Annotated in this window: 59 protein-coding genes and 3 pseudogenes (1 of these 62 only partly in view); 26 read left to right on the top strand and 36 right to left on the bottom strand. The window is 56.7% G+C overall.

Features of this window, described 5'->3' with window-relative positions:
• The 7 genes in view from T3A99_RS12570 to T3A99_RS12540 are tightly spaced (at most 43 nt apart) and all read left to right on the top strand, a layout consistent with a single transcriptional unit that may run on beyond the window.
• Positions 1–2,090: the 3' portion of a phage tail protein gene (locus T3A99_RS12570; protein WP_322834371.1), read on the top strand. The gene continues 1,477 nt to the left of window position 1, outside the view; the window shows 2,090 of its 3,567 coding nt (coding positions 1,478–3,567); the start codon falls outside the window, past its left edge; its stop codon occupies positions 2,088–2,090.
• Between the two features lie 8 nt (positions 2,091–2,098).
• Positions 2,099–2,410 (top strand): hypothetical protein, encoded by a 312-nt coding sequence (locus tag T3A99_RS12565; RefSeq protein ID WP_322834440.1) that lies wholly within the window; start codon positions 2,099–2,101, stop codon positions 2,408–2,410.
• Positions 2,410–3,090 carry a hypothetical protein gene (locus T3A99_RS12560; RefSeq protein WP_322834370.1) on the top strand — a complete coding sequence of 227 codons (681 nt, stop codon included), beginning with the start codon at positions 2,410–2,412 and terminating at the stop codon, positions 3,088–3,090. The genes T3A99_RS12565 and T3A99_RS12560 overlap by 1 nt, the downstream gene beginning before the upstream one ends.
• 20 nt (positions 3,091–3,110) lie before the next feature.
• Complete coding sequence (locus T3A99_RS12555) at positions 3,111–4,379, top strand: hypothetical protein (RefSeq protein WP_322834369.1); 1,269 nt, start codon at positions 3,111–3,113, stop codon at positions 4,377–4,379.
• Positions 4,379–4,717, top strand: coding sequence for a tail fiber assembly protein (locus T3A99_RS12550; RefSeq protein ID WP_322834368.1), 339 nt, complete (start codon positions 4,379–4,381; stop codon positions 4,715–4,717). Before T3A99_RS12555 ends, T3A99_RS12550 begins: the two co-directional genes overlap by 1 nt.
• Before the next feature lie 43 nt (positions 4,718–4,760).
• Positions 4,761–5,186 carry a cell wall hydrolase gene (locus tag T3A99_RS12545; RefSeq protein WP_322834367.1) on the top strand — a complete coding sequence of 142 codons (426 nt, stop codon included), beginning with the start codon at positions 4,761–4,763 and terminating at the stop codon, positions 5,184–5,186.
• Positions 5,183–5,698 (top strand): lysis system i-spanin subunit Rz, encoded by a 516-nt coding sequence (locus tag T3A99_RS12540; protein ID WP_322834366.1) that lies wholly within the window; start codon positions 5,183–5,185, stop codon positions 5,696–5,698. Before T3A99_RS12545 ends, T3A99_RS12540 begins: the two co-directional genes overlap by 4 nt.
• On the opposite strand, the gene T3A99_RS12535 is transcribed toward T3A99_RS12540, so the two are convergent.
• The 3 genes from T3A99_RS12535 to T3A99_RS12525 all read right to left on the bottom strand — a co-directional run bounded on the left by T3A99_RS12535 (position 5,676) and on the right by T3A99_RS12525 (position 7,049).
• Entirely contained in the window at positions 5,676–6,368 is a 693-nt protein-coding gene (locus tag T3A99_RS12535; RefSeq protein ID WP_322834365.1) for an SOS response-associated peptidase family protein, read from the bottom strand. The two genes, T3A99_RS12540 and T3A99_RS12535, sit on opposite strands and share 23 nt — an antisense overlap.
• A gap of 9 nt (positions 6,369–6,377) precedes the next feature.
• A complete protein-coding gene (locus tag T3A99_RS12530) occupies positions 6,378–6,752 on the bottom strand; it encodes a hypothetical protein (protein WP_322834364.1) in 375 nt (124 codons plus the stop codon).
• Positions 6,753–6,839: 87 nt separating this feature from the next.
• Entirely contained in the window at positions 6,840–7,049 is a 210-nt protein-coding gene (locus T3A99_RS12525; RefSeq protein ID WP_322834363.1) for a hypothetical protein, read from the bottom strand.
• A 115-nt stretch (positions 7,050–7,164) separates the two neighbouring features.
• On the opposite strand from T3A99_RS12525, the gene T3A99_RS12520 reads away from it, so the two are divergent.
• Entirely contained in the window at positions 7,165–7,326 is a 162-nt protein-coding gene (locus T3A99_RS12520) for a hypothetical protein (RefSeq protein WP_322834362.1), read from the top strand.
• A 142-nt stretch (positions 7,327–7,468) separates the two neighbouring features.
• On the opposite strand, the gene T3A99_RS12515 is transcribed toward T3A99_RS12520, so the two are convergent.
• On the bottom strand, positions 7,469–7,831 hold the full coding sequence (locus tag T3A99_RS12515; RefSeq protein WP_047226597.1) for an NUDIX hydrolase: 363 nt from the start codon (positions 7,829–7,831) through the stop codon (positions 7,469–7,471).
• Positions 7,832–8,101: 270 nt separating this feature from the next.
• Here T3A99_RS12515 and T3A99_RS12510 point away from each other — a divergent pair, with 270 nt between their 5' ends.
• Both T3A99_RS12510 and T3A99_RS12505 read left to right on the top strand, forming a co-directional pair.
• Positions 8,102–8,287 carry a hypothetical protein gene (locus T3A99_RS12510; protein WP_047226596.1) on the top strand — a complete coding sequence of 62 codons (186 nt, stop codon included), beginning with the start codon at positions 8,102–8,104 and terminating at the stop codon, positions 8,285–8,287.
• Positions 8,288–8,379: 92 nt separating this feature from the next.
• Positions 8,380–8,607, top strand: coding sequence for a PLD nuclease N-terminal domain-containing protein (locus tag T3A99_RS12505; protein ID WP_047226595.1), 228 nt, complete (start codon positions 8,380–8,382; stop codon positions 8,605–8,607).
• 7 nt (positions 8,608–8,614) lie between these two features.
• Here the strand turns inward: T3A99_RS12505 and T3A99_RS12500 are convergent, their stop codons facing one another.
• The 3 genes from T3A99_RS12500 to T3A99_RS12490 form a co-directional block, all read right to left on the bottom strand.
• Complete coding sequence (locus T3A99_RS12500) at positions 8,615–9,040, bottom strand: hypothetical protein (protein ID WP_047226594.1); 426 nt, start codon at positions 9,038–9,040, stop codon at positions 8,615–8,617.
• 121 nt (positions 9,041–9,161) lie between these two features.
• Complete coding sequence (locus T3A99_RS12495; protein WP_047226593.1) at positions 9,162–9,392, bottom strand: hypothetical protein; 231 nt, start codon at positions 9,390–9,392, stop codon at positions 9,162–9,164.
• Positions 9,393–9,541: 149 nt separating this feature from the next.
• Positions 9,542–9,796, bottom strand: a complete 255-nt coding sequence (locus tag T3A99_RS12490) for a DUF6555 family protein (RefSeq protein WP_047226592.1) — start codon at positions 9,794–9,796, stop codon at positions 9,542–9,544.
• Positions 9,797–9,996: 200 nt separating this feature from the next.
• Between T3A99_RS12490 and T3A99_RS12485 the strand changes: the two genes are divergently transcribed.
• Positions 9,997–10,896, top strand: coding sequence for a polysaccharide deacetylase family protein (locus tag T3A99_RS12485; RefSeq protein ID WP_322834361.1), 900 nt, complete (start codon positions 9,997–9,999; stop codon positions 10,894–10,896).
• A gap of 389 nt (positions 10,897–11,285) precedes the next feature.
• Here the strand turns inward: T3A99_RS12485 and T3A99_RS12475 are convergent, their stop codons facing one another.
• The 5 genes from T3A99_RS12475 to T3A99_RS12455 form a co-directional block, all read right to left on the bottom strand.
• Entirely contained in the window at positions 11,286–13,082 is a 1,797-nt protein-coding gene (locus tag T3A99_RS12475) for a DAHL domain-containing protein (RefSeq protein WP_322834360.1), read from the bottom strand.
• A gap of 295 nt (positions 13,083–13,377) precedes the next feature.
• Positions 13,378–14,490: an alkene reductase gene (locus T3A99_RS12470; protein WP_322834359.1), complete on the bottom strand. Its 1,113-nt coding sequence runs from the start codon at positions 14,488–14,490 to the stop codon at positions 13,378–13,380.
• Between the two features lie 148 nt (positions 14,491–14,638).
• The gene (locus T3A99_RS12465) at positions 14,639–16,876 is read right to left on the bottom strand and encodes a xanthine dehydrogenase family protein molybdopterin-binding subunit (RefSeq protein ID WP_322834358.1); all 2,238 of its coding nucleotides are present in this window, start codon (positions 16,874–16,876) and stop codon (positions 14,639–14,641) included.
• Positions 16,873–17,346 carry a (2Fe-2S)-binding protein gene (locus tag T3A99_RS12460; protein ID WP_160892608.1) on the bottom strand — a complete coding sequence of 158 codons (474 nt, stop codon included), beginning with the start codon at positions 17,344–17,346 and terminating at the stop codon, positions 16,873–16,875. Before T3A99_RS12460 ends, T3A99_RS12465 begins: the two co-directional genes overlap by 4 nt.
• A complete protein-coding gene (locus tag T3A99_RS12455; protein ID WP_274090385.1) occupies positions 17,343–18,623 on the bottom strand; it encodes a c-type cytochrome in 1,281 nt (426 codons plus the stop codon). The genes T3A99_RS12460 and T3A99_RS12455 overlap by 4 nt, the downstream gene beginning before the upstream one ends.
• Before the next feature lie 298 nt (positions 18,624–18,921).
• Between T3A99_RS12455 and T3A99_RS12450 the strand changes: the two genes are divergently transcribed.
• The 4 genes and pseudogenes from T3A99_RS12450 to T3A99_RS12435 form a co-directional block, all read left to right on the top strand.
• Positions 18,922–20,121, top strand: coding sequence for an MFS transporter (locus T3A99_RS12450; RefSeq protein ID WP_281459273.1), 1,200 nt, complete (start codon positions 18,922–18,924; stop codon positions 20,119–20,121).
• A 100-nt stretch (positions 20,122–20,221) separates the two neighbouring features.
• Positions 20,222–21,139, top strand: a complete 918-nt coding sequence (locus T3A99_RS12445) for a LysR family transcriptional regulator (RefSeq protein WP_107322533.1) — start codon at positions 20,222–20,224, stop codon at positions 21,137–21,139.
• Positions 21,140–21,464: 325 nt separating this feature from the next.
• On the top strand, positions 21,465–22,721 hold the full coding sequence (locus T3A99_RS12440) for a tyrosine-type recombinase/integrase (RefSeq protein WP_322834357.1): 1,257 nt from the start codon (positions 21,465–21,467) through the stop codon (positions 22,719–22,721).
• Positions 22,722–22,740: 19 nt separating this feature from the next.
• Positions 22,741–23,394: pseudogene (locus T3A99_RS12435) on the top strand (DNA adenine methylase); the annotation flags it as partial.
• Positions 23,395–23,745: 351 nt separating this feature from the next.
• Here the strand turns inward: T3A99_RS12435 and T3A99_RS12430 are convergent.
• On the bottom strand, positions 23,746–25,692 hold the full coding sequence (locus tag T3A99_RS12430; protein ID WP_322834356.1) for an ATP-dependent nuclease: 1,947 nt from the start codon (positions 25,690–25,692) through the stop codon (positions 23,746–23,748).
• 272 nt (positions 25,693–25,964) lie between these two features.
• Here T3A99_RS12430 and T3A99_RS12425 point away from each other — a divergent pair, with 272 nt between their 5' ends.
• From T3A99_RS12425 to T3A99_RS12415, 3 genes are all read left to right on the top strand, one after another.
• Positions 25,965–26,453, top strand: coding sequence for a hypothetical protein (locus tag T3A99_RS12425; protein ID WP_322834355.1), 489 nt, complete (start codon positions 25,965–25,967; stop codon positions 26,451–26,453).
• A gap of 152 nt (positions 26,454–26,605) precedes the next feature.
• A complete protein-coding gene (locus T3A99_RS12420) occupies positions 26,606–26,881 on the top strand; it encodes a hypothetical protein (RefSeq protein WP_322834354.1) in 276 nt (91 codons plus the stop codon).
• Between the two features lie 159 nt (positions 26,882–27,040).
• On the top strand, positions 27,041–27,919 hold the full coding sequence (locus tag T3A99_RS12415) for a serine protease (RefSeq protein ID WP_322834353.1): 879 nt from the start codon (positions 27,041–27,043) through the stop codon (positions 27,917–27,919).
• Positions 27,920–28,161: 242 nt separating this feature from the next.
• On the opposite strand, the gene T3A99_RS12410 is transcribed toward T3A99_RS12415, so the two are convergent.
• The 4 genes from T3A99_RS12410 to mobH all read right to left on the bottom strand — a co-directional run bounded on the left by T3A99_RS12410 (position 28,162) and on the right by mobH (position 34,806).
• A complete protein-coding gene (locus T3A99_RS12410) occupies positions 28,162–29,070 on the bottom strand; it encodes a hypothetical protein (RefSeq protein ID WP_322834352.1) in 909 nt (302 codons plus the stop codon).
• A 223-nt stretch (positions 29,071–29,293) separates the two neighbouring features.
• Entirely contained in the window at positions 29,294–31,039 is a 1,746-nt protein-coding gene (locus tag T3A99_RS12405) for a hypothetical protein (protein ID WP_322834351.1), read from the bottom strand.
• Positions 31,036–32,739: a hypothetical protein gene (locus T3A99_RS12400; RefSeq protein WP_322834350.1), complete on the bottom strand. Its 1,704-nt coding sequence runs from the start codon at positions 32,737–32,739 to the stop codon at positions 31,036–31,038. Before T3A99_RS12400 ends, T3A99_RS12405 begins: the two co-directional genes overlap by 4 nt.
• A gap of 345 nt (positions 32,740–33,084) precedes the next feature.
• Entirely contained in the window at positions 33,085–34,806 is a 1,722-nt protein-coding gene (gene mobH, locus T3A99_RS12395) for a MobH family relaxase (RefSeq protein WP_322834349.1), read from the bottom strand.
• 225 nt (positions 34,807–35,031) lie between these two features.
• On the opposite strand from mobH, the gene T3A99_RS12390 reads away from it, so the two are divergent.
• Complete coding sequence (locus T3A99_RS12390; protein WP_007901093.1) at positions 35,032–35,229, top strand: hypothetical protein; 198 nt, start codon at positions 35,032–35,034, stop codon at positions 35,227–35,229.
• A gap of 130 nt (positions 35,230–35,359) precedes the next feature.
• Here the strand turns inward: T3A99_RS12390 and T3A99_RS12385 are convergent, their stop codons facing one another.
• Positions 35,360–36,322 carry an ArdC family protein gene (locus T3A99_RS12385; protein ID WP_322834348.1) on the bottom strand — a complete coding sequence of 321 codons (963 nt, stop codon included), beginning with the start codon at positions 36,320–36,322 and terminating at the stop codon, positions 35,360–35,362.
• A 126-nt stretch (positions 36,323–36,448) separates the two neighbouring features.
• Positions 36,449–36,787, bottom strand: a complete 339-nt coding sequence (locus T3A99_RS12380) for a hypothetical protein (protein ID WP_322834347.1) — start codon at positions 36,785–36,787, stop codon at positions 36,449–36,451.
• Positions 36,788–37,243: 456 nt separating this feature from the next.
• On the opposite strand from T3A99_RS12380, the gene T3A99_RS12375 reads away from it, so the two are divergent.
• Positions 37,244–37,627, top strand: a complete 384-nt coding sequence (locus T3A99_RS12375; protein ID WP_322834346.1) for a DUF3742 family protein — start codon at positions 37,244–37,246, stop codon at positions 37,625–37,627.
• Between the two features lie 9 nt (positions 37,628–37,636).
• Here T3A99_RS12375 and T3A99_RS12370 read toward each other — a convergent pair whose 3' ends face one another.
• From T3A99_RS12370 to T3A99_RS12355, 4 genes are read right to left on the bottom strand one after another with little or no spacing between them, the layout of a single operon-like run.
• A complete protein-coding gene (locus T3A99_RS12370) occupies positions 37,637–39,181 on the bottom strand; it encodes a conjugal transfer protein TraG N-terminal domain-containing protein (RefSeq protein ID WP_322834345.1) in 1,545 nt (514 codons plus the stop codon).
• Positions 39,182–39,191: 10 nt separating this feature from the next.
• Positions 39,192–39,500 (bottom strand): hypothetical protein, encoded by a 309-nt coding sequence (locus T3A99_RS12365; RefSeq protein ID WP_322834344.1) that lies wholly within the window; start codon positions 39,498–39,500, stop codon positions 39,192–39,194.
• 3 nt (positions 39,501–39,503) lie between these two features.
• Positions 39,504–40,886 (bottom strand): integrating conjugative element protein, encoded by a 1,383-nt coding sequence (locus tag T3A99_RS12360; RefSeq protein ID WP_322834343.1) that lies wholly within the window; start codon positions 40,884–40,886, stop codon positions 39,504–39,506.
• The gene (locus T3A99_RS12355; RefSeq protein WP_322834439.1) at positions 40,883–41,758 is read right to left on the bottom strand and encodes a TIGR03756 family integrating conjugative element protein; all 876 of its coding nucleotides are present in this window, start codon (positions 41,756–41,758) and stop codon (positions 40,883–40,885) included. Before T3A99_RS12355 ends, T3A99_RS12360 begins: the two co-directional genes overlap by 4 nt.
• Here T3A99_RS12355 and T3A99_RS12350 point away from each other — a divergent pair.
• Positions 41,685–41,861: a hypothetical protein gene (locus T3A99_RS12350; protein WP_322834444.1), complete on the top strand. Its 177-nt coding sequence runs from the start codon at positions 41,685–41,687 to the stop codon at positions 41,859–41,861. The genes T3A99_RS12355 and T3A99_RS12350 overlap by 74 nt on opposite strands.
• Before the next feature lie 94 nt (positions 41,862–41,955).
• On the opposite strand, the gene T3A99_RS12345 is transcribed toward T3A99_RS12350, so the two are convergent.
• A complete protein-coding gene (locus T3A99_RS12345) occupies positions 41,956–42,210 on the bottom strand; it encodes a helix-turn-helix domain-containing protein (protein ID WP_087092597.1) in 255 nt (84 codons plus the stop codon).
• Between the two features lie 169 nt (positions 42,211–42,379).
• Between T3A99_RS12345 and T3A99_RS12340 the strand changes: the two genes are divergently transcribed.
• The gene (locus T3A99_RS12340; protein WP_322834342.1) at positions 42,380–42,637 is read left to right on the top strand and encodes a LasR-specific antiactivator QslA; all 258 of its coding nucleotides are present in this window, start codon (positions 42,380–42,382) and stop codon (positions 42,635–42,637) included.
• On the opposite strand, the gene T3A99_RS12335 is transcribed toward T3A99_RS12340, so the two are convergent.
• From T3A99_RS12335 to T3A99_RS12285, 11 genes are all read right to left on the bottom strand, one after another.
• On the bottom strand, positions 42,629–45,430 hold the full coding sequence (locus tag T3A99_RS12335) for a conjugative transfer ATPase (protein ID WP_322834341.1): 2,802 nt from the start codon (positions 45,428–45,430) through the stop codon (positions 42,629–42,631). The two genes, T3A99_RS12340 and T3A99_RS12335, sit on opposite strands and share 9 nt — an antisense overlap.
• Positions 45,430–45,846: a TIGR03751 family conjugal transfer lipoprotein gene (locus T3A99_RS12330; protein ID WP_322834340.1), complete on the bottom strand. Its 417-nt coding sequence runs from the start codon at positions 45,844–45,846 to the stop codon at positions 45,430–45,432. Before T3A99_RS12330 ends, T3A99_RS12335 begins: the two co-directional genes overlap by 1 nt.
• The gene (locus T3A99_RS12325) at positions 45,809–47,326 is read right to left on the bottom strand and encodes a TIGR03752 family integrating conjugative element protein (protein ID WP_322834339.1); all 1,518 of its coding nucleotides are present in this window, start codon (positions 47,324–47,326) and stop codon (positions 45,809–45,811) included. The genes T3A99_RS12330 and T3A99_RS12325 overlap by 38 nt, the downstream gene beginning before the upstream one ends.
• Positions 47,316–48,128, bottom strand: a complete 813-nt coding sequence (locus tag T3A99_RS12320) for a TIGR03749 family integrating conjugative element protein (protein ID WP_322834338.1) — start codon at positions 48,126–48,128, stop codon at positions 47,316–47,318. Before T3A99_RS12320 ends, T3A99_RS12325 begins: the two co-directional genes overlap by 11 nt.
• Positions 48,125–48,766, bottom strand: coding sequence for a PFL_4703 family integrating conjugative element protein (locus T3A99_RS12315; protein WP_322834337.1), 642 nt, complete (start codon positions 48,764–48,766; stop codon positions 48,125–48,127). The genes T3A99_RS12320 and T3A99_RS12315 overlap by 4 nt, the downstream gene beginning before the upstream one ends.
• Entirely contained in the window at positions 48,763–49,176 is a 414-nt protein-coding gene (locus tag T3A99_RS12310) for a TIGR03750 family conjugal transfer protein (RefSeq protein ID WP_322834336.1), read from the bottom strand. Before T3A99_RS12310 ends, T3A99_RS12315 begins: the two co-directional genes overlap by 4 nt.
• Positions 49,177–49,183: 7 nt before the next feature.
• On the bottom strand, positions 49,184–49,555 hold the full coding sequence (locus T3A99_RS12305) for a TIGR03745 family integrating conjugative element membrane protein (RefSeq protein ID WP_322834335.1): 372 nt from the start codon (positions 49,553–49,555) through the stop codon (positions 49,184–49,186).
• A 17-nt stretch (positions 49,556–49,572) separates the two neighbouring features.
• A complete protein-coding gene (locus T3A99_RS12300; protein ID WP_322834334.1) occupies positions 49,573–49,812 on the bottom strand; it encodes a TIGR03758 family integrating conjugative element protein in 240 nt (79 codons plus the stop codon).
• Complete coding sequence (locus T3A99_RS12295) at positions 49,809–50,144, bottom strand: RAQPRD family integrative conjugative element protein (protein WP_322834438.1); 336 nt, start codon at positions 50,142–50,144, stop codon at positions 49,809–49,811. Before T3A99_RS12295 ends, T3A99_RS12300 begins: the two co-directional genes overlap by 4 nt.
• 185 nt (positions 50,145–50,329) lie before the next feature.
• On the bottom strand, positions 50,330–50,569 hold the full coding sequence (locus tag T3A99_RS12290) for a LysR family transcriptional regulator (RefSeq protein WP_322834333.1): 240 nt from the start codon (positions 50,567–50,569) through the stop codon (positions 50,330–50,332).
• Positions 50,570–50,891: 322 nt separating this feature from the next.
• Entirely contained in the window at positions 50,892–51,101 is a 210-nt protein-coding gene (locus tag T3A99_RS12285; RefSeq protein WP_322834443.1) for a hypothetical protein, read from the bottom strand.
• Here T3A99_RS12285 and T3A99_RS12280 point away from each other — a divergent pair.
• Positions 51,058–51,192 (top strand): annotated as a pseudogene (locus T3A99_RS12280) (D-amino-acid oxidase); the annotation flags it as partial. The gene T3A99_RS12285 and the pseudogene T3A99_RS12280 overlap by 44 nt on opposite strands.
• Before the next feature lie 61 nt (positions 51,193–51,253).
• Here the strand turns inward: T3A99_RS12280 and T3A99_RS12275 are convergent.
• On the bottom strand, positions 51,254–52,270 hold the full coding sequence (locus T3A99_RS12275) for an AraC family transcriptional regulator (protein ID WP_322834332.1): 1,017 nt from the start codon (positions 52,268–52,270) through the stop codon (positions 51,254–51,256).
• Between the two features lie 264 nt (positions 52,271–52,534).
• Here T3A99_RS12275 and T3A99_RS12270 point away from each other — a divergent pair, with 264 nt between their 5' ends.
• From T3A99_RS12270 to T3A99_RS12260, 3 genes and pseudogenes are all read left to right on the top strand, one after another.
• Positions 52,535–52,918 (top strand): c-type cytochrome, encoded by a 384-nt coding sequence (locus T3A99_RS12270; RefSeq protein WP_416221552.1) that lies wholly within the window; start codon positions 52,535–52,537, stop codon positions 52,916–52,918.
• A 19-nt stretch (positions 52,919–52,937) separates the two neighbouring features.
• Positions 52,938–54,335, top strand: a complete 1,398-nt coding sequence (locus T3A99_RS12265) for a D-arabinono-1,4-lactone oxidase (protein WP_322834331.1) — start codon at positions 52,938–52,940, stop codon at positions 54,333–54,335.
• A 65-nt stretch (positions 54,336–54,400) separates the two neighbouring features.
• Positions 54,401–54,789: pseudogene (locus T3A99_RS12260) on the top strand (DSD1 family PLP-dependent enzyme); the annotation flags it as partial.

Here is a 54,789-nt window from a genome sequence, read left to right as displayed (position 1 = left end):
TGCTGGCCGGTCGGGAGATTGGTGGGCGCATTTCGGCTGTGGCCGGTCGCGTTGTAACCTTGGACCGCGACACCCTAGCAAAGGCTGGCGACCGACTGATCATCAACCTGCCCGGCGGCCGCGCCGAAGGGCGCACCGTGGAAAGCGTTGCTGGCCGTACCGTGACCGTGACCGTCGCCTACAGCGAGGCGCCCCGGGCGCAGCTTCAGTGGGCTCTCGACGCTGACGACCTGGCGATCCCGCTGTACCGAGTGCTGCGGACCAAGCGCACCATCGAGGGCGACTTCGAAATCAGTGCGCTGCAGTACGAGCCGAGCAAGTTTGCTTTCATCGACACCGGTGCTCGCCTGGAAGACCGGCCGATCAGCGTTATTCCGATCACCGTCGTTCCGGCGCCCGCCAGCGTCACCCTGACGGCGAACTCTGTCGTTTCCCAGGGAATAGCTGTAGCCACGATGACCATCACCTGGCCCCCTGTTGAAGGGGCTGTGGCGTATGACGTCGAATGGCGCAAGGACAGCGGCAACTGGATCAAGGTCCAGCGCACCGGCTCGACCAACGTAGACGTGGTAGGCATCTACGCGGGAGCCTACGTGGCCCGCGTGCGCGCGGTGAGTGCGTTCGACATCTCGTCGATCTGGCGTAACTCCGTGCTGACGGATCTCAAGGGCAAGGAGGGCCTGCCGCCGGCGGTGTCGTTCTTGACGGCTACACCCTTGCTGTTCGGGATTTACTTGAAGTGGGGCTTTCCCGATGGATCGAGCGACACCCAGCGCACGGAGATTTGGTACGGCCCCACCACGGATCAGGAGGCATCGACCAAACTCACCGACCTGGCATATCCACAAAGTGACTTCTCCCTGCTCGGCCTGGCCGCTGGCGTGACCTTCTATTTCTGGGCGCGTCTTGTGGATCGGATCGGCAACATCGGGCCATGGTATCCGCTTGGGATTGGGGTTCAGGGGCAGTCGAGCTCGGAGGCGGGGCCGATCCTGGACATGATCGCCGGTCAAATCGGTGAAACAGAACTCGGCCAGGACATCCTGGATGAGATCAACAAGATTCCCGGTCTTCAGGACCAGATCGATGCGCTGGACGGTCTTTCCGCTTACAAGCCGGACGAGGTCTATCAGACAGGGGAAATGGTCGTAGGAGACGGCCGCATCTATCAGGCGACCGATGAGGTTCCGATCAACACGCCACCGCCAAACCCGGCCTACTGGCTGGATGTCGGTCAGGCGATCGAGACGGCCAATGGCCTGGCGCAGCAGGTTTCGACCAACACCGCTGACATCACCGAGATTGACGGGGTTGTCACGGCCCAGGCCACGGCCTTCCAAGCGTTGAGAGCCTCCTACCGTGACGACAACGGTGAGGGCGACCTTGCCGATGCTCTAAAGGGGTGGGGCAGCACTGCGGCAATCGCCAACGAGGAAAAGGTCAGGGCATCGGAAAACCTGGCAATTGCTCAGAAAACAGAGTCCCTGACTGCTGCCGTAGGCGAGAACGAGGCCAACGTCACCGATCTTCGGCAGGTGGTCGCCACGGACAAGGAGGCCACTGCGCAGGCGCTCACGCAAGTAAACGTCAAGGTCGGCGAGAACACCGCATCGATACAAGAAACAGCCACTGCTTACGCGGATACGAGCGGCAAACTATCGACCATGTGGTCTGTAAAGATGCAGCTCACCTCCGACGGCAAGTATGTGGCGGCCGGTATCGGGCTCGGCATTGAGAACACTGCGGCAGGCCTGCAAAGCCAGTTTCTGGTCAGCGCTGATCGGTTCGCGATCGTCAACACCATCGCCGGCGGGGCTATATCGGTTCCGTTTGCAGTGCAGGGCGGTCAGGTGTTCATGAACTCGGCGTTCATCCAGGACGGCAGCATCACCATGCTGAAGATTGGTCAGTTTCTGCAATCGGACAACTACATCGCTGGCGTTCAGGGTTGGCGGATCGATAAGGCTGGCAACTTTGAACTCAACAGCCCTCTGGGCGGCGGTGCCCGCCAAACCATCAACAACAACGGCGGCAAGGTGTTCGATGAAAACGGCGTGAAGCGCTATCAGTGGGGGAACTTGTCCGCATGAGCTTCGGAATGAGGATATGGGGCGCCGATGGGGCGCTCCAGCTGGATGAAAACTCTTTCACTATTCGCGTGGCGCTTTCAATCCTGGTGACATTCCCTGTTGGCGGCAGCAAATCAAATCAGGATTTTGCTGTTCCTGGGGTAGGGCCGGGTAACGGGACCGCCATTGTCATTCCTATCAGCGATTACTCAGACAGTCAGATGCAGTTTGAGACCGAAATGTTAGAGGGTGTGGCGAGAGTCTATAACCACACTCGCACATTCGCGGCGAGCACAATTTCCAGCGGGACCATGCGACTTATTGTAATGAGGTGGACTTGATGAGCTATGGCGTCCAGTTCATAAATAATAACAATGTAGTGACTCTCGATTCTGAATACGCTCGGTTAATGGTGATTTCATCCGGCCGATATTTGCCTAATCAGGACGGTGGTATGGGGTCGGTTACGACCTTTCCTGTTGCGGTAACGTCCCAAGAGCCTCCACTGGTGTTTGTTCGGCCGGATACGGTGAACGCAATTGCCGGCATGTGTCAGGTGCGTATTATCGGATCTGCTGGAAATTGGACTGGGTTTTACATGAGGGCCTACAACACCAGTATCTCAAACCTGAATGGTAGGTACTTCGTTGCGGCATTCGCCGCCCAAGCTATAGCTCAGTATGGCGTGCGGATGTGGGGTGCTTCGGGCCAACTTCTGTTCGACTCTGGAACGCCCAGCGCGAATTTTACCAGGGCATTCCAGAACTGGAGCTATGTTAAGAATGACCTCACGGACCAGGGCCTCACCCGAATTTACTACAGCGTGCCTTTTAATTTTCCACAGGATGAGTTCTTACTGCTCAACACGTTTGGCATGAACATGACTTCGGGCAGCGGAATACCTCGGAACCTGTATTGCTGGTGGGACTTTCCGAATAACGCGCTTTATGCAATCACTGTTGCTGCGACAAACCCAACAGCTTTTTTTCTGCCGGCTGTATTCGCAAAGATGACGGCATAATCTAAATTAAGGAATACGCCATGCCCTGGTACAAAACTGGGACGGTAAACGTCACCCTAAACTCCAGTGCGGTTATCGGCACTGGAACCGCTTTTATTGCCAATAGCCGGGTCGGCGATGCTTTCCGAGGGCCGGACGGCGGATGGTACGAGATCACCAACATTGCCAGCGATACCGCTTTGGCAATCGATCCTCCGTATCAAGGCGCTACCGATGCGGCAGGCGTTTATGCACTGGCTCCGATGCAGGGTTACGTCAAGGGTTCGGCAGACGCGTTGCGGGCGCTGGTCAACCAGTTCGGCGGCGTGCTGGCTGTTTTGGGTGAAGACCCAACCCAGGCCGGAGTGCGCGCAGCGTTAAATTTGACTAACGCGGATGGCGTGCCTCAAGGGGAAACGAATAAATACCTGACAAACTCGGGCGTTATCGGGTCTGTTCTTACCGGACTTGACCCGGGCGCAAGTGGCTCCGTGGTTGCGACTGATAGTGTCGTCGCTGCGTTCAGCAAACTGAAGGTCAATGTCGACGCATTGCAGACTGGAAAGGCTGGCAGCGGGGTAAACGCAGATATCACGGAATTGAACGCGCTCACCAAGCCAGTGACTCCTGCGCAGGGAGGCGTGTCGTATGGCTACATTGATGGCCTGATACCCACCTGGAATACCACCACGTCTATCACAGTGTCACCAGGTGCAGCCTATATACCATCGACAGGGAAGAACCTAGCGGTGCCGACGGCCTTGACACTGAGCGGATTTTCTCTGACGTCCAACACTTGGTATTACCTCTATCTCTACGACAACGCCGGAACGGCTGCGATCGAACTAGTAACAACAGCTCCGACTGCGCCCTATAGTGGTACGGCGCGTGGTAAGTCTGGGGACATGACGCGTCGCTTCCTCTGTGCATTGCGTTCTAATGCTGGGATTGGCTTGCATAGCTTTCAGATCGATTCTGCGAGGATTCTTCGATATAGGGCGCTGCTATCTTCCCCGCCGTTTCGGGTGGTATCAGCGGCAAGCCAAACCACGCCAACCACCGTATCACTGGCAGCCATGGTTCCTCCAACTACGCAAACGGTAGAGATGCTTGCGGTTAACGGAAGCGGATCGGTAACTATATTCCTAGCGCTTCCTGAGGACACAGCCTCTATTTTGGCTCGGGTTGGTGCGACTGCAAATACTCAGCTAACGATGATCACGGATTCCTCTCAGCAATTTTCCTTTCAAAATAATGCCGCTGGCGGGGCAGCAACTTTCGACGTTGCAGGCTATGGGATGGACAGATAATGGGATACGCAATCACTGCTACATCCTGGCGCCAGGTGACGCCGGACCTCGAGCTGACCGATGGCGAGGCCTACGTGGAAGAGCTGCCGGCTTGGTTGGTCGAGGCCACCGCCAGGAATGAGGCTGTACGGGCAGCACAGGCCACCTCGTCGCAACTGCAAGCAATAGCCGACGAGAAGATTAGTCCTTTGCAGGCCGGCGTCGATATTGGCGAAATCAGCGACGAGGATCTCGAACGCTGGAAAGCGTGGAAGCGTTATCTGATCGCGCTAAGCAAGACGCCTGAGCTTCAAGGATGGCCAGACAATCCAGATTGGCCTGTGCTCCCCGATTTCTAAAACCCGCCAATCGAGCGGGATTTTTTTGCCTGGAGAAAAGTTTATGAACGCATCCGAAAAGGACCGCGACATCCTCGCGCGCACGCTTTACGGAGAGGCCAGGGGTGAAGGTTTCACCGGCCAGGTCGCCGTGGCCTGCGTAATCCGCAACCGAGTGAACGACGGCAAGGATCGCTCCTGGTGGGGCGAAGGCTACGCCGGGGTCTGCCTGAAGCCTTACCAGTTCAGTTGCTGGAACAAGAACGACCCGAACTATCCGTACCTGAGCGGCGCCAAGCCGATTCCGCCGAAGCAGTTCTCCCAGGCGCAGCGGGCGGCGGACCTGGTGATCTCCGGCCAGGAGCCCGACATTACCAATGGCGCGACCCACTACTACGCCACCACCATGCCGAAGCCGCCGACCTGGGCTAAGGGTGCAACCCAGACCTTTCGCCTGGGCAACCACATCTTCTTCAAGGACGTGACATGACTCCCGCCACGCTGAAGCTGCTGATCTCCGGTGTGGCCGTGGCGCTGATCCTGGCTATGAGCGCGACGTGGAAGGTCCAGGACTGGCGCTACGGGATGAAACTGGCGGAGCAGGCCGGCCTGCATCAATCCGACCTGGACAAGATCAACAGCGCGGCCACCGCTCAGGTACAGGCAGAGCAGGGCAAGCGCCTGGACCTGGAACAGCGGCTGTCGGCCCGCGAACAAACTCACCACAAGGAACTGAGCGATGCTCAAACCAATCAAGCTCGCTTGCGCGATCGCCTTGCCACTGCTGATTTGCGGTTGTCAGTCCTCCTTGCCGAGGATCCAGCCAGTTGCAACGGAGTGCCTGCCACCCCCGGCGCCGTCGGCGTGGTTCATGGAGCCCATCGAGCCCAACTTGACCCGGCGCATGCTCAACGAATTATCGGAATCACCGACGACGGCGACCGGGGGCTGATCGCGCTGAAGGCCTGCCAGGCGTATGTCAGGGAATTGAATCAGCAATAGGCTGAATCAGCTCGGGCCCTTGGTTCCGCACGTTGCCGATAGCCCGGTCAACCTTGAACCACTCGAAGGCCTCGGCTGGCTCGCCCTGGTGCAGGACGATTTGCTCAGCGCGCTCCTTCGGCGTTGCCGGGGCGAGCCATTCCCGGGCCAGGTCTGCATCCAGCACCACAGGGCGGCGGTCGTGGATGTCGACCATGCCGCCTTGGCTGTCGGAGGTTATGATGACAAAGCCGTCGTGCTCACCCGGCTCATGGTCGCCGGTGGGGTATTGGCCGATGGCCGCGCAGAATATGGGTGCATGGTTCCGCCTGCGGATCAGGTAGGGCTGTTTCTTTGGCCCGCCCTCATCGACCCACTCGAACCAGTTGTTTATCGGCGTGATGGCGCGGTTCGGCCAGATTGAGCGGTAGAAGGGGCCGTGGGCGACTTTCTCGACCCGGGCATTGATTGGTGCGGCGCGGTCCTTGGCCCAGTGCGGTCGCCAACCCCAGCGCACCAGGTCGGCATGCAGGATGTCGCCTTCCTGGTGGAAGAGGGCGAGCTGCTGCGACGGCGCGCCGTTGTACTTCTCCAGCGGCGGGTCGCCGGCGGAGTTGACCAGGGCATTCGGCGTACTCAGTGCCACAACGAAGTCGTGAATGCCGGTGTACTGGGAGAGTCGTCCGCACATAGGTCGCGCTCAACCGATCCTGTTGATGGTGGGCTCAGGCAATTTACCGCCCATGAGCTCATTCAACTTTCTGTGATATTCACAAATGACCTTTTCCTTTGAGGAAAGCAAGTAATTCGAATTCATGGTAAGGGTCACGTTTTTCCTCCGTTCTTCTTCAAGATCGTCCTTGGTCGCCTTGAGTTCCGCCCGGAGCTTTGCGCACTCCTTGGCCTCGGCTGCGTGCATTTCCACCAAGCCGAAAACATCCTGGCGAGCCTTGCGCAGTTGAGTGGTCAGTTCCTGCACTTCATTCTCCAGCATCAGGCAGGAGTGCTTGTACATTTCGAGCGGCGTGGGACAGCCCAGCCAATCACTGGTGTCTTCGATGTCTAACGGGTCCACGGGTAACGCCTCTGCTTATACTGTTTGGATGTACAGTAATCGAGGGGCGATGATTCGGGCGAGGACTGGGCGACGAGCTGCGGTCTTTCAGTCAGATGACATCATTACTGCCAGGCTCATTTTGATGAATTCGTCGTTTAGGTCCAGGGTCGCCAAGGCTCCGCGCACATTGGCGGCGACCTGATTCGATCCCTGCCTATCTACCCAATTGGTCAGCTCCATGATGGCTGCTTCCAGGGCACGCTGGTTTTCGTTGATCTTCGAAAGCAATGACGGGAGCAGGTCGAGATTTTGCATTGGCGACTCCTACTTCGGAGAAATAAGCGTAGCAGTTCGGGGTGAGGGTGTTCGGTTGGCAGAACGCCGCAGGAGGGTGGAGATTTATGCAAGATCGGCATAAAGGAATGGCCAGATGGCTAATAAAATTCAGGCTGTTTCGGGATGCAATGGGGGTAATTTCCGGTCCGCAATCATTTTAGAGGATGCGGAAACATTGGCTGATATAGCAATGATTTTAGGTAGATTGCGGACCAGAAAACCTATTGCACGCCACGGCCTGATTGATTTCCACTAAGGACTTAAAATCCCCCGCTCGTAAGGGCGTGCCGGTTCGATTCCGGCTTCGGGCACCATCTAAAATCAAGGGTTTGCGAGCGAAAGCTAATGCAAACCCTTGTTTGTTTCTGCTCCGTCAAACCACCTTATCCAAGCTGCGCTCACAACCTGCGCCGAAATGCCTCGAGAATCTCCCGGGTGCCCTTTTTCATTTGCAGTTGCGCGATAGCGTCCAGCGGATGCCAGAGGCAGTCGCTGATTTCATTCTGTGGCCGGGCGGTCTTTGAATCGGTGACCGCGGCTTCGAACACGTGGTGTTCGGTTTCACCGTCGCTGATGCGCATCAGATAAAGCAGGTTGTGCGCGTCCAGCCCGGTCTCTTCTGCCAACTCGCGTAGTGCCGCCCCAGCATGGGTTTCGCCGCGCTCAACGGTTCCACCAGGCAATGTCCAGCGGCTGTTGGCCTTGCGCACGAGCAAGATGTGGCGATCTTCCTCGCAGATGACGGTCGCTCGAATTTTCATGGCCTTGCTCAATCCGTGACTGTCATTAAATTGAAATATAACTGCAATATTTGAGCCCGATGTCATACGGACTGTCCACTACAGTTTTTACCGGGGCCTCTCTGTACGACCGCGGCAATCGGCGAAAGACTGAACTTCATTTCAAGCCTGCACTCGCTATCTGTCAGGACTGGGCATTAAACCGATCATCGCCTCGACTGAATCAGCTTGGAAAAAACGTATCCATGTTGGGTGGATAGCCAACCTCGGGTAGAGGGGAAGTGAGAAGACATGACCACGGTTGAAGACTTCAAAATCAAATCCCACGAGCTTCTCGTGGAACTGGACGCGGCCACCTCAGAAATGATGGCGCTCGTCGACGCACATCAAACGAGCGGGGTGATTTGGGAGCAGGCCGTCCAACGCCAGCATGACGCTTATGAACGGTGGGTCGCCTATCTGAATGAGCGTGGATAGACGCAAGTTCGGGCGGGGGGACGCGATGGCAGATTCTTTGAACGGACCGTCAGGGGGTGTGCCTAAACCATAGACCTTAAGAGGATTGGACCATGTCTGAACTAGCCAGCTATTTCTGGATCGGCGTTGTGGTGCTTTTGCTGCTTGTGGATCTGTGGGCGATCATCAGTGTCTTTCGCAGTGACAAGACTGTCGGGACCAAGGCGGGATGGGCGCTGGTGTTGATCATCTTGCCTGTGGTGGGCCTGGTCATCTGGGGCGTTGCCGGCCCTCGCGGTGTGAAGGAAGGCCCGTCGTCGCCAGAGCACAGCAAAGGTTAGGGACCCTTCATTGGTTTTTCCAGCGCCCACCGGTGGTTTCGCAATCTTTCTGTGCTTGCGCCAGTTGCTCGGTGTTGTAGTAGTACCGGGTGACTTGCGCATCGTCAGGGATGTTGGCTGACTCGCCGCCACGGTCCTTGCTGGTTGAGTGCGGATTGGCCAGGGATTCCTGAGTCAGCCGGGCCTGGCACGTCGCTACATAGCCTTGGGCGCAACGTTCGACCTGGTTCTTTTCAGTGCTCAGTGCACCTTTGCTTTCGTTGCTGCACGACCAGCCAATCGCCTCGGCTGGCACGCCTTTGTATTCGTAACAACTATGGGTTTCGATCTTCGGTATCGCCTGGCTCTGGGACCGAGTGATTACATCGCAGCCTTGCGCCATGGCGACGGCAGGGCAGGCACAGGCGATCAACAGCAGGATTCTGGCGTACATGGTGTTCTCCCTCTAGCGGCTTTGCTCCGATACATATCCATATCGAGGCGCAAAGAACGCCCGCGTTCCATCGGTTTTCCAACCGGTAGAGCGTGGGGAAGAATCTGTGCAGCGCAATGCGTTAGCGGAACTTGGGCAATGGTCGCTCGGCGGGCTTGAGGGACGTCAGCGCGCTCTGGATAGAGGGGGCGTCTTTTTCGATGTCATTGAGACGATCCCGGATGCGCACGGCGGTAGGGTGCCCGCCCTGATGGTCGACCCAGTCAGCGATTTCTTTGCAGGCTGCCGCCAATCGCGCCTGACGCGATTCCAGCAAGGTGAGCACGGTGGTGATGGACTCTTTTTCAGACATGTCGCACCTCCATTGAGTGTGTATAGGGCAGCACAAAACCCGCCAGCAGCGGGTTGTACCGATAATTAAGCGTAGTTGAGTTATTTCGGGTCTGGCGAAGAAAACGGCGCACGGCCGGACGGCCGGTGCGCCAAAGAGGGGTTGCGGACTCAGCCTGACTCTTTTACCCAGGCCGGCGCGACACTGGCTCGCCAGCGCACGTCGGTAATACCGTATTTTTCTGCCAGTGGTTTTGACACCCGCTTGACCTTTTCCCTCCCGAATTTGGGGATGCGCCCGACACCCGCGTCGCAACTGGCCCAATGCCAGGCTTCGGAATTGTTCATCACTTCTGCACGAATGATGAATGACTTGGGCTCGCCATGGAGCATGTAGTCGATGATGTAAAGCGATGGCCCGCCCATAAATCCTCCCTAATTAGTTCTATACGGATGGATGCAGAGGCGGGCGGAAAATTCCATCGGATCTCCAGACGGTCAAAATCGGGGGCGCGGCGAGGCTCGCGGCCGGGAACCAAACCCGGTTAACCTTCTCCAAGCTGGGCTTGAGCACCAAGGGCCATGGATCGAAGGCGAGTCAGTGCGATCACCATAAAAGGCACACAATGAAAATCTTCGCCAGGGTGTTGTCTCTCGTAGCCCTTGCCAGCGCTTTGCTGGGGTGCATTGGCGCTCCCATCGAACTGACTGCGCAGACCGAACAACGCCTTCGCACGCAACCGTCGATCCGCTTTCTGCTGACGTTCGATGACGGGCCCAGCGCATCATCTTTCTGGAACCCGAGCATGGGCGTGCTCGATGCCCTGGCGCAAAACCCGGTGCAGCCGGGGATCAAGGCGGTATTTTTCGTCCAGACTCGAGCGTCGCGGGCCGGTGGCAGTGATATCGGGCGTTCGGTGATGCGTCGTGAACAGCAGGAAGGGCATGTGCTGGGCTTTCATACCGCGACCTCCGGGCACAGCAACCACCGGTTCCTCAGCCCAGATGAACTGGAACAGTCGCTGCTCAATGGGAGCGCCGACATTGCCGCCATCACGGGGGCGGCTCCCAGGCTGGTGAGGCCGCCGTTCTGGAGCTTCGACACCCGCACCTTCGAGGCCTACCGGCGCCATGGCCTGCACATGTTGCTCACTGATCTGAGTGCCAACGACGGCAAAGTCTGGGGCATCACGGCGAGTCCGAGACGGCGAATCAACCTAATACGTCAGCTCAGCGAAGTGCGTGAACGTATCGCCGGCGGGCAGATACCTGCCGTTGATGGCGTCATTCCGGTGGTGGTGACCTTTCATGATCTCAATCGCTACACCGCACGACACGCCCGGGAGTACCTGCAGATTCTGATCGACGCTGCCCAGGCGACTGGGGTGAAGACCGACACCAAGCCATTTTATGACGACCGTCAGGCGCTTGAGCGAGCAGCGCTGGCTCGCACCGTCAAAGACGGCACCGAGCCGGTGCAATTGCCTGGGTTGTGGAACAGACTGTGGGGATCGGGCTCACCCTGATGGGCATGTCGCACCCGGGAAATTGCGACGCCCGGTTGATGCCCTGATGCCAACTGAGTGTAAGGTAAGGGGCGTACCTTAGGTTTATCTGGCAGGAGGTAACTATGAGTGCTGCGATGCTAACGAAAGTGCACATCAACGGTTATGACGTACTCAGTGTGAACAGCGGCCCATGGCGGGTCTGCACCCAAGTGGACCGGCTTGGCTCCTTTGCTTCCCGTGAGGAAGCGCTGGCTTACGCGGCGGCGTTGCCGGTACGCAGAAACCGAAGCGAGCGATCGGCTAACACTAAATAGCAGCGCTAGAAGGTCGTGTTCGCAGGTCAGAGTTGGCTGCACGCGCGCAACCCCCGGAGGATGCTGCGCACGCAGCCAACTCGCCCCAGTGGTTCAGGTATTGGCCAGTTCCAGCGGGATCTCCAGAGTGAACAAGGCCCCTTGACCAGGCCCATCGCTGTGGGCGTAGAGACGACCATTCATTTCAACCGCGGCCAGAGCACAGCTGTGCAAGCCAAATCCATGGCCGTCCTTGCGGGTCGTGAACCCGTGGTTAAAGATTCGAGCCTGGTTCTGCGGCGCAATACCCTCGCCTCGATCCTTGACGCTGAGGCGTAACGTACTCTCAGCGACGATCTGGATCCCTAGCGTCATTTCCCGCGGATGCCCGGAAACATTCGACATTGCGAACTTGGCGTTGCTGATCAGGTTGATCAGGATCAACAGCAACCTGTGCTTGTCTCCCAGGATGGTGGGGATGTCCTGAAAATCCTTGATGACCGTGACATGGTGCCGGCTCAGCGCGCCTGCGTTCATGCGTAACGCATCTTCGAACAAATCCCTGACATTGAGCGGCTCGATCAATCTCGCGGCGCCAGCGTAGGTTTGTTGGGTGGCGACGATTTCCTTGATGTGGTCAATACTCTTGGTCAGTTGTGCCAGCTCGTCAATGAGCAGTCCCTGTTCGGCATTGATGGACTCGACCAGCTCATTGAAATAACGAGGCAACAATTTGCCTTTTTCATCCAGGGTAATGAAACGGCCCAAATCCTCGGCATGCTCATTCATCATTTTTACCGCTTTTCCCAGGCCGAGCGTCTTGCTGTTTTTCAACTTGCGGGTCACCAGGTCCGCCGAAATATTCACGCTGTTGAGAACGTTCCCCACGTTATGCAACACGTTGGTCGCGATCTCGGCCATTCCCGCCATTCGCGCCGCCTCCACCAGCTCACGTTCGGCCTGCATCAACTCGCGAGTGCGATCTTCCACCCGTTCTTCCAGCCGTTCATTGGAGAATTGCAGTTCCTGGTTAATCTGAGTGATGAGCGCGGAACTGCGAACCAACCGCGCAGCAAGGTAGATCATCAAAATGGCCATGAGGCCGGCGCATACAGCCAGATAGATGTGATATTGGCGTTCGGTCTCGGCGGTCCTGCGTTGGGTTTCGTTCAACAGCTCGTTAATACTGTCCAGCTCTTGAGCGACCGGGATCACACTGATGCGGTCAATGAGGTCATTGACGATCGGTTGTTCCTGGATAATTGATTCGACATGTTGTGTCAGCGTGGTAAAGGACGGCTGGTAGGGCTGGGGCAGTTGGGCCATGTATTGCTCCAGCGCATTGAGCTGGCTCCTTACTTCTTCGGCCTTGTCCGAGGTGACATAAAGGGCGTACTCAAGCGTTGTCAGAGTCAGGTCAAGGACACTGGAGGCAATCTCTAGGCGGTTTATCGGAGTGTCGGCGTCCATCTCCCTGAGCCGTGTCTGGATGTCGTCCTCGGCAAGTGGCAGCGCATCCAGAGCGGTGCGTAAGCGGGTGTTGTGTTGCTGGAACTGCTCCACCAGCAGGCTTTTGTTCCTCACCGCCTCCACATAGCCCTGGCGCCTGGATGCCCAAAGGGCCGCCAAAGGACCAGAATTGTTGAGCTGCTCCAACTGCGCCCATCGACTGGCCGCTTCAGGTGGCGGGGTCAGCGACAGGTTGTTATTGATGCCGATCTTTTTTCGCAGGATTTTGACGTTCCAGTTAGCGTCGGATTGTTTGAGTTGGCGGATGAAATCCCGGGATTCGAAATAGGTGGAGGCGTCGTAGGTGTAGGACTTGACTAAAAAGAATATCAAGGCCGAAAACACAGCAAGCGCGACAGCCAATAAGGCGGGCCATTTATATTTTTTAATGAGAGTGGTCACGCGGTCCTCCCATCAAGGCTCATGATCGGGCAGATCGGTGAGTTGCCAAGACAAGGCAGGATTGCGGCGCTTGGGACGATGGGTGGAGTGTTTGTTTGGTGTTGTATAGGTGGCGTGGGTCTGCTTTTGCCTGGGTGCACGTTGAGCTCCCTGCTAACGGTGGCGTGGTACGTCAATGACGTGAGTGTAGCGCTAAGGAGGCGGGGCGATGTGGGAGGCCGGAGGCGGGCGCAGATTAAGTCGGCCGCCACAGTGGCGGCCGACTTTTGGCTTGGTCCATTACAGCGGTCACAGCTCAGGAATGAAGCGGATAATCCACATATCCATGCTGGTCGCCACCAAAGAATGTGCTCGGATCCGGCGCATTGAGTGACAACCCTTCGCGAATTCGCCGTGGCAGATCAGGATTGGCCAGAAACGGCCTGCCGAACGCGATGATGTCCGCGCGGCCGTCGATCAGCGCCTGTTCTGCCGTCTTTGGATCGTAGCCACCGGCGATCATCAGTATGCCGTCCCAGGCTGCACGCAACTGACCGATAATGGCATCCCAGCGCGGATCGAAGTTCTCATCTTTTACAGTGCCGACGACGGCGGGCTCGACGAGGTGCAGGTAGGCCAGGTTCCAGTGGTTCAACGAACGCACGATATGGCCGAATGTAGCCTCAGGGGTTTCATCACCCATGCCCATGAAGCGCCCCATGGGTGTCAGACGCACGCCCACGCGTTCTGGACCGACCTCATCGACTACGGCAGCCACCACTTCCAGTAACAGGCGAGCACGATTTTCCAGGCTGCCGCCGTAACGGTCAGTGCGCTGGTTACTGTTACTGTTGATAAATTGATCCAGCAGATAACCATTGCCCGCGTGAATTTCCACACCATCCATTCCGGCGTTCATCGCATTGCGTGCAGCCTTGCGGTAGTCGCTGATAATGCCGGCGAGCTCCGAGGTTTGCAGCGCTCGTGGCACCGGCACATCACCCCAGACGCCGTGACCATCGGTATCGACAATGAACGTCTTGCCAGGTACGGGTAATGCACTCGGGGCAACCGGCAGCGCGTTGTCGGGCTGAAAACTGGGATGCGATACGCGGCCCACATGCCAAAGCTGCATGAAGATCAAGCCGCCCGCCTCATGCACGGCGTCGCTGACTTCGCCCCAGGCCTGCACCTGTTCATCGCTGTAGATGCCCGGCGTCCAGGCATAACCCTGGCCCTGTCGGGATATTTGCGTCGCTTCGGTGATGATCAAGGCGGCGCTTGCACGTTGGCGGTAGTACTCGGCATTCATCGCTGTCGGAATGTCGCCCGGTTGCCCGGCGCGAGAGCGTGTCAGCGGTGCCATCGCCACACGGTGTGCAAGTGTGTATGGACCTAATGCGATGGGACGAAACAGATGTGGCGTCATGGTGTTCTCCAATAATCGAAAAGTGCAGGCAGGGTGGCGTCTGACCTGGGCCAGGCACTGGCTGTACTTAAGTTAAACGGCGCGATGACGCCTGATAATCCACACACTTCGCCACGCTGCATTGCGTGATTCGCAATGCAGCGCGGGTTCATGACGGCTGCTGCGAGCGAGTCAGGGGAAGGTTCAACCAGCGCCGCCCTGTGGCATTCGCGATGGCATTGCCAATGGCCGCAGCCATTGGTCCCTGGACGATCTCGGCGGCGCCGAGAAACGGTTGTCCCGGTTGATCGAGCAGATGGACGTCGACCTTTTTGGGCACTTGCGAAAAGCGCAGGATCGGGTAACCACTCCAGTCGTAGCTGCGAATGCCTCCGGGGTCATAGGCGACTTTTTCATACAGCGTCCAACTGGTTGACTGGACGACACCCCCTTGCACTTGGTTGCGCAAGCCGTCGGGATTGACGATCTGCCCAACGTCCACGGCTGTGACGACGTGATCGATCTGAACTTCGCCAGTCTGAGGGTGCACCTGAAGGTGCACGGCGATGCCGCAATACCCCATGATGTTTTTGTAGCGGGCGAACGCGAAACCTATGCCCGCGCCAGGAGCGCTGCTTCTTTGCGGCCAGGCAATGGCGTCGCGAACTCGCTCCACCACGGCCCGCGCCCTGGGATCGGTCAGATGGGCAAGCCGCAAGGCAACTGGATCGACTTCGGCCTTGATGGCCAGCTCGTCCATGCAGGCTTCGATTGCGAAAATGTTGATGTGCGCGCCGAGTGAACGCATGGCCGATGTGCGAAATGGCATCTCGGTGACGAAGTTCATGTCGATGCGCGTCGAGCCCAATGTGTACAAGGGCACCGCGTTGCGATCGCCGTCGCCTTCGGGTTGTGCGATAGGCACCGAAGGCGCAGAGATGAAAGGGCGGGCCAGCAGCCGCGCCGGCAGCAAGCGTCCGGCATTGACGATGCGTTCGTTATGAGGCGTGGTCCATAGCTCGCAGTTCCAGTCCTGCAGTCGACCCTGCGCATCAAGGTTGGCCTGGACCTCGGTAATCATCGCCGAGCTGTAGGGCTCCCAGAGATTTTCCTGTTCGCGCATCCACTGCACCCGAACCGGGGTGCCCGGTAGTCGCATGGCAATCAGCGCCGCGTCGGCTGCTGCATCGTCCGCGCCGTTGTGACCATAGCAACCCGAGCCTTCGGTGTGGATACAGCGAACGCGCTCGGGTGGCAGTCCTGTCATTTCGGCAATCCCGGCGCGCAGGGGGTACACACCCTGTGTGTGGGTCCAGACCGTGAGGGTGCCGTCCTTGAGCCAGGCCACGGCGCATGACGGGCCGATGGAACCGTGCATCAAATACTGTTTGGTTACGCGCGCGCGGTAGCTATGGTGGGGCACGTCTTGCGGGGTACCTTCATGACTGATTGGATAACGGCGTGAGGGGAGCCGTTCGAGCAAGGTATGGATCGATCCAGACTCGGGGATTGCCTGTCCACCACTCCAATAGGCCGATTCGTATCCGCTGCGCATGGCCTTGATCGCTTGCCATTCATCAAGCGCCACCACGGCCAGATAATTACCATCACGAATCACTTGCACGACCCCGGGCAGCATCTTGATCGATTTCGCATCGAAGACCTCCAGCCTGCTGCCGGGACGCGGCGGGCGGATGACTCGCGCATGCACCATGCCTGGCAGACGAATGTCTTGAACGAACGCGGCACCGCCGCTGACTTTGGCCGCAATATCCAGCCTTTGCAGCGAATGGCCGATCAGCTTGAATTGCGTCGCCGGCATGACTGGCGATTCGGCCTTGGCATAGAGGTGCAGATCGACATTCTTGACGGCGTCGGCATAGCTCATTCGCTGCCCAGTGGGGCCGAGAATGATGCCTTGCTCGGTGCTCAGCAGTGCCGGCAATACCTCCCAGCTACGCCCGGCCGACTCCAGCAGTAACTCACGCACCTGCGCCGCCGCGTTGTACAGCGCGGTCCCACTGTCGAAAATACTGTGGCTACCGGCGGTGTAGCCTTCGTTAGGTGTCAGAGCCGTATCGGCGGTAAGCAAATTGATCGCCGCCGGGGAGACTTCCAGGCGTTCCGCGGCTATTTGCAATAGGGCTGTCTTGACGCCGGTGCCCAACTCAACCTTGCCGGTGTAGACGGTGATGCCATCTGCGCCGACCCGGATCCAGGCATCGAGATAGGGGTTGGTGCGCAGGCTGCCGGGCAGGTCCGGCGCCCGCACTACCGTGCCAAGCGTATCAACTTCGGTGTCTGCCCATGCGCGTCGGGTCATCGGCGCGAGGGTGAATGCCATCAACAAGGCGCCGCCCTTCAAGAAGGCGCGGCGACTGTGAGCCATCTCTTTAACCTGCGTCATAGCGAACTCCGGTTTTGCCTGGCTACAAGGCTGATCGCGTCGATAATTCGCAGGTGGGTTCCGCACCGACACAGGTTGCCTGCCATGTACTGGCGTATGGTCTGTTCGTCCGGGGACGGATTGCTTTCCAGTAATGCCTGGGCGCGCATCAACATACCGGCGATGCAGTAGCCGCACTGGGCCGCCTGTTTATCGATGAAGGCCTTCTGTAAAGGGCCGGGGCGCTCGACGGTGCCGAGGCTTTCAACCGTTCTAACCTGTTTGCCTTCAAGGCCCGCGCAGGGTGTCACGCAGGAAAACACAGGCTTGTCATCGACAATGACGGTACAGGCACCGCATTGGCCCAAGCCGCACCCGTATTTGGCGCCATTGAGCCCCAGGTGATTGCGCAGCGCGTAGAGCAGCGGCATGTCAGGTTCCAGCTCCAGTGTCTGGGGCGAGCCGTTGACATTGAGAGTGACTTGGGTCATTTCGTCTCCTGGCGTATCGCTTCAAGGGTGGCAGAAAGGTCAGTCCAGGGTTGGTCGGGACTGGCCTGGTGGCGCAGGTATGACGCCAGGGCTGAGAGTTGGGCGTTGTCGAGGCTGGCGGCAAACGGCGGCATCACCGGACCCGGCACGCCCGGGGTGGCCGGGATGCCATCGAGTACGGTTTTCAGGAAGTTGCGCGCGCTTGAGGCTTGTAATGCTGACGTACGATTCAGCGCCGGACGCCCGTCGATTTCGCGCATCGGTGCCGCCGCGCCATGGCAACCGGCACAGGCGCTGGCGAAGAGCAGGGCGCCACTGGCTTGAGCGGTGGGCTCGGCGCTGGCAGCATCGGGATGGATTTCCCTGATCACAGCCCTGCCGGGCAGACTCAGCAAGTACTCGGCAATCGCCTCTGCATCGGCCACCGGCATGCGTGCCAGGCCAAGACTGACCGCACGCATCGGTCCAGCCGCGGTGCCATGCCCCTCCACGACTTCTGCGCGAAGGTAACGCACCAATTGCTCAGTGCTCCATGCATTTGCACGACGAGCCATGCCGAGCAGCGAAGGCGCTTGCCAACCCTCCACGGAACCGCCCGCCAGGCTTTCGCCGCTCTTCTGGGCACCGAGTAAGTTCAGAGGTGAATGACACCCTGCGCAGTGGCCGGGCCCTTGGACCAGATAACGCCCGCGATTCCAGGCTTCAGATTGTCGTGCTACTGGCGTGAGTGGCTTGGCGTGCAGGAACAGCAGATTCCAGAAGGAGACTAGCGGGCGGATGTTCATCGGGAAGTTCATGTTGTTTTGCATGGCCGGTGAGTCCACGGCAGGGCCGCTCATCAAGTACGCATAGGCGTCAGCGATGTCGTCTGTGGTCATGCGCCGGTAATGTACGTATGGAAAGGCCGGGTAAAGGAAGTGACCATCGCGTGAGATCCCTTCGCGCATCGCCCGCTCGAATGCCGGCAGCGACCATTGGCCAATTCCGGTCTGCGGATCCGCAGTGATATTGGTGCTGTAGAGCGTGCCAAACGGCGTTCTTAGCGGCAGGCCCCCCGCCATGTATTGGCCCCCGGGTCGTGTATGGCACACCGCACAATCGCCCGCCTCGACAACGCGAGCACCGCGTTGCAATTGTGCGGAATCGAAGGTTCGCGGACGCTCGATGGGGGCTATCGCCGGACGCCACATCAGCATCACGGCCCCGATGGCGCCTACCGAAGCCAGGACCACGGCGCTGATCCATAACGGCCTGGCTCTGATGAAACTGCCCTTCATGAAAATGCCCGGTGCCGCAGACGCGCGGTCGCAAGTGATGATGAGTTGGGGGTCATGAACAGCTCCTCGGTCAGCCTGGGAAAGGCGCCGGAGGAGAGACCTCTGCGCCAAGTGCCGAGGGTAAGGAAGGTGTGGCTGTTGGAGTATCCGCGGATCGCGCAATAGCCTGTTGCGCCAAGCGCAAGGCGAGTGCGCGTTGCATATGGCGCATCACTCAATTGCTCATGGGGTGGATTCTGCGGATCGACCGCTGCCTTTAGCCTTGACGCCACTTTCTCGAACTCAACGAGGTGTCATCATGCTCACGGGTAACCCGGCGGCAACGGCCAAGGCCGAACAATCTGCTTCACTCTCTGGCCTGATGGTCGCGTTCCTGGCGTTTTGCTGCGGCGCGGTCGTTGCCAACCTTTATTACGCTCAGCCAATTGTCGAACTGATCGCGCCGCAGATCGGCCTGTCCAGCGCCAATGCCAGTCTGATAGTTTCGCTCACACAGTTTGGTTATGCGTTGGGCCTGCTGTTGCTGGTGCCACTGGCCGACCTGATGGAAAACCGACGCCTTGTCGTGGGTTTTACCCTCGCCGCGAGCGTGACCCTGTTGTGTGCCGGTCTGACGCATTCGCCGTCGATGTTCCTCATATTGTCCCTGCTGATCGGTCTTACCTCAGTGGCGGTGCAGATTCTTGTGCCGCTGGCGGCGCATCTGGCGCCGGAAGCAACGCGTGGGCGCGTTGTTGGCAACATCATGAGCGGGCTGTTGCTGGGCATTCTGCTGTCACGTCCGCTGTCGAGCCTGCTGGTGGAAGTGTTCGGCTGGCGCGGGGTGTTTTTCAGCGCCGCGGCACTGATGGCCGTCATCGCCGTGATTATGGCGACTGCGCTGCCGCGGCGTGTGCCGACTCATCAGGCCACGTACCCGGCGTTGATCGGTTCGGTGTTTGCGCTTGCCCGTCGCCACCCGGTTCTGCGGCAACGTTCGTTGTATCAGGGCTTATTGTTCGCCAGCTTCAGCCTCTTCTGGACCCTCGCGCCCATTGAGCTGATACGTAACCACGCGTTCAGTCAGGCGCAGGTTGCGATTTTTGCGCTGGTCGGAGCCGTCGGTGCATTGGCAGCACCGATTGCCGGGCGCTTGGCCGATGCTGGGCATGGCCGCCGCGGGACGCTGGCTGCACTGCTGTTGGCACCCGTCTCGCTATTGATCGCGGCGCTGCCTGGCAGCAGTTACCTCTGGCTGGTGGTGTGTGCAGTGCTGCTGGATTTCGCCGTGCAACTGAACATGGTGCTGGGCCAACGAGAGGTGTATGCCATCGACCCGCACAGTCGCGCGCGCCTGAATGCGGTTTACATGACCAGCATCTTCGTGGGTGGTGCCTTGGGCTCGTTGGTGGCGAGCCCACTGTATGAACATTTCGGCTGGAACCTGTCTGCCGTGACGGTGGCATTGTTGCCTGCTCTGGCTTTGCTAATGTTTCTGGGACGTAAGGCAGAGGCCTGAGCGCCAGGCGTCGGTGAAAGGTGTGAGGTGCGTTCGTACAAGACGGCGCGAGACGAGTGATGCACAATCGTCTGCGTTCCTTTTCGACCGGATTGCACCTATGGACAAGCTGCTGGCATTGAAGATGTTTGTTGAAACCGTGCGTTGTGGTGGTTATTCCGCCGCGGCACGCAAACTCGGCATCTCGACATCTTCGGTGACACGCCAGGTGGCAGGACTCGAAAATGAGTTGGGCGCCAGTCTTCTTAACCGTACGACTCGCAACACCAGCGTTACCGTCGCTGGGCAAACCTATTTCGAGAAGGCCGTCGCCATTCTCGATGCCATTGATCAAGCCGATGCCGTAGTCGCCGACCGTGGCATCGAGGCCCAGGGACGCCTACGGATCAGCGTCCCGGTGGAGTTTGGTCGACGAATCATCGCGCCGCATCTGGGTCGATTGCTTGCTCGTCATCCAGGACTGGAAATCAGCGTGTCGTTGAGCGATCAGGTCAGCGACCTGCTGAGCGAACAGATCGATGTGTCGGTGCGTCTCGGATCGTCGGTGGTCAGTGAGGATATCGTCAGCAAACGGGTAGGGGCCTTCCAGCGCTGGGTGGTGGCCAGCCCGGACTATCTGAGTCGTCACGCGGTGCCGTCTCATCCCCGTGACTTGCTGGAGCTACAATGCCTGCGCTTCGATTACGGTGGTTCGCACCACCACTGGACGTTCCAGGGCGAGGACGAAAGCATCCAGCTCAACGTCCACGGTCGCCTGCAAAGCAACAACGCCGATATCCTGCGTGAAGCGGCGATCGCCAGCGGCGGGGTGGCCTTGCTGGCCGACTGGCTGGTACGTGACGACGTCGCCGCCGGCCGGCTGGCACGGTTGCTGGAGCATTATGAAGTCAATCCCGGCAGCGCGAGCAGTTGTATCAATGCCCTGTATTTACCCAATCACCGGGGCTCCAGCCGGATCAATGTGTTCATTGATTTTCTTGAGGAGATCCTCGCGCCTGATCGATTGGATAACCGCTAGCGCCAACTCAGGTGCGTAGTTTTCTGTCGGGAGAACCGGGGTGGCACAACAGAAAACGCATGCGCCAGAAACGACAAAGCCCTGAATAATCAGGGCTTTGTCGTATAAAGATGGCGGAGGCGATGTCCGCTATTTTGACGTATTTTGAGTTCTATTGCCGTCTGGCTGCTTACTAAAAAATCCTTATTAAACATGTAGATATTTGGTTTTTTGTCTTTTGTGTTCCAATGGATATTACCGAAAGCCATCGTCCAAGGTGTGGGCTGGAGTGTGGGCTGGAGCTGATTTAGATTAGGTCATCGTCCTTAAGAAGATGAGGTGACGCATGGCATCACTTACGACAAAGGTGGTGGAGAAAATAGTCAGGACTGGCTTGCCTGGCATGACCAATGACGGAGATGGGTTGTATCTGAGAGTTGGCCCTACCGGCGGCGCAAGTTGGCTTTTCCGCTACAAGCTATCAGGAAAGAGCCGATACATGGGCTTGGGAAAGCATCCAGAGACAAGTCTCGCGGTAGCTCGGGAAAAAGCATCTGATGCTAGAAGGTTGAGTAGATCTGGAGTCGATCCGATTGCGAGTCGAGATGAGGCGTTGGAGCGGAAAAGGCTGGAGAAAGAAGCCACGTTTCTATCGGAGGACGAAACCCCGACCAAACCAATTACCTTTAAGGAGGTTGCTCTTGATTACATCGATGCCCATAAGGCGGGCTGGAAAAATGCCAAGCACGCCCAACAGTGGAAGAACACGCTGACTACTTATGCGTTCAAGGTCATAGGCGATCTTCCCACGCAGGAGATAGGCATTGAACATGTGCTGAAAATCCTCAAGCCGATTTGGACAGAAAAGCCCGAAACCGCTAGCCGTTTGCGAAACCGTATCGAACTTGTCCTCGACGCAGCAAAGGCTCGAGACCTACGCGCAGGCGAAAACCCCGCTCGATGGCGAGGACACTTGGACAAGCTTTTGCCTCCTCGCCAAAAAGTGCGTGCTGTAAAACATCACGCAGCAATCCCATGGACCGAGCTCCCCGCGTTCGTGGCGACTCTTGAGAAAGCAGAAGATCTGAGTTCTAAAGCCCTGCGCTTCACTATCCTGACTGCCTGCCGAACCAGCGAAGTACTCTTATCTACGTGGGCGGAGATTGATCTCGTTGTAGGGATATGGACCATTCCAGCGTCGCGAATGAAAGCAGGGAAAGAGCACCGGGTTCCGCTGTCGAAAGCTGCATTGGATCTACTGATCGGTCTTCCTCGCGTAGAAGGGAACAATCATCTATTTCCTGGTGCTCGAAAAGGGAGGCCGCTGAGTAATATGGCGATGTTGATGGTGTTACGTCGAATGAAGCGCAACGATCTCACGGCTCATGGATTTCGCTCGACTTTTCGGGACTGGGCGAGTGAGGTCACCCACTATCCTCGAGAGGTTTGCGAACAGGCGCTTGCACACACAGTAGAGAATGCGGTTGAGGCTGCTTATCGCCGTGGAGATCTGTTCGGGAAGCGTCAAATGTTAATGGATCAATGGTCACGATATGTGTGTGGCATACAGGAAGCACAGGACAGTAGGGCGGCTACCAATTAAGGTTCAGCTTGTTTACTGACCTATTGAAGTCCTCAACAACATCAACGGCGACCTGGTGACACTGTACCGCGTCGTGCAGAACCGCCTCGAAGAGTTCGTGCGCCAGTTCAAATGGGCGCTCAGCTCACGCCAGGTATTCGAGTGGCAGAAGATGACCCGCCCCGAAACCCTCATCGACATCCAGCGCACCGCCCGATTCTTCTACCTGCAGCACCATGCCTTCGCCGGGAAAGTCACCGGGCAGACCTTCGGTACCGCCACCACCGGTCCGGCCATCAATCTGCTGCGGATCGAGGAGAACCTCTCGGCCGCCTGGCAGCGTCTGTCTGGCACCTATGTCGAAAACCTGCCGTGGCTCGAATGCGCCGAACGCTACGATCGTGCCCACACCTTCCACTACATGGACCCGCCTTACTGGCAGACCGCCGGCTACGGCGTGGACTTTCCGTTCGAGAACTACGAGCGAATGGCAGGCTTCATGCGCCGCTGCAAAGGTAAGGTAATGGTCAGCATCAACGATCACCCGGATATCCGGCGGGTGTTCGAGGGCTTTCACTTTGAGACGCTGGACATCCGTTATTACAACACCAACCAGAGGCAGGGGAAGGCCGAGGTGAGCGGTGAGCTAGTGATAATGAATTGGGAACTGGAGGCGTTAAGGGGATTGTTTTAAATTTCATTTGGGGCTGTCTCTGTTAGTAGAAAGAGGTAGCCTTTACCGATTTGAATGGAATTAAACATAAGGTGAAATAGGATGGTGATTGAAGGGTTGTGGGCTATGATTTCTACTTTACTTGCATAGTTGCTCATAGCATTTTTAGTGGTTGAGTAAATTAGCAGAAAAATGCGGACTTGTTGAGAATGGCGAAAAAAGCTTAATAATCACTGCGTTGTGGATGGCGGGTTAGCCTGGTTATTTAAGTCTTCGCGTTGCCGATAATTTTATTTGCAGACGTTCAGACTTGATCTGGCAGTTGCTGGATTCCCGGTTGCGACTATCAGATCAAGTCGAAACTTCTATAGCCTATAGACCTTTAAATCTAATGCTTTCGTGGTGACCGTTCTCCTGAGCCCATGTCTGAACAGCTGTCAAAAGTCGAGGCATATACCCCGCAGCGGTAATTTCACCATCGAACGGTTCTTCCTGCTCTGATGATATCAGCTCATTGAGCAGACGCTGGACGCGATCCGCCAGTGCATCATCTTTGGAGACGCTGAGGTACGTGTTGAGAGGTTTATCTTTCGACTCCTCTTCCTCACCAAGGAATCGCTCAAAGTCAGGTACACTGATGCGATGGCGCGCAGCAATCCCTGCTATGCGCGCAGCCAAAATTGCATTACGAATTTTATTATTCTCAGTCCACATCCCATTATTATGGCCGTTCTTCGTGTAGGGCGGATCACAATCATGCACTAGGCCGAAGTCGATTTTGAAATGGGTCATCACCTTAATCAACGGTGTGAGAATTGCCTTGCCACGAGCGCGAATGATTGTGACCTGGTCTATGAGATTATGTTGGCGCTCAAGAATCGAAGCCATGAATGCTGCATGCTCTGTATCACCTTCCACCAGCACCGGATAGGATCCGAAGAACACCTCGGAAAAACTTGGATCAATGTGCTGTAGGGCCTGAAGTCGCTCCTTGTCATCGCCTCCAAATTCAATCAGGTCTGATCGATACGTCTTTGGTTCAATGGGGGCTTGTTGTTCCTCTTGAGCACGTTCCAATCTTACAATCGTGGTGTGGTCTTCGAAAGGGTTGATGAAGTATGGTGAATGGGTAGTCATGATTATTTGCCAGTCAGGACTCTCAGCTAATCTGTACAAGTGGCGTTGAGCCGCACGCGCTGCCATAGGGTGCAATGCGTTTTCGGGCTCGTCGATCAATAGCAAATAACCAGGGAATGCTGGATCGTCTGGACTATCCGGAATTGGGGCGCCCCCATCGTGGGCTTCAAGTTGAGCTTTAGTTTGGTTCAATGTATCAGTAAGGGTCGGCTTTTCTGCCTCTTTCGCTTTAGGGAGCTTTTTCTCCGTATCCAAAATCGCTTTTTCCAATCGCTTGCGAAAGTCTGCTCGAACCTCTTTGTCCCGTGATAGTTCGTTGTGAACCTGAAGCATTGCCCAGAACAATGCTCGTCGGGCTCCTGTTCCCTGCTGCGCAAGATCCGTTTCTGCCGTACCGTCCTGGACTCGTAGCCGAGAGCCGCCCTTTACCAAATCAGCAACTTTTGGAACCAACGGCGCCGCTCCGATCTGCAGTTTGACATCCAAGCGTGGAAATACGCCTTTGAAACCTGCAGATACTCTCGTTGCGATCTGATTGAAGTGCTCCTCGTGAGCATTGCTAATCGTGTCCATATGATGCGATACGCTGCTAATCGCTTTGGCTAAGTCGGATTCAGGATTCATTCGCTCCGTTTCGAGGCCAGCCAAGAGAGGTGATAGTGCAAGCGCGAGAAGCATATCTTCCGTTTTTTCTGCATCATCGAGAGAGCCGATCCGCAATGGTCGAGGAAGCCGCGAACTGAAAACCGGATCTGCACCTCCGGCTTTTCCATCTTCTGCCCACCCCCCCAGACCACCTTCCCCCCCAGTTGGGTCCCAGGTCGTTCGGACCTTCTGGTAGTTTGGTCCTGACCACTGCCATCGACTTCTGACGATCAGTAGACCGTCCTTTTCGGTTTTCCATTTTTCGTCGACATTGCCAATCCCGGCCGGAATGTGAACTTCTAGCTGCACTTCCGACGGCTCGTCGGCGGGGGCGTACTGGCAGCGATCTCGATTGATGTCAAAAGTAACTGACCCCTTCGCAAGCTCATAGGCTCTTAAGATGGTTGATTTACCCGCATTATTCTTACCAACTAAGCACACGATGTTATCGAGCTCGATATCAACTCCTTCATTACCGATGCAACCGATGTTGCGTGCGGAGATGCGTATGAGCTTGGACCTGTTAGCGTCTATCATCATCACTCCCTGAATTTTTGCTGCTAGGTGCGCCTACGCGAGGCGAGTCGCCGTAAAGATAGACGACTATTTGCTCCCTCGCTCCTCTACCCGCAAAGCGAGCTTCATCAGGGCCGCGTCAAGTGCGAGCTACTTTTCGATTGTCATCGTGTAATTTTTTTTTGCAAATATCTAATGCCGTGCTAGACATATATTGATGGTAATGCCTTTCCATTGGGCACTAAAAATCCTTAACAAAATTGGTGTTTAGCCAGCAGCCAAAGGAGGTTGGTATGACAGAGATAGCAGAGCGACTTTCGACGTACTTGGATCGCATCGAGCGCTTGGAAGGCCAGTTCAGTAAAGAGTCTATAATTATATCGACGGAGCTCAAGTCTAAGGAATTTCTAATTGATGGCGATGATGAGCGAATAGTAAAAGAGCCGATCCTCTGGCGGCTCTATCAGCACAATATGTTCTATGTTATGACGGTGCCTGCTGGTACTGTCATAAAAAAACATAAGCATGATGAAGATCTATTTAGGTTTGTAGCGCAGGGTAGTTTGGTTTTTAATAAGAAGACTAATATTGTAGCTGGTACATGGTTTGTTGTTAAGGCAAATACGCCTTATGAGATCACAACTAAAGAAGGTTACGTTTCAATTGCCGGGTATACATCGAACTGCCGAACTAATCGAGGTGTTGATGGTACTCATTTGGTAAGGAAGGTTAAGAGTGCGTCAGGGGCTAAGAAAGCATCAGTAAAAAAATCCTCTAAATAATATTAATTAAAGTATTCGCAGGTACAGTTTAGCCCCCAGACGAATTTGTCGACTCGCTCATAAAGCAGAGACTGTTGTGCGAGGCTGACTATACTGCCCTGATCAAATGATCGGCAAAGGAGGCCGGTATGGGAGATTGTGACGAGAGGTTAATGCATCAGGCTCTGCAGGCTGTGCGCCGATACAACAAAGCGATAGGAGTGGAGCCAGCCGCGGAGATCGAACGCTTGCGTCTCGAAGCGGAAGCGTTCATGACCTGGTCGGAGTATCTGCTTCGGGCGCTGGGCGGGCGGTACGGACGCTTCATTGAGGTGGTGAATAAACGTGGTAGAGCTCATTGCAGTAGCAGCGGTAACTGGTTCTCGAAACTTCCCCATTCGTGCGGCTACATACGGCACACGCTGAAGGCGCAAATTTATTACCGCTAAGACGTGTCAGAGTGTTAGCCATACTCTTTCCCATTACTACCCGGCTATGTCATGTGGATCCGGGGTGTTCCTTGATACTTTCGTGCGACTTAGTGCTTTTCAGGAAACGCATTCCAGCAGCTCTCACTTCAAAGCGAATTGGACATACAGGAATCTTCAATGACTTCAAGCAATAGAATTTCTCATCACGCAGTCGTTCACTCCGATAAGGACTCCAGGAGTAAGAATGACTTCGACGTAGCCATTCCACTCCCCATCCCACTGGTTCGAGAGGATGACTTAAGAGTTCCCGACCGCCCCGTGGATTCAGGAGGAAATGCAGAAAAGACAGTACTTGTTCAGGCATCCGAGCCAGCCCCAGGGAGCATAGAGAAGGTGGCGGGAACAGTTAGGCCTCCTAAAAAGTACCAGTTTCCCTATCACTCGGTAGGCAAGCTATTAATGACGGCGCCAAATGGCAAGGAATACGTCGCCTCGGGATTCATGATCACGAACGATCTGATACTCACCGCAGCGCACTGCGTGCATACCGGGCCCGGTGGGGGCGGATACTTCAAAAACATCCGTTTCCGGCCCGGACACCCTTGGGCGGCAGTGGAAGTCTCTGCCAGGACCGTAGCGGTATTCGAGAAATGGACGGTCAATGGCAAACACGCCTACGACTACGCGTTCTTCAAAACTGACTATCCGATTCTGCTGGGCGGTACGCTCGGTATAACAATCACTGAAAGGGGCGTACCTTCTGGTCCGCGAAATGCGGAGGGGTACCCTGCTGAGCCGCCGTTCGACGGTGTGTCGGTGACAGAAGCTGTCAGCGAGACCTTCTGGGGGGGAAACCCGACAAAAGAAGGCTGGTATTCGATGAGGGATAACGACATGACTGGCGGCTCAAGTGGCGGGCCGTGGATCAACCCCGAGACTGTCGGCCAAGTGGAGGGCTTGAACAGCTTCAAGTTTGAAGATAGGCCTAATCAGATGAATTCACCATTTTTTGGCCCAGAATTAAGGGACTTGTACAACTCGATAGTAAATAGTTGATTCTCTCTCGACCAGTGTCGGCGATGTCGGCTCCTGGTCGATTCTGTTGAAGAAGTCGCTCTCGACCGTTTTGGGATGTTTGTAGGGAGTATTTGCCTCCCCCCCCCCTTACCCAAGATGAGATAGTCGCGTATATGTGATTCTAGTGAACACAGGAACGGGAGGGGTTGAGCGACTTGGAACGAGTAAATAAAACTGCCCCTATTTTTCCAAGTCATCAAACACATAATGTTCAACTTGGATTAGGCTGAGTATTGTATAAGTGCGTCGTTGGGGTAAATAAGCGACAAAATATGGAAAATTGCTGAGCTGACTGTTTCTACGTAATCATTTGCCTGTTGTTGGTCTATATGTAGCTCATCTGGTCGATGCACTAGGCGGTTCCTGATTTCTTGCCCCGTTTGTAGTTTTTTTGTGTATGGGGAGCTCTCCCCGAGATAAATTTTGCAAAGTGATCCATATAACTTTGAAAGTGGAGGGGAGGGAACCTCTAGCAGGAAGGAGGCTAATTCCGGTCGGTGGCGACTTAGTACTTCCTTAATGGCCAGCTCAGCAGCTATAGTTGCATCGATCCACTTGTGGTGTGGCGCTGATTCATGTTTTGCTCTGTGCAAGTGTCGCATTGCTAGCAGGGGGGCTGCATTCGATTCAAAGGAGCTCTGAATATGGTCGCGCCATACGCTGTTTATGGATCTATAAGAAAATGATTCGAAAGTAGTCTGGATTTTATCTCCGCGAATCGTATCTAGGGTTTTAAGGTTGTCGAAGTTGGTGCCCCATTTTTTGTGTTTGATGCTTCCTAGCGCCTCTGGGATACCAAAGTGATTTAGATGATATTTTATAACTGATAAAAGTTTTTTTATGGTTTTTCTCATTTCATTGAATGGTATGTCTAGGGCGTCTAGGGCTTTAACGCTTAACCTAATGCTTGACTGAGACGTACTTGTTAATTCGTCGAATATAGATGCTTCAATCATAAAATTAGCTACCCTTGCTTCGGCTGATTGCTCATCGAATGATAGTGTTATTTCAATAAGATTGCCCGTGCTCATGGGGTAGGTGAATTCAAAAATTCCGGAGTATTTGAAATTTTCAATAATATTAAGATTGTATTTGGAGCTTAGTGCGATAGGGGTGTCGATATTTAGCATTGTTGTTGCTCCTGCATGTGAAAGGCTCTAAATAAGCATGTTGGTCTTGTTTTTGTCTGTGTGGAAGTTAGTAAAATCTTTCTGAATTGTTCGGGGGAAAGGGGGCGGATTTATTTTTTGTACGTGACAGCATGGGGGAATAAATCTGTTCCCATTTTCCCTGTAAGTGTCCCGTCCTGAATAAGGTTTACACCTGTTTCAGGACTAGACAGGTCAACTGAGTTCACTCATCAGCAGAGGCGGTTGCCGAAGCTGAAGCACACGGGAAAATATAGCCTGCCGCGCCGATTGCTTGCTTCACCATCATCTCGCGAGGCACCTGCAGTTGCCACCGTAAGGCTGCAAGAAGCGGAACGTATTCCGCCCGAACCTTCTGCCAGATCGCTTCCTCGATCGACTCAACCCCCGGAAGTGGAGCGCTCATCTTTCGGATGAACTGCTCTGGTTTCGTTGAAATCGAGAGCACTGCCTCTCCCACGCCGTGCTGTTGCAACGCCATAGGGTTGGCCACTAGCTCATCAAAGCCCTTGTCAGGGCTCCAGAAATTTGGCGTGGTTTGGGGGATGAGTGGCAATATCCGATCTCGTATGAAGTGAAAGGCGTCATCCATTCCTAGGGCGGCAGTCCATATGAGAAGTACTGGAATAAGGGTCGACGTCGCCAGGAATTCTTCGCTCATTTCCTCGTAACCGTGGCGAATGAGCAGTGCCTCTTCAAAAGGAGCCGAGAGAGGCCAGAACTTGGGTTTATTAGCCACATGACCAAGGCGCAACACCATATGGCGAACCCATATCTTGGCATCGGCCTTTCGATTTGCTAGGGCAAGCAGCAGTAGGCCGACATGAATATCAGTCGCGTGGTAGTCGTAAGACGGGGACTGCGAGCAGCTGTGGCTACTGAGCAAGGCTATAAGACGGTTTGTGTAAAGTCCCGCCATCTGTGCGGCAAGCTCATTCTTGCTCTCGACTGCTTGAGCTGCCCAGATATACCCCTGCAGCCCGATTCTCCCGATTTCTTGGAACACCGCGTCTGTGACAAGCAAGTTGTCCGGTAATGCATGAGCGAAAGCATTTTGCGTCACGTAGTACGGCTGGATCCGTTGGTGATACGCCTCTGCAATGGTAGTGAGCTGAATCAACAGGTCTGCGAACTCCTGGATGACGGTGCGATCGCCCTTTGAAACTTCGTCATGCAGGTTTGCCCAAACCGACAGCACTGCAAACTCTGCCAATCGGTAAGGTGCAAGAAGGTTGTTCTCGTTGTGCGCCCAAACCTGCAGCACGCTCAGAGCAGTTCGTACACCTCGTAACCCTGTCAAAAGTCGCTTCATTCTTGCAGCTTTGGATCTGGCAGGCTCTTTGGCTCCCTTTACCATTGAATCGAACAAAGTGTGACCGACCGAGATGCAAAGTTCAGGTGAGTTGACATTCGCAAGCATCCGCCGGAGGAGAGCACGATTGCTCGCCGGGAGCACATACTCATCTAATAGATAATGCTCGGTCCATGCAGCCAACGTGGAACCGTTAACGGTCATAGCCTCAACACCCTTTTGCCGTGACCAGTCTTCTAGGAATCCCGCGATAGTCTGGATCAGGCTGGCGTTGAAGTCGCCATTGGTGATGATCAGCAGTTTTTTTGGCAGATTGAAATGCTGGGGGGCGACATGGCTACGTAGATAGGTGTCGCCAACATCGTCAATTGACTGCCGAATGGCCTGAGGACCGGAGTTCCAGTCGGACCTGTTGATGTCTCCGCATTTGACTAGCCACAGGAAGAGTTTTTTCTTTCCATCTTCGTCCTGGCCAACTGATGAAATGTCCACGCCGTACTGCCGAGTGCCCTTTTGAGCTCTATAGACCACTTCGTGGCCCATAGCCGACATCAGGAGCGGAAGGAATACATCCAGCTCTCCCTCCTCGCGCATTAGGCCGAGGAAGTCTTCGAGTAGGAGTCGCAGGCTGGGAGTCATCGTGCACCTCTAAGTGTCGTCGCTCTTCGAAGCATGCCACCCACAGGGTCCGCCAATTCAGAGGAGGGTAGTTCGATTGAATGGCTTGACTCAGTCATCTCTGCCATCAGAGGTGCGCCAAAGTTGTTGTGGGAAGCGAACCGTCTTCCTTGGGCGACATGCGCACTGGTAACGAGGGAGGCGAATATAGATTGCTCTGCAACGCCTCGCATGATGTCGCGATTCATCCGTTGCTTCATCGAGCGCAGCGCAAGTAATTGGGTATCTGTTGGACACAGTTCGTTGAGCGGAGGTAGACGAGCCAGTACTCGACGCCAGCGCAGCGCGTTGGCGTAGACACTCCGATAGGCATGGGCGAAAGGCTCCTTGCGTGATGCAGGTCTTGTTCGTTTCTCCAGAAACTCGACCGTGGCACCTGGGTACTCGTCGAACGCCTCGTTGAGCATTTGTACTGCGATATCAAACCCCGCAGGTTGGAGAGCGGGAGTCTCAGCAAGAACTGCAATAAATGAGCACAGCACCTGTCCATGGTGGGTCAGTGCAAGCAGTCGACGCGCGGCGACTAGTTGTCGCTCAGGCATGGTCAGATTGAAAGTTGCAACATCCAAACCGACTAGAGCCTGTTCACGAGAGCAGAGTGATATGAGGCTAGCGACTGCTGAGAACGTAACGTCAGGGCTCAGAAGCCATACTGTAAGAATTTGGTGAAAGTCATTCGGTGCGTCACAAACGCCCACAAAGATACTCGGAAAAATTTCGACAGCGTTGGCATCAGAATTGCCAAGCTCCGTGACACACGGAAGCACATACTGGCGCAGTGCTGGGCGATATAGGAGTTGTGCTACACCATTATCCACCTGTGCGCGCGTTTGCTCGTGGGTAAGTGCTGCGTGCAGGAGTTTCCTTACTAGATTATCGAGCGGGAGGCCAGAAGCTCCAACCCTTGGCGTTGACACCTGGTGCATCCAGTTCGCAACAGCAAGAGTTGCCTCTATCTCGCCTCTTTCTATGCTCTGCTCGAGAATATCCATTGCAGATGGCGACAGGTCCGCAAGATTGGTCAAAGATGTCCAAGCGGTTGACCCGAGCGTCGGGGTTGCGTTCCAAAGCAGCTTGGCCAGATTGGCCTCTTTAGGCACTAGCAGCGCATGAACCGCTGAATTGTGCATAGGCAAGAATTGTATGAGGGCTGCCAATGGGGGGCTATCCCCCGGATCACCTGTTGCCAGGCTCAAGGCGAAATTAGCAGCGGTCTCAGGGGCTTCAGTGGAGAACGCCCCAGCCCAGACTCGAAGTGCACCATATCCTGGTAACTCGGTAGTACGGAGTTGCTCCCCCACTTGTCGGCCGAGTTGGGGGAAGGCGGCGATGTGCGGACGCAACTGTTCGGAGACAGAGTACCAATAAGACGGTTGCAGGCGCTCAGCGAACTGTAGCAAACGAAGAGTATCGGGCGCGTTTAGCTCTGGAATCTGGCCCACTGCTGGCAATAGTCGATTAACCGCAGCCCCCAATCTGTCAGTAGGCCAGGCCAACAATTGAGCAAGCAGGTCTATGTCTCGCCCGTGAGCTCCGCCCAAGACGACCCAAAGGGCTTGCGTTTCGGCTTGGTTGCGGATTGACCCGACCAACTCCTCGTACTGCTGCCACTGGCTTTCGCGGAGCGACTTTATGATGGATCTGGTGAGTGCATCAGCCATTCAATCCCTCCAATTGCCACATAGGCCAACCATCTGGGATTGCCAATTAGCTGCAATCGGCAGGAAATAGCCATAGTGCACGGCTAGGACTCCATTCAAGAAAATGAAAGCATAGCAGGGACAGTGTCCGCGACAGGCAGCTGCAGGCAATTGCTTAGAGATTGCTATAAAGCAAAGAAGTCGCAGCGGATTAGCCAGTCCGGCTGGGACGTTGGAGGACTGCTAGACCCAATCCATCATTGGGCGCGATTCACCGCCGAAGATGGGTAACAGAGCAGTGAAGTCGCGAGTCACTCCAGAGCCAACTCTGCGTTTCGATCCCCACCAATGGGGCACTACGGAAATTTAATCTTTTTCGATTTTCAGAAAAGGATTATCTGGTGGTATCGATTCAAAAAGTAACTTCGGTTCCTCGATCAGATAACCCTTCAATATGGTTTTCTTCCTAGGACCTCGTACTTGGCATGCCCAGATATTCAGACCGTCGTCCCGTTTCCTATGGACCTTCAGTTTCTCAAATTGCTTCTGCACATATCGCCATTCTTCACCTGTGTGCTCGGCGCCCCGTGAGATACCAGGAAACTCTTGAACGTAGCGTTGGAAGAGACTAGGCGTGACCAGAAATACACTGCCACCCACCGTGTGGATTTTGGCCTTGCTGTCATTGATGACCAGCTTGTGGCTCAGGATGCCTTCCTTGACCCAATTCAAGAATGCCTGGCCAAGGTTGTCCGAAGGGGGGCTTGATATTTCGAGGGCGCTTTCTGACGGTGCATCAGTGGCCTCGGGGTCTGCCAATTCGAACATGTCCAGTAACGTTCCGAGGTAGTCGGCATCTTCCGTGGCCAAGAGATTTGGCTGCGATGGGCTTTGAGTTGGTTTTTTATTCACCACCGTGGGCGGTGTTGATACCGGAGCGTCAGTCGGGTGGTCATCGACTGCAACGCTCACCGTTCCGCTGAAAGCCTCAGGCCGGTCTTCGCTCCCCCAAATCAACGCCGGTTGAAGGCGCAGAAAAGTGAAGCTCTGCTGCCAGTTCCCTTGCGCAACGAGCGCCGTCCAGATGGCTTTACCTTCCGGGGTAGACTCGACCAGTCCATGCGATTGGAGTTCGTCGAACACCGCAATGTTGGATGAGGGAATGCCCTCAATCGCTTGTGACAGCAGATAGGCTCGCAGCTTGTCGGTGACCGTCTTGCTGACCAGCCACAGTGCGTCTTGAGTCAGCCAACCCGCGGCGCCAGGCTGGTTGAGTTTCAGCTCGTGTTGAACCAGTTGACGCAGTCCGCTGATCAAGTGATGTTGCAGCGAATGAATCGGCGCTTGCAGCGCCTTGCTCGGGTTGCCGCCGATGTTCTGCGCGGTGGAGACGCGATCGGCCTGAATGACCAACTCGCCGAGCACGCCGGCACGTTCGTACTGACCCGCCAGGACATACAGCAGGCTAGCCCAGAGTTGAGGGAATCCACTGAGCCAGTCCAAGATAGGTTGGTCGAGAATCTGGGTGTAGAGCAAGCCGGCGGCGGCGCCATGCAAATGGTAGTCGCGACCTTTGAGGTAGCGAAAGCGGTAGGGTTGATCCAGTGGACCGTGCCAAGGATGCCAAAGACGGCCATCCTGGCGTTCGATCAGCAGGTCCACGGCGATCTTGCCGACGTCATGCAGCAGGGCACCGTAGGCAATACCGGCCGACCAGGCGTCGGTTTGAGCAGCTTGGTCTTCGGGCGCGGCACCGGTGGGTAGCAGATACGACTGGCGCAGTTTCAGACTGCAAGTGACCAGTTCCAGTCCATGGTCGAGCATGCCGCCGAGATACGCATGGTGGTGCGTCTCGCTGGCCGGGAGTTGCTGGACCTGTTCGGCGTAGCGATGGATCGGATTTAGATAGAGTTGGATGAACTGCGCGTGGGAGAGGGCGGTGTACTGCCAGATGCGATCGAGTAACTGGCGGCGGTGCTCCGCTGCTAGCAAGCTGTGGGCTGACTCGATAGGCAGGTAACCTTCGGCGACGCTCACGGTCGGTGGCGAAGGAGGCTTTTGCCTTTTGTGGCGAAACAAACTGAGCATCGTGACCTCCGGGATGTGGCTGGGTCAGTGGTCTTTTAGCCTTTTCGGATAGGGCTCTTACCCTTGAGTCCCCATTCCCTTCCAACCCTTACCCGTCCTTTTGGCTCGTGTCCCTTTGTGCGGCAATCGGAATATGGATACTGCTAGACATCGTTTTGTTGGGGGGGGGTAGTAGGGTAAAGAAAAGAGTCGGTACACTGCGCTGCATATTTTTTGGGTCTTGCCATGAACCTCACCGACGCCACGCTCGTGCTGCTGCTCGCGGCACGTATCCATGGGACCGACGAAGCCGTCAGGGCCTCGGCGAAGAGCGTGGTCAAGAAGTTGCCGCGCAGTAAACGCGATCTGATCTACAAGGTGATCGACAGCCGGAGTCCGCTCGAGCTGGTGGATTTTCTGGCGCAGAACCTGGATGCGGAATGACATGCTGCGGGTGTATGCCCATCTCTGATTCTTTGCGTCAGAGCCCGCAGCATGGGGATTTTTCTGGGCACAGAAAAAGGGCTCAACTCGCGTCGGGCCCTGTGAAGCGTTAGCAGCGGTGAGGTAACGATTAAGCTCCATCGTTCATGCATAGTGAGTCGTCCAAGACCGCTTGCTTCAGTTGTTGCTCCAGGTTGAGTACATACTCCGAGGCGCTTCGGGCGTGACCACTGGCGCGGAAGATCGCGCGCTTGTCAGCCTTGAGCAGGCTGAGCCAGGAATCGATGTAGCCCTCGTGCCGCAGCTCTCCCTGTATACCGGCGTAGGCGCACAAAAAAGCAGCGCCCATTTCGGCGATCAACTCCTCAAACGCGTAGCCTGGCGAGCCGAACGGACAGGATGACGTCACGCCTTCGCGCTGCAACCGAGCGTGATGCCCGGTCCAGTGCGTCAGTTCGTGCAGTGCGGTGGCGTAGTACCCACCTTCATCGTGAAATTGCGCTTTTGTCGGCAGTTGGATGAGATCCCTGATCGGGTGGTAAAAGGCTTCGTCGGCAGATCGATGAACGATGTTTGCACCCGAACTTAACAGCAGATTTTCCGCAGCACTGTTGGCCAGGAAGGAGTCGCTCGATTCTGTTTCGGGCAGGGTTTCATTCAGCGCTTCCAGCCCCTCCGTTTGCTCTATGTTGAACAGAAAATGCGTCTTGAGAATGCCGAAGTGAGCGACCTTGGGCTGATCGTTTTCATCGAGTACGGGTTGGCCTGACTCGGTCTGTTCCTCGCGCTCCATCGGCTTGTAGAGCACCGCCAGAGTGCTGTGCTCACCCTTACGGATGTGCCCACCGGCCTTTTTGGCTTGGTTGAAGGTCAGCCAACGATCTTGAGTGAAGCCCTGCAACCTGGCCTCGGCCCAGAGCAGCGGCAAGTTGATCCCCGAATAGGGACGCTGCGTGATGGCGTTAATGGGGTAGGGGTGATGATGACCGACGTTAGCTGAGCCACTTGAGAACCAGGGTTTGATCCAGGGGGCTACGCCTTGGTCCAAAGCGGTCACGATCTTGTCAGTCACGTCTTGGTAGATATCGCGCATGGCATTTTCCTCGAGAGAAAACGGAGGAACGCCGTGCCCGTCGGGGAGGGTTCCCCGATTGGGTGATGGGTGGATTGATGCAGGTCTTGCATGCTGTCCGAATGTGGATTTGAGAGCCGAGTGCGGTTATGTGCGTTTAGCGTTGGCCTCTCTTGCAAGCGCTATCAGCAAGGCGCCAGGCTGACCCGGCTCGAGGAGCAGGCTAAGGCTCAGTTGCAGCAGCGGGTGATGGCGTGGATGGCCCGTTGACGCGATGTGGGCTACCTCGAACAGCACATAGGGCTCGTGTGGAGAGGACAGGTGAGCCTCGAAGGCTGCGCGCAATACGTGGCTCAGCCGATCGACCTGCAGCCTCTCAGGATGACCTGAGTGCTCGGGCAATACTGCGCGTTGCCACGCGTCAGGCGTGAACACGATAGGCAACCGAAGGGTGTTCAGTGTTTCCGGTGTAAGTGAGTCGGACATGGTATGTCTCCGTTGAAAACGCGAAGAAACCTGTCCCGTGCGGGGAAAGATTTCCGCGCAGTGGGTTGAAGAAAATCAAAAGGGCTTACCTCACGAGCAGAGCTCGAAAGGCGCTCAGGAGAGCAGTAGGCGTTCATCACCGTAGAAACGGTCACCGTGCGAGCTACCGAACGCTAATCGCACTTGGGGAGAACCATCACCGAGGTGACATAGTCTTGAAGGTCCTGACTATCTGGGCAGGGTGCTGTCGGTAACAGCGATCCGTACCTAGTATTTAGCCGGGCAATTTATATGGGTCAATCACTGTAGAGAAGCTGTTTCACGGGGCTTGTCTTCTGTCTTCCAGTGAAGATTTTTCCGCTGAGCAAACTGATAAACGGTCAGGCACGGACAGTTTTCAGTAGTAGGCTGTTACTCCTGTTTCAACCATGAAAACGCTCAGAAGAGGGCGAGACCATGCCGACTCAGCAACCTGTTCGGAATTCACGTGCCCACCGCTGGGCATACGCCTGTGGCATGTCGGTAAAGCGTGGTTACCGTAGGTTGAAAACGTTTGAGTCCCGCGTGGCTGAGCGCGCGGTGACGGCAGGTATGCCCGCAGGTAAATTACTTGTTCGCGGGAGTTTTCTAGTTATCAAGTTGGCAGTTGCTGCCGGGCTCCTTCTAGTGAGCTTATGGTTCACCGTATCGGTGATGATCCTTATTGTCTTGTGTTGGGCCATAGCCAATGGAACGCCTATCAAACCTAAGGATGCTCTCCGGTACAAAGCATATGACGACCCATATGGTGAGTATGAGTATGGCCGCGCACCCGGTCAGCCTGATTTAAAAGACCTGTAGTAGAGTTCTTCACCCCTTCCTCAAGGCCTTTCCAGCAGACATCAGAGCTCCAGCACCCCTTGCACCAGCGTCCTGCGCTTGAGCTGCTCCTTTGCTAAGCATGCCGTCGGCAATTGAGCCAACGCTATATCCTGCCCAGCTCATCGCAGCCAAAAATAACATTGGAAGCACGACGAACATTGCTCCCGTCACGTACTCGATCACCTGTGCCGTGACCGTTCCATCCATGAAGCCGGATGTGGGCAGCGATAACAACACCTGATTGGAAGCCGAAACTTGGTTGTACAAAGTGTCGAGCATGCTGGAGTCGACCCAGCGGGCCAGTTCCCACCAGAAACTCAGCATGTGCAGCGTGAACAGCGCGAACGTCACCGTCATGACGGTCTTCAGCTGATAGGTACTGACCAGCAGGATCAACGGCAGGCTGATGATGACGCCCATGATCAGGAAAGCCTGCACCATCGGCAGGGCGGCGCGTAGTGCATTCATTGCCGGGAAGTTGCTGAAGGACCCGAGGGCCAGCCCGGTGTTGGTGGCCAGGTTATTGAGCCCCTGATTGATCGAGCCGCCGCGGGCGCTGGAGCCATAGTCCTGGTACACCTGTCCGGGCGACATGGACATCGATTGCTGGCGTGGACTGACCAGTTCGCGCAGGGTGGCATCCTCGATCTCGTTGCTCGAACGGCCAGTCAACCAACCTTTCAGCTGAGTCAGCAGCGAAGGATCAACCTGCTCGATCAAGCGCTCGCGCAACCCGACACCCCTATCGCTCCACCACTGCTTGCAGGTGGGATAGCCCGCGCCATTCTCCAGTCGCGGTAAGGAAACATCGCGGCTTTCGTCATATGGCCAGCTGACTCGCGGTGTGCGTGAACGATCCGTATCGTAGTAGCCGGGCGTGTCGAGAAAATAGCTTGAGCCGATCCAGGAGGCGTCATGACTTTGTGCCTTGTCCAACTGCGGACGGTTGGTGAACAACCGAGAACGGGAATAGCCATAGCAGTCGCGGGTGAAGTCGGCGACTTCCTGCAGCAGTACCTGGCTGTCGATGCGCGAACTGTCGATCTCCATGCGCATCTGCCGGATATCCGGTGCGCAGGGGATGGAGGCGGTGGCCGCCGCGGTCACGCCTTTGCTCAAGGCATGCACCAGAAACCACCAGATCGGCACGTTGGCAGAGCGTTCGCCAATGGTATTGAAAGTGGCACCCCAAGCCGTTTCCGCTGGCTTGGCCACACTGACGCCGCAGCGCTGGCTCACCACATCATCGAACGCCATTGAGGCGAGGCTCAGCGGAAAGACCGGCGCGCAGCCAAACAACACGACGACGTAGGCCAGCCACAGCCGGTTTTCGATTCGCGGCACCGAGAGCAGTCCCTTGTTACCTTCATCCGCGCCTTGCTGACGGGCTGACAACCACTCTTGCAAGATGATCGCGCCGAAGGGCGCGGCGAACAGCCCGGTGTCGGACAAGACACTCCAGATGCCATTGTTGATGATCCAGGCCAGGAGGGAGAGGTAAAACTCCAGGTAGCTGTTGGTGCTCATGAGCATGGTAGTGGCCTCACAGTCGGGTGAACTCGACGACGGTCAATAGCACGAGCGCTAATGTCCCGATGCGCTTCACGCGCAGTCGATCCTGTGGTCGATGTCGGTAGCGCCGAAGCAGATCCCACCAGAGCGCAAAGAGGGCGCCATAGAGCAGGGCACGCCACCACCGCAGATAGGGTCGTACGGATTCGAACGCCTGCTGCCAGACCTTGAAACTACCCAGCGCAGCACGGCCGATCCAGGCGACCAGTGCGGCGGTCAGGATCATCACCACGGCAATCCCCAGACTTGAAAGCAAAGTGAATAGCGGTGAGCGTTTCACGGCTCACTTGCGCCTGGCGTCGGCGTCATTGAGTCGGTTTGGTTCTGGATCACCTTGCTCGACGGTACGCGAAGCATCGGCACCACCGGCATGCCGATCGAGCACCAGGCTGGCGGTATTGGTGGCCAGCATCTGCCGGACCTGTAGCTCGGTTTGTAGCAGGCGGATTTCGCGCTCCAAGGCGTCGATATTTTTCGTCAAGGCGGTTTGGGCCGGCTGGGCGGAAGCAATGTTCGGTTCGTGGCTGCCCGCCAGCAGCGTGCGCAGTAGCAGGAGCGCTTTGTCGAGCACGCTGGACAGGGCCGTCTCACTGGCCAGACGCCGCGCCAACAGATCTTGGTCGGGATCGTCGCGTAGGGCTTCGACCACGCCACGGGTCACCGGCAGCATTGAACTGGAGGCTTTAGCCAGGTTGTCAGAAGTAGGCGGTAGAGAACCGGACAGCAGCCCTTGCAGAGCCTTGAGGCGTTCGCTGTAGGCCTCCTGGATCAGCGGCGTCAGCCCGCTGCCGGCGGTAGCGCGCAAGGTTTCGCAGCTGTCGCAGGTCGCAACTTCGCTCTCGCCCAACACCCGAACGGCCCATTCGGATTCTTCCTGGGGCGAAGCCCAGGTCTGGCAAATAGTCCCACCCAGGCAATCACTGCTACTGATCGAGGCACTGTCATCCACCGACCGATTATGCAGCAGGTTGTAGCCTGCTCGCACTACGTCGGAGGTCACCCGGATGGGTGTCTGCCCGCTGCCTCCAGCCTTCTGGCCGCCGACCCAGGACACCCCATTGTTGCCGTTATGGGTCTCGGTATTTTTTACCGCGGCCACCGCATCACCGCCGGTTTGCTCCAGATTGCCTTGCATCTCCTGGTTCTTGGCCAACGCGCCCCAGCCGGCTTGACCAACCTTGTCCGCCATCTTCTCAGCCATGGCCTGGCAGGTCAGCTTGGAGCGGTCGAAGTCGATACGCCCCTGCATCACCCCGTTACTCAGCAGCTCATAGAGGCCGGGGTTGGCGCGTTGGATGATCAATGCTGGCAGCGACATCACCGCCTGGGTCGCGTTCTGCACGACGCTGCCCATGATCTGCTGGAAACCTTCGGTGGCGCCGTTCAGCTGGTTTTGTAGGGTATTGGTGAGGCTCATGTTTCCGCACATCATGTTTGCTCGCCAGGACCCGCCGACGCCGAGACCGCTGGGGCGGTAGAGCGAGCTCGGTGAGCCCACTGCCGAGCCGCCACCGATGGTGTACATCACCCGGTCGTCGAGCACGTCGCCTTGAGTGCCCAGGCGGTAATCGTCCTCGGCGGCGTGGGCATGCGTGGCCATGGCGAGCAGTCCGTATAGCAACAGACTCATCACGCCCAACCATGATCGCGCGCAAAGCCGACTCATGATGCGCCGCCTTCGAAGTCGATGCTGAACAGGAAGGTCTGCCCCTCGCGCTTGCAGCAGCTATAGGGACGCCATAACGACCAGGCGTAGCCGCCATCCGCGCTCTGTACCGGATCGCTGGGGAAGACCGCGCAAGTCGGTTGAACCTGGGGGTAGAGCAATTGCCATTTGTGGGTCGAAGCATCGTTTTCAACGATGGGACCAGGCGGCCAGTAGCCGTCACGTGGGTTGGGGGTGAGCGGTACATACACATGTGGTTGCCCGTTACGGGTAATCACATCGCCGGCCCGTTGCGCCATGACTGCGGCGGCTTTGAAGTCGTCAGGCTGTACTAGAAAGCCCTGACGGGGATAGACGTTGCCCCACATGTTTCCCGAGGCCTGACTACCGACTTCACGGATCCCCGGCATGAGCGACTCGGGGTAAAGACTTTCCGGTATGCCATGGCGCCAGGCCAGTGAGTCCAGGGTGCTCAGGTAGTAGGGCATGAACGCAGTCGCGCCGCCGGCGCAGGCGTAGCCGGATTGCGAAGCCAGTTGCGTTGCGGCCCAGCCACCGGGGTGGCCAATGCCATCGACGTTCTTGAAGCGGGGCAGGTTGTCGCGGTGGGTGTTCGGCGTGATCAGGTTGCCGCCACCTTCCGCACCGCTGATGGGAGAGGAGAGTGTGGCCATCTCGGTCCAGGGGGTATTGCCGGTGGTGGCGTAGCTCGAGACCACCAGCTCAGGAATGAAATGGCGAACCTTAGTCGAGGTTTTGACTGTGCAGCCGAAGGGCGTGCAGAGGAGCCAGAAACAAATGCCGACGACCCTGTATGCAAGGCAATTTGGCGACAACACAGAGAACGTGATGCTGCCGGTATCCAGCGCCATGCTTGGCCCGCACGCCAGCAGGATGCTCAGAACCAAAGGCCGTAGATTATGGGGCTCAATTGACAGGCAGGAAACAGACATGATCCAGGCTCTAGATGAATGACCTGGGCAGGTTCAATGATGTAAGAGGGGGCTGTCAGTAATAAAGCCGAACGTGGGGTTGTCGGTTTGCAAGGGTTTGCAGGACGATGAAATGGCTACTCGATGTCCAGCACACGGCGAAGGGCGTCAGGTTCGATGAGTAGCTGATCTGCGGTGATCTCGAAAATATTGGCGAGTTTGCACAGGACCAATAGCGACGGGTTGCCTACCCCTCGTTCGATTTGACTGACATAGGTACGATCCACCTCGGCCATGAGCGCCAGCTGCTCTTGGGTAAGGTTCTTCACGCGCCGTATCAAGCGGATGTTCTCCGCCAGTTGCAGGCGAAGCTGTTCGTAGTCTTGAGTCATGCGCGCAAATTGCGCCTTGAGGGACTCTCAATCCACGGGATATAGTCTACATTGGTATTGATCTAGGCCATTTGATGCTCATGCCTGTTATCGAGCGTTCATTTGGTGTCGTTAAGATTTTCGAGGCTGGACTCTGCGTCTAACAATAAATCAGAAATCTAGGGTGTGTATGGACGAAAACTACATTTCCATTCCTGCGGCAGATGGTTGCTCAAGTCTTCTGACACCTTGGGGCCGCGAATTTGCCCCGATGATCGAGCGTGGCGTGCAATGCGCTCAGGCTTGGCTTGATACAACCGGTGAGATCCCCCTGTGGTGGGAGCTGGCGCAAACACGCAAGACCCTTCCTGTTGGTGATTGCCAAGATGCTTTTGAAGCTGGATTCCTGTTGAGGATTCAGCAGCGGCTTCGAGGAGCATCACAGTAACCTCTCGCTCGCTTTAGAGCGCGAGACCTGAATATTTCCCTGTGATGGTTCTATTCCTCGCGCTCTATCGATCCGTTCAGCTACCCGGTAAGCCGCTTCCAACTCTGAGCAGCCGTAGTCCTGCATCAGTGTCCAGCGCTCGGCCTTTTCTTCGGGTTCCGTCATGGCCAGGGCGAGATAGAGGCTGGGCGGTACGGCTCGAAACAGCGTTTCGAGCTTTTTCGACAGCACGACCCCCTCGGTGTATTTGCCCGGTTCTTTGCTGGCGGAGAGCAGCAAGGCTTTCTGGGCCGGTGAAAGCTGCTTGAAGCGAGCGATTTCTTCAATTTCCGCCGGCGGCATATTCAAACAAATCCACCATTCGATCATGTTGAGCATGGTCTGTGCAGCAGTGGGAAAGTCGGCAAGGTTTTGCGTTGCCAGCCAGAACCAAGCGCCGAGCTTGCGCCACATCTTCGTCCCCTTGACCACGAATGGCGCCAGTAGCGGGTTTTTGGTGATGATATGGCCCTCGTCGGTGACCATGATGATCGGCCGCCCCAAATACTGGTCGCGTTCGGCGAGGTTGTTCACGGTGTTCATCAGGCTGATGTAGCTGATGGACATCTGTGCCTCGTAGCCTTCGCGAGCGTAAGTGGCCAAGTCGACAATGGTCACATCGCTCTCGGGCCAAGGCGTGCCCTCGCGATCAAACAGTTCGCCCTCGAAACCCTGGCAAAACAGGTCGATGGACTCGCCCATTTCCTGGGCGCGCTCACGACGCTTCTCCGGTAAGTGCATGTCGGCGGCGACGCGCAGTAAAGCGTCGCGCACGTCGCGGGTCAGTACCTGACGGCCCGAAGCGACACACATCTGCGCCGCATCCAGAATGCACTCGCGGATCAAGCTGCGATCGGCTCGACTCAGGCGAGCTTCTTCCTTGGCTTCGCCGCCGGTGATCATCAATCGGGCGGTGATTTCCAGTTCACCGAGAATATCGCGTTGGTCTTCGCGACTGGCTACCGCCTCATCGTCCAGTTCATCGATCGACAGGCTCGCCACTTGATCCGGTTGCTCGACCAGGCGCCAGGCATCGGCGAAGGGCGCAAGGCTGACCGAGGCACCAGGTTTTAACTGGACCTTGTTGACCGACAGGCCCTGTGTCGCGAAGTAGTCGCCCTGCAAGCCAAACGAATTGCCGGCTTCGACGATAAATAAGCGAGGGCGGTACACGGCCATGACCTGCATCAGCAGGGTGACCAGGGTCGCCGACTTACCGGCGCCAGTGGGGCCGAACAACAGCAGATGGCCGTTCATGGCCCGGTCCAAGCGTGACAACGGATCAAAGCTCAACGGCGAGCCACCACGATTGAAAAGGGTGATGCCCGGGTGGCCGGTGCCTGTGCTGCGGCCCCAGGCTGGGACCAGATTCGCCAGATGCTGGGCGAACATCAGTCGCGTGTACCAGTTGCGTGTGTCGCGGGCCGGGTTGTAAACCATCGGTAACCAACGCAGGTAACTGTTGCAGGCGGCGACTTCATCGCCTTCACGTACAGGTTGCAGGCCCGCACCCAGCAGTGCGTTGGCAAGGCTGACCGAGCGCTGGTGCAGTTGCTGCTCATCGTGACCGCGTACGTAGAACGCCAGAGTGCCGCGGTACAGCTTGTGCTGGCGGCCGATGATCGCGCGAGCCTCTTCGACATCCTGACGGGTCTGGGTGGAGGCCAGGTTTTCACCGATGGCTTTACGAGCCAATCGGTTTAACTGGTCTTCAAGCACATCCTGTGGTTTGACCACCATGGTCAGACTCATCACTGTACCTTCGGGTAACTGGTCGAACAGGGCATTCACCGCGTCACCCTTGCGGGTTTCTCCGGTGAGTTGACCAATCAAGGGCGCTCGGCGCAGCTTGTCCACTACCATGACCCGGTGGGGCTGATCGTCAAAAAAACAGAGTCCGCGCTGCACATCCGAACGCGGCTCGTTAAAGAACAGCCGCTCGGCAAAGTCATGATCGAAGGGCAGTTCCAGCGACTCACCGTCGGCAGACTCCGGATAGGCCACGCGGCGGTAGAACTCCTCGGGCGCTTCATCGGTGAGCGTGGGCGCCGGATTGAACCAGGGCAATAACCAGGCATACAGACCTCGGCCATCGACTCGCGTCGATTGCACCCCGCAGGTCTGCAATGAAGCCGCGATACGTTCGCAAGCCTGATGCAGGGATTGCACCGGGGTGAGTCCTGTCTCCTCAGCATCAGACTCAAGCCAGCGATAGACCACCAGGCGCACCCGTCGGTTATTGCCACGCCAGGGTAGGCGCGTCACCACCTTATCCTCAAACAAACCACCGGGCTTGGCGATGGCCTTTAGATGACGGCGGCTGAGCTCCAAATACGCCTCGGTGAAGACCGTGCCTCGTGCGCTGCCCTGAATGTAATCGGTGAGCCGGGTCAGGTAGGGGGTGAAGTCGTTGTCGTCTTGGCAGAAAAACTGCACCACCCAAGGCGCTTGATCCAGCTCGTCAAAGCTGTCCTGCAGGGCATCCTCAAGAGCATCGCGGGCCGCCATCAACCAATCGGGTTCGCGCCCTTCGGTGCCGATGGGCAGTAACTCGAACGCTGCACCCACCGAGCGATTGTCATCCAGTAGAAAACACTGCTCGGTGTCGAGGTATTCGACCCAAGGCAGATGATCGGTGAAGCTGGGGTTGTGCGCATACAGTGCAGCTTCATCGGCCAAGGTGGCGCGAGGGCGCAATGGGTTGCGCCAGGCTTTCCACGCGGAAGTGCGGTTGCCCGAATCACCGGTACGCACTACAGGTCTTCCTGACGTTCACCCGGCAATGCGTATTGCACACGTTGGTAGAACGGAAAGACGGTTGAGTAACCCGGGACCGGTGCTTGCTCGGTACCGCTCAGGTGTGGATACACGTACAGCACTAGATCGGGATTGGGCAGGCGAGGGAACAGGCTGTGGATCTCATTCGCCGCTGTGCGAGTGTACGGTTCCTGGAGAGCCACGGAGAAATCTGCTTGAGCCAACGGGCGGCGTAACTGCTGCCGAGCATCCAGCAGTTGTTGCTGAGTACCTTGCGAACCGGCGCCGTTCCAGATGTCCAGCATGGTTTGCTCGCCATGGGGTAGAAGCGTTTCCTTGTCGGTGGAACACCCCGCCAGGACCCAGCAGAGCAGGCTAATCCAGGTCAGGCAGAGAGGCATGGTCTTTTTCATGGCGAACGCTCCGGCCCTTGGGCTCGTAGTCGATGGTGATCTCATGGTCGAGGTGCAGTGCGACTTGTGCTGCAGGCGGTACGTAAACGGCCGCAAAGGCCTCGCCATAGAGTTTGTTGACCCACTCGCGGATGTCGCTGACTCCACCGCTGAGGATTGAATTCAGTGCGCTATTGCCACTGCTATTGGTGACCCCCAGCGTACTGCTGCCCGAACTGATCACGCTGCTGTTGTTCTGCTCATCCCCAAGCAAGGCGGCGACACCGGCGCCGGCCGCGGTGATCAGGCTCTGGCTGCCGAGGTACTGCTGGGCGTTCGAGCGGCGCTCGCCGGCAATGCAAGGAATGCCATACGGATCGGACAGGTAGCCGAGTCCACCGCGGATCTTGTCGGTGTTCGAGCTCTGGGTGCTGGAGGCAGTGCGGCTGGCTACGGTCTTCGGCTGAGGCACCGTGCGGATGGTGCCATCAGTAAATACAAAGGTGATCGACTCAACCTGTCCGCGTACGCAAGACAGGGTCCAGTCACCGGAGGCTGTGCCGCTCATCACGGCCCCCGCAACGTCCGGCAGGTCGATGCCGTTGGCAGTCAGGTTCTCCGGACCGACCAGCACCTTGAAGGGATAGGGATCATTCACTGTGCCGTCTACTGGGACTCGGCCGATCAAAGCGGTCATGGCGACCGACCCCATCAATGTCGCGTTTTCGGGAATGGTGTAGACCGGCTTCGCGCCTTCGGTACGATCAATGGACCGCGTCAGGTCACGTTCACCCTGGGTGACGGCGCGCAGCTGTTTCTGGCTGCGATCAATAGCGTTATCGTTCAAGCTCTCCAGTGAGTTGAAGGTGGTAGGTAGGCTCAGCGCGGAGGAGGTCTTGGTTTTGCCTCGGGCGTCGGTGGACAGAGCATCCGAGGGTTCAATCCACTGCAGCGCATCATTGGCAGAATGCTGCCCGTCGAACTGAGCCCCGTCGCCCGGCTCAAGCCCCAATCCGATCGGCATATCCTTGCCTTTGCCGGTCAGCCCCGACAACTGTTCCTGCAATTGCGTCAGCAGACCACGAGCCTGACGACTGTCTTGTTCTGCTTTGAGCCGGGCCTCGTTGGCTTGTCGGCGGCCCTCGTCGACCTGCTGGGTTACGCTGCCAAGCGCCGTCTGGATACGTGAATCGACGCTGTTTTCCCGCTCGCGCAGGCGGTTGTTTTCCGTCAGCAGTGAATCGTTGTGTTTCTTCAGACCGAGCATGTCGCTGCGCATGGCCTTCACCTGGCCGACCAGGGTGGCGACCGTATCGCGTGGAGTGTCGCCCGCAATGCCGAGCGACTTGGCTTGCTCGGCGGATAACTGAAGGTTGCCCTGATCAACTGGGTTTTCTGGAGTAGGCGTGTTGCTACCCGCGACCCAGGTTTTCAGGATGATCACCACCACGGCCAGCAGCGCCGCCGGTACCAGCCATTTGAGCAAGGCGTTAGCTTTCATCGTCAGCACCTCGCGCAACGGGCGGGAGCAGCACGGCGTGTTCGAGGCTGGCACCGCGAGTGACGAGGTAGGCGATCGAGGTGTCTTCAGCACTGCCGACAGGCCCGAGGAAAGCATGCTGGAAGGTCGCGGCGAACAGCTTGGCCTGAAGCCGACGCGGATCGAGTTGCACCGTCTCTGAACCACGATTGCGCAACTTCACCGCCGTCACCCAGTAGTCACCGAGTCGCCAGGCGGCGATGGGCGTGCTGGACACGTTTTCGGTGGGCAGCAGGGTCGGCAGTTCGGTGCGCAGCTTGAGCGGGACGCGGCGTACACCGGGCAGGGATTCCACGGTGCGCAGCGGCGCGTACAGGCTTTGCGCGGCGTAGCGCGTCAAAGCGACCGGGATCGGTGTACGTTCTGGAACAGACACGGTGCTGGGCTCAGACTCGGCAGACTGCGCCTGAGCGTTCTTAAGGATACGCACGGGCTCCAGCGGTTGATCACCAGGCGTGGCCGCGATATCCAGGAGGATGATCTCGCCCGTTGCGACCGTTTGCAGTTGCAGGCGGGTCGGGGCGATGGCTTCCGACGCTCGCAGGTACAGCGTGCCGCCGGTTGATTGCACACGCAGCTTGCCCGTCAGGGTTGAGGGCACGCCGACTCGAACAGCCTCATCGATAAAGACGACTCGTTCCTGATTGATCACCAGCGGGACCGCGAGGGGTAGGCGTTCCCAGTGCATCAGCTCGACGGACTGCGCCGCAACTCCCCATGACATCAATACGATGGTCAGTGCCAGGATAGAAATCCGCTTCATGGCTCACCTCCAGGTAGGGAGATTTTTTGCGGAGTGCCCTGATAACAATCCAGTGCCAGCCCCCACTTATTGCGTTCGGGATCAAGATCAAAACGCACTACGCGTAAGGGATAACGCACCACCACCCGTTTCACCGGTTCGGCGGCGTAATACTCATCGGCATTGAGGTCGAGCTTGACCAGCCAGCTGTCGCGGTCGAGTTGCTTGACTCTGAGTTCCGGATCTTCGCTGTAGCCTCGGCCCAGAATTTCGTAGACCCCACGCACCCGCTGACGCAGTTCGCCAGCGGCCTTGCGGTACTCGTAGTCGCCGTCGAGGAAGGCCTTGCAGGCGGGTGTCAGGTAGGGCTGCAAGCCATAGATGGCGCGGCGATAATCCTGCTCACCATCCGAGGGCCAACGGTTTAGTTGGCCAAAGATGTACAGGGCAAAGGCATAGACATTCTCTGAGGGGATATCCCACCACTTACGCGTGCTGCCCGAGCGCAGATCCGGGGGAACATGCACGGTCAAATCGGTCGGTGCCGAGCGCCAGCCGTACCAGAGTCCGGCACAGACCAGGGCGAGGATCATTACCGCCAGACGCAGGCTGAAGATATGGGCCTGTTGGGCATCCACCTTGTTCCGAAAACGACTCATGGCTGCCACCGGGACAGGGCAGGGCGCAGTCGACGTGACCGGCGAACCGTCCAGACGCCGGAGTGGAGAATCAAACTTCCGCGACCCAGGCGCCAACGGCTGGCGAGTATCCATTCGAGCTTGCGGTACAACCAGGTCTCGGGGCGAGCCCGTTTGGCCCGACGCAGTAGCGTGCCACCGGCAAATAGCACCATCGCCATGCCTGCAATCATGCTGGTCGGCGCCGCGGCAATGGAGGTGGTGGCGATCGCCAGAGGAACACCCAGCATCAGACCAATAACCGCGCCGGTGCCGAGTGCCACCCACATCTCATCATTGGTCAAACCGCGTAGTACGGCAGGATCGCGATTGAGTCGCTCTGGGAGAAAAACCAAGGTGCCGTCGGCAAGACGTTCGATAGAGTCGTTCATGTCGACCTCACAGAATCGCGGCAGCCTTGGTCAGGAACCAGATGATGATTACCACCAGCAGAGCTCCGATTCCGACTACAGCACCCAAGTCCTTCCAGGTCTTGCGCTGGTTCTGCACGTCGGCATAAACGGTCAGGGAATGCCAGGCCACACCGAGAAAAGCGAGCAGGGCGATCAGCAGACCGAGCAGGATACCGCCGTCGTAGGCGTAGTTTTTGATCGTTTCGATCAACCCGGAACCTTCACCACGTGAAGGGGCTTCCATGGTGGGGAGCTCGGCAAAAGCCAGGCTTGGACCGAGCACCAGGAGCAGACCGATCAAGCGTTGGCTCGTGTGATCACGCAGGTTGTTTTTCAGGGGGATAAGGTACTTGAGCATGATGGTGATCTCCGGGGTTAGGGCAGGGTGAAGAACATCAGAACCAGCAAGGTGAGCAGTACGCGCGCGGCGCTGCCGCCAAACGCGCCGAAGCGCACACTGCCGGTGGCCCAACCCCGGTAAGCCGTCCACATCATCCAGGCACACCACAACAAAGCCAGGACGAGAACCAGGGACAGCCACAGTGTCGAACTGCTCTGTGCCGAGAAGCCGGAAGCGTGTTGGAAGGCGGCGGTCTGGGCGTCAGTCATGCTCATGGCGAGGACTCTGCGGATGGGGGGGCGAGACGGTATTCTCCGACCAACTCAGTGGAGTCGCGGGGTTGAGCGCGAGAGGGGGATAAATAGCCCTGTATACCTTGACGAATGCGTTGGATGTCTTGAGTTAGGCGGGGATAGTCGAAGCGATAACGCTCGTTTGATTCAGCCGAGCTAGCTGTCTGGGCTTTTGTCGCAAGATGTTCGATAGTGTCGAGTTGCTGCAAAATCAGACTCAACTGATCCTGTTCATGAGCAGATGCGGCATAGCTGCCACTATTGAACGTGATCAGTACGATCAGACAGCAGACTCGGCATAATATAGTTGGCATGTGGATAGCCCATTTGGTGATGGGGCTAGCATCCAACTGACAAATAGGGCTCAGCAGTAAAAAATACGAAACACACTGCGTCATGTTATTTCGGTACAGGCGCTGAGCATGTAGCGAGCTCGGTCATACTGTCTAAGCTATGATCGCGGAGAAATCACGTATTGGAACGCTAATGCGATCTCGATCTATAAGCGTCTACCAAGGTTGATTGCAAATGATTGGTCAGGTGAGTGAAATACCCAGCTGTTAGCAGATCTGGAAGTGGCTCCAGCTAACGGTGTGTTTAGTAGTGGCCGATCCTCAGGGTAAGCCTCCAGTTGGCTTAGCCGTTTACTCACGGCAGGCAACGACAACCCCAGATGGCGTGCTACTTCCGTAAGACCGGCACGCGTAGCCACCTGCTGAAAGAAACTCAGGCCAGTCATTGGATGGATGCTCCGGGAAATAAGACAGGCAATAAATTCGACTGTACCGGCGTGCCTGCGCGTAGCCTTGTTTGCCCAGGTTGCGCTTAAATTGCCGGTTCGACGTGGCCGCCTTGGATGCGCCGTCTTAAGGCTACCGGGCAGTTCATCTGAGCCTTCGGTTGTAAATCCTGTGTGGATCAGTTGTGTATCGGTACTGACAGATCTTTGCCTGGGGCAGGCGTTACTATTTTGCGCGATGATAACTTTTCCTACCCGCCTGCGATTGCGAGTCTAAAAACTAATAAACTAGTTGCCCAGACAGGATCGGACGAAATGACTGTCAGTCGTTGTCTACGCTGGCGCGAAACTTATCCGTCAGCGCCATCAGCGGTGCAGCGTATTGCGCCACTACCGTCTCGATCGACTGCGGGGTGGATAAGCTGATATTCAAAATATGGTCCTGGTAATTGCGAATGCCGAGTGGCGTTGAAATAGCCACCACTTCGGGCTTCGGGATTGGTCCGGGCGCGGGGTATTTGATTGCAGACATCGTCAGCGGCGCAACGCCGATTGTCGACCCGCGGCCTTATCACCCAGACCGATTCCGCAAGTCGGCGTGGGGCAAAGTGGCGGACTTCTGAGTCAGTTCGGCTTGGTGTGATTGAATTTCTCCTCGATCAGTTTTCAGTGATATAAATCTCACTACTGAGTCTGTCGAGGCCCATGCCCGGTCCAGCGCTTGAATGCTCTGCGAAAGTTGTGGGCGTCACTGAACCCCACTTCATACGCCACTTCGTCAATGGTCAACCGTGGGTTGCCGAGCAGGGCGATTGCACGGCTCATGCGGATTTGGTCCAAGACATTCTGGTAGGACCTCCCTTGGTCTGCCAAGCGCCTGCGCAAGGTTCGATCACTCATGCACAGTTGCGTAGCGACGGCTGACAGGGACGGCGTCTGACGCAGATCTCGACGTACGATACGCTCTATGGATTCGATGAACTCATCCTCTATTGACTGCTTGGGAACGTTCATCTGAAGAAAATCCAAAACCTGCCGGTGGCTCAATGGGTCGTAGGTCGCGATGCGTTTTTCTGCCCAATGGGCGTCACAGGCGAACAGGTTTTCCGACTGGTCATAACGGATAGGGCATTTGAATACTTGGTCGTAATGCGCTGAGTAGGACGGTTTTGAATAACTGAGTTCGATAAAGCAGGGGGCGAAGGTATCGCCTACCAATGTTCGTACCAAGTTAAGAAAAATACCGAAACTTTCTTCCACCAGAAACGGTTGGATATCCGGCTCGTGAAAGAGGCTGCTGGCACGAATCGTCAGGTATTTTCCGCTATCGACTCGCTCCAGTTGCAACAGCACGCCAGCATGACGCTGCATTTTGATGCCCAGGTCGATCGCCTCGCCCAGGGTCGGACTGGTGAGCATTGCATACCCCACCAGCCCGATCGAACCGATGGTTTCTTGAGTGCCTATATCAAGCCCCAACCCACGGTTGCGTCCCTGGGTGCACGCCAGTGCCCGGCGGATCATGGACGCAGCCTGACGGAAGGACACCAGGCAGTCAGGGTTTGAAAGGTCCGCTATCTCGAACCCCAGGCCCATGCATAAACGTACCGGGTCAATACCGAAGTCCTTGCTCATGCCGGCAAGGCAACGCAGAAGGTAAGCATGAAAATTGGCTGTGGTGTAACGAGCGGAACCGTCCATCCAGTGCCCCTTTTTTGTTTGATTCTAAAGCCCAGATCCAGGTCGCGTGCAAGTATTTATCAACGGCACGAAGACTCCAAATCGAAACGGCGGGTTTTCGGCCCTTTAACCTTCAGTTAGCCAAGGATGGCCGCTAATGCCCCCATTCTGGCCCCGCCTACCCTGAACAGGGGCGGGTTCCTGATTTACTTTAGAGTTGACTGCGTGCGTGGTCGTTTCCCATAACAAAAAGCCTGCGAGACAGGCGTATTCGAGAGAACAGCCATGCGGCCCAAGCCCCCGCTTTATCTGCGTATCGCTTATATCAGCTTGCTGGCGGCCTCGATGGGCCTACTCATGGCCTGCGGCGATCAATCCAAATCAGTACAACCCACTACCAATGCCGCCAACGCGATGCCGACGGATAAGTCACTCGCGCCCATCTATGACACCAGTTGCAAAATCTGCCATGCCAATCCGTCGTCGGGGGCGCCGCAGACAGAGGACTCCAAGGCTTGGGCACCCAGGATCGCGCAGGGCACTGACACCCTGCTGGACCACATCATCAATGGCTATAACAGCATGCCGCCCATGGGGCTCTGTGTGCAGTGCTCGGAAGAGCAATTCCTGGCACTGACAGCTTTTATGTCCAGCCAGGAAATCAAATAAAAATCACCGGGGTAACTTCATGGCTACGGACCTTTCACGACGTCAACTTTTGCAGCGTGCGGCCATAGCCGGCGCGTTTACGGCGTTAACAAGTAACAGCGCATTGGCCCAATTGGTTCAAGCACCGCGGCTTATCCCTTGGCGCAACTGGTCTGGCGGGCAAAGCTGCCTGCCGTTGGCGCGGCTGGCCCCGAAGGATCTCGATGAGCTGATTCAAGTCATACGTCAGGCACCCGGCAAGATCCGTCCCGTGGGCTCGGCGCATTCGTTCAGTGCGCTGGTGCCGACTGACGATACTATTTTGTCGCTGAGCTATTTCAACGGTTTGCTCGATCATGACAGCAACACCTTGCAGGCCGAGTTTGGTGCCGGTACGCCGATGTCGCGCATGGGGCCGGCGCTCAAGGAGGTGGGTCAGGCGTTGAAAAACATGGCCGACATTGATTACCAGACCTTGGCTGGCGCCATCTCAACCTCGACCCATGGCACCGGGGCACGCTTCACCTCTTATTCGGGGTTTGTCAGTGGCCTGCAACTGGTGACTGCCCAAGGTGAGGTACTTGACTGCGACGCTACACATAACAGCGAGATTTACACTGCCGCGCGGGTCTCCCTGGGCGCCTTGGGCATCACCACTAAAGTCCGTATGCAAAACCGCGCGCCTTATCGGCTGCGTGAGCGTCAATGGGTCGCCAAGACCGAAGAACTACTGGAGGACGTGGAGAAAAACGTCCGGGAAAACGATCATTGGGAAATGCTGGTTCTGACCCATTCCGACTACGCGCTTTCGATTGCCCTGAACGAAACCAATGACCTTGAAACACCGGCTCTCAGTCCGGAAGAGGCGAGCGGTAACGAGTTCGCCACGATTGTAGAGAAGCTCGACAAGTATGGCAGCGATTTCCCCTCTGCCAGGCGCACGTTGCTCAACAGCTTGCGCTTTGTCGCCGACTTCGAAGGCCGGGTCGGCGATTCGTTCAAGATCTACCCCAACGTGCGTACGATACGTTTCAACGAAATGGAGTATTCGATTCCGGCGCAGGCCGGGCCCGCCTGCTTGCGTGAGATTCTCAAGCTGATCGACGATCGGAACCTCAGTACCTGGTTTCCCATCGAATACCGCTATGTGAAGGCCGATGATATTCCCTTGAGTATGTTCGAAGGCCGCGACAGCTGTTCGATTTCGGTGCATCAGCACTACCAGATGGACCATCATAATTTCTTTGCTGCGGTGGAGCCCATCTTTTGGAAATACGGCGGGCGTCCGCACTGGGGCAAGCTGCATAGCCTGAATGCGCGCAACCTTCAGGCGCTGTATCCACGCTGGCAGGAGTTTACCCGGGTACGTGATCAACTGGACCCGGGCGGCAAGTTTCTCAATGCGCACTTGTCGTCGATTCTGGGAGTGGCCCGATGAACCGCAGAGGTTTTATGCTGGGTGCCGCCGGAGCGGGCGCATTGATGGTGGGGGCGGGAGCATGGCTGCGTCCCGGCGACCGGGGCAGTCCTTACACAGCGTATTTCAGTGCGTTGAACCGTGAGCTCAAGGCCCATGGGCCGATGCGGCCATTGATGCTGATTGATCTCGACCTGCTCGACCACAATATCGACGTGGTGATGCGATCAGTCAGGCGTACCGGCAAACACTTGCGGCTGGTGGAGAAGTCTCTGCCGTCACCTGGACTGCTGGCCTATATCGCAAAACGTGCGAATACCCAACGCCTGATGTCGTTTCATCAGCCGTTTGTGAATCACGATGCGCTGACATTTCCCGAATCGGACATCCTGATCGGTAAACCCTTGCCGGCACGCTCCGCCGAAGTGTTTTATCAAACCCACCGGGGATCCTTCGATCCCTCCAGGCAGTTGCA

The organism is Pseudomonas sp. N-137 (assembly GCF_034555295.1).
Lineage (GTDB): Bacteria > Pseudomonadota > Gammaproteobacteria > Pseudomonadales > Pseudomonadaceae > Aquipseudomonas > Aquipseudomonas rhizophila.
Note: the sequence above shows the minus strand (reverse complement) of the source record. Positions and strands in the feature narration are given on the sequence as shown.

Bases quoted from the DNA above. Each gene is read 5' to 3' on its own strand.
- T3A99_RS12565 (WP_322834440.1), top strand. From the start codon at position 2,099: ATGAGGATATGGGGCGCCGATGGGGCGCTCCAGCTGGATGAAAACTCT.
- T3A99_RS12560 (WP_322834370.1), top strand. From the start codon at position 2,410: ATGAGCTATGGCGTCCAGTTCATAAATAATAACAATGTAGTGACTCTC.
- T3A99_RS12555 (WP_322834369.1), top strand. From the start codon at position 3,111: ATGCCCTGGTACAAAACTGGGACGGTAAACGTCACCCTAAACTCCAGT.
- T3A99_RS12550 (WP_322834368.1), top strand. From the start codon at position 4,379: ATGGGATACGCAATCACTGCTACATCCTGGCGCCAGGTGACGCCGGAC.
- T3A99_RS12545 (WP_322834367.1), top strand. From the start codon at position 4,761: ATGAACGCATCCGAAAAGGACCGCGACATCCTCGCGCGCACGCTTTAC.
- T3A99_RS12540 (WP_322834366.1), top strand. From the start codon at position 5,183: ATGACTCCCGCCACGCTGAAGCTGCTGATCTCCGGTGTGGCCGTGGCG.
- T3A99_RS12535 (WP_322834365.1), bottom strand. From the start codon at position 6,368: ATGTGCGGACGACTCTCCCAGTACACCGGCATTCACGACTTCGTTGTG.
- T3A99_RS12525 (WP_322834363.1), bottom strand. From the start codon at position 7,049: ATGCAAAATCTCGACCTGCTCCCGTCATTGCTTTCGAAGATCAACGAA.
- T3A99_RS12520 (WP_322834362.1), top strand. From the start codon at position 7,165: ATGGCTAATAAAATTCAGGCTGTTTCGGGATGCAATGGGGGTAATTTC.
- T3A99_RS12515 (WP_047226597.1), bottom strand. From the start codon at position 7,831: ATGAAAATTCGAGCGACCGTCATCTGCGAGGAAGATCGCCACATCTTG.
- T3A99_RS12510 (WP_047226596.1), top strand. From the start codon at position 8,102: ATGACCACGGTTGAAGACTTCAAAATCAAATCCCACGAGCTTCTCGTG.
- T3A99_RS12505 (WP_047226595.1), top strand. From the start codon at position 8,380: ATGTCTGAACTAGCCAGCTATTTCTGGATCGGCGTTGTGGTGCTTTTG.
- T3A99_RS12500 (WP_047226594.1), bottom strand. From the start codon at position 9,040: ATGTACGCCAGAATCCTGCTGTTGATCGCCTGTGCCTGCCCTGCCGTC.
- T3A99_RS12495 (WP_047226593.1), bottom strand. From the start codon at position 9,392: ATGTCTGAAAAAGAGTCCATCACCACCGTGCTCACCTTGCTGGAATCG.
- T3A99_RS12490 (WP_047226592.1), bottom strand. From the start codon at position 9,796: ATGGGCGGGCCATCGCTTTACATCATCGACTACATGCTCCATGGCGAG.
- T3A99_RS12485 (WP_322834361.1), top strand. From the start codon at position 9,997: ATGAAAATCTTCGCCAGGGTGTTGTCTCTCGTAGCCCTTGCCAGCGCT.
- T3A99_RS12470 (WP_322834359.1), bottom strand. From the start codon at position 14,490: ATGACGCCACATCTGTTTCGTCCCATCGCATTAGGTCCATACACACTT.
- T3A99_RS12465 (WP_322834358.1), bottom strand. From the start codon at position 16,876: ATGACGCAGGTTAAAGAGATGGCTCACAGTCGCCGCGCCTTCTTGAAG.
- T3A99_RS12460 (WP_160892608.1), bottom strand. From the start codon at position 17,346: ATGACCCAAGTCACTCTCAATGTCAACGGCTCGCCCCAGACACTGGAG.
- T3A99_RS12455 (WP_274090385.1), bottom strand. From the start codon at position 18,623: ATGAAGGGCAGTTTCATCAGAGCCAGGCCGTTATGGATCAGCGCCGTG.
- T3A99_RS12450 (WP_281459273.1), top strand. From the start codon at position 18,922: ATGCTCACGGGTAACCCGGCGGCAACGGCCAAGGCCGAACAATCTGCT.
- T3A99_RS12445 (WP_107322533.1), top strand. From the start codon at position 20,222: ATGGACAAGCTGCTGGCATTGAAGATGTTTGTTGAAACCGTGCGTTGT.
- T3A99_RS12440 (WP_322834357.1), top strand. From the start codon at position 21,465: ATGGCATCACTTACGACAAAGGTGGTGGAGAAAATAGTCAGGACTGGC.
- T3A99_RS12430 (WP_322834356.1), bottom strand. From the start codon at position 25,692: ATGATAGACGCTAACAGGTCCAAGCTCATACGCATCTCCGCACGCAAC.
- T3A99_RS12425 (WP_322834355.1), top strand. From the start codon at position 25,965: ATGACAGAGATAGCAGAGCGACTTTCGACGTACTTGGATCGCATCGAG.
- T3A99_RS12420 (WP_322834354.1), top strand. From the start codon at position 26,606: ATGCATCAGGCTCTGCAGGCTGTGCGCCGATACAACAAAGCGATAGGA.
- T3A99_RS12415 (WP_322834353.1), top strand. From the start codon at position 27,041: ATGACTTCAAGCAATAGAATTTCTCATCACGCAGTCGTTCACTCCGAT.
- T3A99_RS12410 (WP_322834352.1), bottom strand. From the start codon at position 29,070: ATGCTAAATATCGACACCCCTATCGCACTAAGCTCCAAATACAATCTT.
- T3A99_RS12405 (WP_322834351.1), bottom strand. From the start codon at position 31,039: ATGACTCCCAGCCTGCGACTCCTACTCGAAGACTTCCTCGGCCTAATG.
- T3A99_RS12400 (WP_322834350.1), bottom strand. From the start codon at position 32,739: ATGGCTGATGCACTCACCAGATCCATCATAAAGTCGCTCCGCGAAAGC.
- mobH (WP_322834349.1), bottom strand. From the start codon at position 34,806: ATGCTCAGTTTGTTTCGCCACAAAAGGCAAAAGCCTCCTTCGCCACCG.
- T3A99_RS12390 (WP_007901093.1), top strand. From the start codon at position 35,032: ATGAACCTCACCGACGCCACGCTCGTGCTGCTGCTCGCGGCACGTATC.
- T3A99_RS12385 (WP_322834348.1), bottom strand. From the start codon at position 36,322: ATGCGCGATATCTACCAAGACGTGACTGACAAGATCGTGACCGCTTTG.
- T3A99_RS12380 (WP_322834347.1), bottom strand. From the start codon at position 36,787: ATGTCCGACTCACTTACACCGGAAACACTGAACACCCTTCGGTTGCCT.
- T3A99_RS12375 (WP_322834346.1), top strand. From the start codon at position 37,244: ATGCCGACTCAGCAACCTGTTCGGAATTCACGTGCCCACCGCTGGGCA.
- T3A99_RS12370 (WP_322834345.1), bottom strand. From the start codon at position 39,181: ATGCTCATGAGCACCAACAGCTACCTGGAGTTTTACCTCTCCCTCCTG.
- T3A99_RS12360 (WP_322834343.1), bottom strand. From the start codon at position 40,886: ATGAGTCGGCTTTGCGCGCGATCATGGTTGGGCGTGATGAGTCTGTTG.
- T3A99_RS12350 (WP_322834444.1), top strand. From the start codon at position 41,685: ATGCCGACGACCCTGTATGCAAGGCAATTTGGCGACAACACAGAGAAC.
- T3A99_RS12355 (WP_322834439.1), bottom strand. From the start codon at position 41,758: ATGGCGCTGGATACCGGCAGCATCACGTTCTCTGTGTTGTCGCCAAAT.
- T3A99_RS12345 (WP_087092597.1), bottom strand. From the start codon at position 42,210: ATGACTCAAGACTACGAACAGCTTCGCCTGCAACTGGCGGAGAACATC.
- T3A99_RS12340 (WP_322834342.1), top strand. From the start codon at position 42,380: ATGGACGAAAACTACATTTCCATTCCTGCGGCAGATGGTTGCTCAAGT.
- T3A99_RS12330 (WP_322834340.1), bottom strand. From the start codon at position 45,846: ATGAAAAAGACCATGCCTCTCTGCCTGACCTGGATTAGCCTGCTCTGC.
- T3A99_RS12325 (WP_322834339.1), bottom strand. From the start codon at position 47,326: ATGAAAGCTAACGCCTTGCTCAAATGGCTGGTACCGGCGGCGCTGCTG.
- T3A99_RS12320 (WP_322834338.1), bottom strand. From the start codon at position 48,128: ATGAAGCGGATTTCTATCCTGGCACTGACCATCGTATTGATGTCATGG.
- T3A99_RS12315 (WP_322834337.1), bottom strand. From the start codon at position 48,766: ATGAGTCGTTTTCGGAACAAGGTGGATGCCCAACAGGCCCATATCTTC.
- T3A99_RS12310 (WP_322834336.1), bottom strand. From the start codon at position 49,176: ATGAACGACTCTATCGAACGTCTTGCCGACGGCACCTTGGTTTTTCTC.
- T3A99_RS12305 (WP_322834335.1), bottom strand. From the start codon at position 49,555: ATGCTCAAGTACCTTATCCCCCTGAAAAACAACCTGCGTGATCACACG.
- T3A99_RS12300 (WP_322834334.1), bottom strand. From the start codon at position 49,812: ATGAGCATGACTGACGCCCAGACCGCCGCCTTCCAACACGCTTCCGGC.
- T3A99_RS12295 (WP_322834438.1), bottom strand. From the start codon at position 50,144: ATGCCAACTATATTATGCCGAGTCTGCTGTCTGATCGTACTGATCACG.
- T3A99_RS12290 (WP_322834333.1), bottom strand. From the start codon at position 50,569: ATGACTGGCCTGAGTTTCTTTCAGCAGGTGGCTACGCGTGCCGGTCTT.
- T3A99_RS12285 (WP_322834443.1), bottom strand. From the start codon at position 51,101: ATGTCTGCAATCAAATACCCCGCGCCCGGACCAATCCCGAAGCCCGAA.
- T3A99_RS12275 (WP_322834332.1), bottom strand. From the start codon at position 52,270: ATGGACGGTTCCGCTCGTTACACCACAGCCAATTTTCATGCTTACCTT.
- T3A99_RS12270 (WP_416221552.1), top strand. From the start codon at position 52,535: ATGCGGCCCAAGCCCCCGCTTTATCTGCGTATCGCTTATATCAGCTTG.
- T3A99_RS12265 (WP_322834331.1), top strand. From the start codon at position 52,938: ATGGCTACGGACCTTTCACGACGTCAACTTTTGCAGCGTGCGGCCATA.